This window comes from Caulobacter sp. GW821-FHT10E02, from assembly GCF_059415225.1.
Map to the genome: position 1 here is coordinate 224,917 of NZ_JBWKMV010000001.1, position 54,316 is coordinate 279,232.

Annotated in this window: 56 protein-coding genes and 3 tRNA genes (2 of these 59 running past the window's edge); 37 read left to right on the forward strand and 22 right to left on the reverse strand. The window is 68.4% G+C overall.

The annotated features are described in order from the left end of the window. Positions 1–421, reverse strand: the 5' portion of a protein-coding gene (locus AC07NI_RS01015; RefSeq protein WP_494614943.1) for a DUF4861 family protein. Its footprint begins 959 nt before the window's first position; 421 of the gene's 1,380 nt are visible here — the first part of the coding sequence; it begins with the start codon at positions 419–421; its stop codon lies off the left edge, out of view. Between the two features lie 149 nt (positions 422–570). Between AC07NI_RS01015 and AC07NI_RS01020 the strand changes: the two genes are divergently transcribed. Beyond that, the gene (locus tag AC07NI_RS01020; RefSeq protein ID WP_494614946.1) at positions 571–3,762 is read left to right on the forward strand and encodes a glycosyl hydrolase; all 3,192 of its coding nucleotides are present in this window, start codon (positions 571–573) and stop codon (positions 3,760–3,762) included. Positions 3,763–3,838: 76 nt separating this feature from the next. On the opposite strand, the gene AC07NI_RS01025 is transcribed toward AC07NI_RS01020, so the two are convergent. Beyond that, positions 3,839–3,913: transfer RNA gene (locus AC07NI_RS01025), tRNA-Thr, on the reverse strand. 89 nt (positions 3,914–4,002) lie between these two features. On the opposite strand from AC07NI_RS01025, the gene AC07NI_RS01030 reads away from it, so the two are divergent. The 5 genes from AC07NI_RS01030 to AC07NI_RS01050 all read left to right on the forward strand — a co-directional run bounded on the left by AC07NI_RS01030 (position 4,003) and on the right by AC07NI_RS01050 (position 8,186). Then, positions 4,003–4,458, forward strand: a complete 456-nt coding sequence (locus tag AC07NI_RS01030) for a hypothetical protein (RefSeq protein WP_494614947.1) — start codon at positions 4,003–4,005, stop codon at positions 4,456–4,458. Between the two features lie 112 nt (positions 4,459–4,570). Beyond that, complete coding sequence (murA, locus tag AC07NI_RS01035; RefSeq protein WP_494614948.1) at positions 4,571–5,860, forward strand: UDP-N-acetylglucosamine 1-carboxyvinyltransferase; 1,290 nt, start codon at positions 4,571–4,573, stop codon at positions 5,858–5,860. A gap of 3 nt (positions 5,861–5,863) precedes the next feature. Then, positions 5,864–6,301 carry a DUF2948 family protein gene (locus AC07NI_RS01040; RefSeq protein ID WP_494614951.1) on the forward strand — a complete coding sequence of 146 codons (438 nt, stop codon included), beginning with the start codon at positions 5,864–5,866 and terminating at the stop codon, positions 6,299–6,301. 181 nt (positions 6,302–6,482) lie between these two features. Then, complete coding sequence (locus AC07NI_RS01045; RefSeq protein WP_494614954.1) at positions 6,483–6,677, forward strand: hypothetical protein; 195 nt, start codon at positions 6,483–6,485, stop codon at positions 6,675–6,677. A gap of 60 nt (positions 6,678–6,737) precedes the next feature. Next, entirely contained in the window at positions 6,738–8,186 is a 1,449-nt protein-coding gene (locus tag AC07NI_RS01050; RefSeq protein ID WP_494614956.1) for an NCS1 family nucleobase:cation symporter-1, read from the forward strand. Here the strand turns inward: AC07NI_RS01050 and AC07NI_RS01055 are convergent. After that, entirely contained in the window at positions 8,183–9,514 is a 1,332-nt protein-coding gene (locus tag AC07NI_RS01055; protein WP_494614959.1) for a hypothetical protein, read from the reverse strand. The two genes, AC07NI_RS01050 and AC07NI_RS01055, sit on opposite strands and share 4 nt — an antisense overlap. Before the next feature lie 141 nt (positions 9,515–9,655). Here AC07NI_RS01055 and hisD point away from each other — a divergent pair, with 141 nt between their 5' ends. The 16 genes from hisD to AC07NI_RS01135 all read left to right on the forward strand — a co-directional run bounded on the left by hisD (position 9,656) and on the right by AC07NI_RS01135 (position 20,591). After that, positions 9,656–10,942, forward strand: a complete 1,287-nt coding sequence (gene hisD / locus AC07NI_RS01060) for a histidinol dehydrogenase (protein WP_494614961.1) — start codon at positions 9,656–9,658, stop codon at positions 10,940–10,942. Between the two features lie 19 nt (positions 10,943–10,961). Next, on the forward strand, positions 10,962–11,441 hold the full coding sequence (locus tag AC07NI_RS01065; protein WP_494614967.1) for a UPF0262 family protein: 480 nt from the start codon (positions 10,962–10,964) through the stop codon (positions 11,439–11,441). A 1-nt stretch (position 11,442) separates the two neighbouring features. Continuing rightward, positions 11,443–11,898, forward strand: a complete 456-nt coding sequence (locus AC07NI_RS01070) for an arsenate reductase ArsC (protein ID WP_494614969.1) — start codon at positions 11,443–11,445, stop codon at positions 11,896–11,898. A 98-nt stretch (positions 11,899–11,996) separates the two neighbouring features. Then, positions 11,997–12,215 (forward strand): translation initiation factor IF-1, encoded by a 219-nt coding sequence (gene infA / locus AC07NI_RS01075; protein WP_035044427.1) that lies wholly within the window; start codon positions 11,997–11,999, stop codon positions 12,213–12,215. Positions 12,216–12,234: 19 nt separating this feature from the next. Beyond that, entirely contained in the window at positions 12,235–12,816 is a 582-nt protein-coding gene (locus AC07NI_RS01080) for a Maf family protein (RefSeq protein WP_494618201.1), read from the forward strand. Further along, a complete protein-coding gene (locus tag AC07NI_RS01085; protein WP_494614974.1) occupies positions 12,813–13,907 on the forward strand; it encodes a ribonuclease E/G in 1,095 nt (364 codons plus the stop codon). The genes AC07NI_RS01080 and AC07NI_RS01085 overlap by 4 nt, the downstream gene beginning before the upstream one ends. Beyond that, entirely contained in the window at positions 13,904–14,089 is a 186-nt protein-coding gene (locus AC07NI_RS01090; protein WP_494614977.1) for a DNA gyrase inhibitor YacG, read from the forward strand. Before AC07NI_RS01085 ends, AC07NI_RS01090 begins: the two co-directional genes overlap by 4 nt. 98 nt (positions 14,090–14,187) lie before the next feature. Further along, positions 14,188–14,263: transfer RNA gene (locus AC07NI_RS01095), tRNA-Phe, on the forward strand. A 569-nt stretch (positions 14,264–14,832) separates the two neighbouring features. Continuing rightward, positions 14,833–15,738: a MotA/TolQ/ExbB proton channel family protein gene (locus tag AC07NI_RS01100; protein WP_494614980.1), complete on the forward strand. Its 906-nt coding sequence runs from the start codon at positions 14,833–14,835 to the stop codon at positions 15,736–15,738. A 5-nt stretch (positions 15,739–15,743) separates the two neighbouring features. Further along, a complete protein-coding gene (locus AC07NI_RS01105; protein ID WP_494614982.1) occupies positions 15,744–16,175 on the forward strand; it encodes a biopolymer transporter ExbD in 432 nt (143 codons plus the stop codon). Between the two features lie 13 nt (positions 16,176–16,188). Continuing rightward, entirely contained in the window at positions 16,189–16,920 is a 732-nt protein-coding gene (locus AC07NI_RS01110) for an energy transducer TonB (protein WP_494614985.1), read from the forward strand. Between the two features lie 200 nt (positions 16,921–17,120). Further along, a tRNA-His gene (locus tag AC07NI_RS01115) sits at positions 17,121–17,197 on the forward strand. 165 nt (positions 17,198–17,362) lie between these two features. Then, positions 17,363–17,959: a TOL_0243 family YfiR-like periplasmic protein gene (locus AC07NI_RS01120; protein ID WP_494614987.1), complete on the forward strand. Its 597-nt coding sequence runs from the start codon at positions 17,363–17,365 to the stop codon at positions 17,957–17,959. After that, a complete protein-coding gene (locus AC07NI_RS01125) occupies positions 17,956–19,677 on the forward strand; it encodes an ATP-binding protein (RefSeq protein WP_494614989.1) in 1,722 nt (573 codons plus the stop codon). The genes AC07NI_RS01120 and AC07NI_RS01125 overlap by 4 nt, the downstream gene beginning before the upstream one ends. 61 nt (positions 19,678–19,738) lie before the next feature. After that, entirely contained in the window at positions 19,739–19,924 is a 186-nt protein-coding gene (locus tag AC07NI_RS01130) for a hypothetical protein (protein ID WP_494614991.1), read from the forward strand. A gap of 139 nt (positions 19,925–20,063) precedes the next feature. Beyond that, positions 20,064–20,591 (forward strand): hemerythrin domain-containing protein, encoded by a 528-nt coding sequence (locus AC07NI_RS01135; RefSeq protein ID WP_494614993.1) that lies wholly within the window; start codon positions 20,064–20,066, stop codon positions 20,589–20,591. Between the two features lie 47 nt (positions 20,592–20,638). On the opposite strand, the gene AC07NI_RS01140 is transcribed toward AC07NI_RS01135, so the two are convergent. The 4 genes from AC07NI_RS01140 to AC07NI_RS01155 all read right to left on the reverse strand — a co-directional run bounded on the left by AC07NI_RS01140 (position 20,639) and on the right by AC07NI_RS01155 (position 24,348). Beyond that, positions 20,639–22,069 carry a UdgX family uracil-DNA binding protein gene (locus AC07NI_RS01140; RefSeq protein ID WP_494614995.1) on the reverse strand — a complete coding sequence of 477 codons (1,431 nt, stop codon included), beginning with the start codon at positions 22,067–22,069 and terminating at the stop codon, positions 20,639–20,641. Then, positions 22,069–23,289, reverse strand: a complete 1,221-nt coding sequence (locus AC07NI_RS01145) for a putative DNA modification/repair radical SAM protein (RefSeq protein WP_494614997.1) — start codon at positions 23,287–23,289, stop codon at positions 22,069–22,071. The genes AC07NI_RS01140 and AC07NI_RS01145 overlap by 1 nt, the downstream gene beginning before the upstream one ends. 129 nt (positions 23,290–23,418) lie before the next feature. After that, positions 23,419–23,700, reverse strand: coding sequence for an HU family DNA-binding protein (locus tag AC07NI_RS01150; RefSeq protein WP_066682603.1), 282 nt, complete (start codon positions 23,698–23,700; stop codon positions 23,419–23,421). 216 nt (positions 23,701–23,916) lie between these two features. After that, positions 23,917–24,348: a helix-turn-helix transcriptional regulator gene (locus tag AC07NI_RS01155; protein ID WP_494615001.1), complete on the reverse strand. Its 432-nt coding sequence runs from the start codon at positions 24,346–24,348 to the stop codon at positions 23,917–23,919. Between the two features lie 206 nt (positions 24,349–24,554). On the opposite strand from AC07NI_RS01155, the gene AC07NI_RS01160 reads away from it, so the two are divergent. Beyond that, positions 24,555–25,007 (forward strand): carboxymuconolactone decarboxylase family protein, encoded by a 453-nt coding sequence (locus AC07NI_RS01160; RefSeq protein ID WP_494615006.1) that lies wholly within the window; start codon positions 24,555–24,557, stop codon positions 25,005–25,007. Here the strand turns inward: AC07NI_RS01160 and AC07NI_RS01165 are convergent. Both AC07NI_RS01165 and AC07NI_RS01170 read right to left on the reverse strand, forming a co-directional pair. Beyond that, a complete protein-coding gene (locus AC07NI_RS01165; protein WP_494615009.1) occupies positions 25,004–25,927 on the reverse strand; it encodes a LysR family transcriptional regulator in 924 nt (307 codons plus the stop codon). The two genes, AC07NI_RS01160 and AC07NI_RS01165, sit on opposite strands and share 4 nt — an antisense overlap. 48 nt (positions 25,928–25,975) lie before the next feature. Next, positions 25,976–26,398, reverse strand: coding sequence for an Ohr family peroxiredoxin (locus tag AC07NI_RS01170; protein WP_494615014.1), 423 nt, complete (start codon positions 26,396–26,398; stop codon positions 25,976–25,978). Positions 26,399–26,570: 172 nt separating this feature from the next. Between AC07NI_RS01170 and AC07NI_RS01175 the strand changes: the two genes are divergently transcribed. The 3 genes from AC07NI_RS01175 (at position 26,571) to AC07NI_RS01185 (ending at position 29,934) form a co-directional block, all read left to right on the forward strand. After that, entirely contained in the window at positions 26,571–26,828 is a 258-nt protein-coding gene (locus AC07NI_RS01175) for a hypothetical protein (RefSeq protein ID WP_494615017.1), read from the forward strand. A gap of 3 nt (positions 26,829–26,831) precedes the next feature. Beyond that, positions 26,832–29,444, forward strand: a complete 2,613-nt coding sequence (gene ligD / locus AC07NI_RS01180; protein ID WP_494615022.1) for a DNA ligase D — start codon at positions 26,832–26,834, stop codon at positions 29,442–29,444. A 61-nt stretch (positions 29,445–29,505) separates the two neighbouring features. Then, positions 29,506–29,934 (forward strand): nuclear transport factor 2-like protein, encoded by a 429-nt coding sequence (locus AC07NI_RS01185; protein ID WP_494615028.1) that lies wholly within the window; start codon positions 29,506–29,508, stop codon positions 29,932–29,934. Here AC07NI_RS01185 and ku read toward each other — a convergent pair. The 3 genes from ku to AC07NI_RS01200 form a co-directional block, all read right to left on the reverse strand. Beyond that, positions 29,931–30,773: a non-homologous end joining protein Ku gene (gene ku / locus AC07NI_RS01190; protein ID WP_494615032.1), complete on the reverse strand. Its 843-nt coding sequence runs from the start codon at positions 30,771–30,773 to the stop codon at positions 29,931–29,933. The genes AC07NI_RS01185 and ku overlap by 4 nt on opposite strands. 14 nt (positions 30,774–30,787) lie before the next feature. Further along, complete coding sequence (locus tag AC07NI_RS01195) at positions 30,788–31,819, reverse strand: DNA topoisomerase IB (RefSeq protein WP_494615036.1); 1,032 nt, start codon at positions 31,817–31,819, stop codon at positions 30,788–30,790. Between the two features lie 125 nt (positions 31,820–31,944). Then, entirely contained in the window at positions 31,945–32,352 is a 408-nt protein-coding gene (locus tag AC07NI_RS01200; RefSeq protein WP_494615040.1) for a helix-turn-helix domain-containing protein, read from the reverse strand. Positions 32,353–32,567: 215 nt separating this feature from the next. Here AC07NI_RS01200 and AC07NI_RS01205 point away from each other — a divergent pair, with 215 nt between their 5' ends. Continuing rightward, complete coding sequence (locus AC07NI_RS01205; protein WP_494615046.1) at positions 32,568–33,590, forward strand: NAD(P)/FAD-dependent oxidoreductase; 1,023 nt, start codon at positions 32,568–32,570, stop codon at positions 33,588–33,590. A 6-nt stretch (positions 33,591–33,596) separates the two neighbouring features. Further along, positions 33,597–34,760, forward strand: coding sequence for an acyl-CoA dehydrogenase family protein (locus AC07NI_RS01210; protein ID WP_494615050.1), 1,164 nt, complete (start codon positions 33,597–33,599; stop codon positions 34,758–34,760). Between the two features lie 69 nt (positions 34,761–34,829). Here the strand turns inward: AC07NI_RS01210 and AC07NI_RS01215 are convergent, their stop codons facing one another. Further along, a complete protein-coding gene (locus AC07NI_RS01215; RefSeq protein ID WP_494615054.1) occupies positions 34,830–35,543 on the reverse strand; it encodes an energy transducer TonB family protein in 714 nt (237 codons plus the stop codon). 194 nt (positions 35,544–35,737) lie between these two features. On the opposite strand from AC07NI_RS01215, the gene AC07NI_RS01220 reads away from it, so the two are divergent. Next, positions 35,738–36,610, forward strand: coding sequence for a transglycosylase SLT domain-containing protein (locus tag AC07NI_RS01220; RefSeq protein ID WP_494615055.1), 873 nt, complete (start codon positions 35,738–35,740; stop codon positions 36,608–36,610). Positions 36,611–36,752: 142 nt separating this feature from the next. On the opposite strand, the gene AC07NI_RS01225 is transcribed toward AC07NI_RS01220, so the two are convergent. The 3 genes from AC07NI_RS01225 to AC07NI_RS01235 form a co-directional block, all read right to left on the reverse strand. Beyond that, positions 36,753–37,940: a CaiB/BaiF CoA transferase family protein gene (locus AC07NI_RS01225; protein ID WP_494615058.1), complete on the reverse strand. Its 1,188-nt coding sequence runs from the start codon at positions 37,938–37,940 to the stop codon at positions 36,753–36,755. 99 nt (positions 37,941–38,039) lie between these two features. Beyond that, positions 38,040–38,459 (reverse strand): nucleoside diphosphate kinase regulator, encoded by a 420-nt coding sequence (rnk, locus tag AC07NI_RS01230; RefSeq protein ID WP_494615063.1) that lies wholly within the window; start codon positions 38,457–38,459, stop codon positions 38,040–38,042. Positions 38,460–38,685: 226 nt separating this feature from the next. After that, entirely contained in the window at positions 38,686–40,473 is a 1,788-nt protein-coding gene (locus AC07NI_RS01235) for an ATP-binding protein (protein WP_494615068.1), read from the reverse strand. Positions 40,474–40,629: 156 nt separating this feature from the next. On the opposite strand from AC07NI_RS01235, the gene spbR reads away from it, so the two are divergent. After that, on the forward strand, positions 40,630–41,781 hold the full coding sequence (gene spbR / locus AC07NI_RS01240; RefSeq protein WP_494615071.1) for a pole-localized protein SpbR: 1,152 nt from the start codon (positions 40,630–40,632) through the stop codon (positions 41,779–41,781). Between the two features lie 55 nt (positions 41,782–41,836). Further along, positions 41,837–42,601, forward strand: coding sequence for an NUDIX hydrolase (locus AC07NI_RS01245; protein WP_494615073.1), 765 nt, complete (start codon positions 41,837–41,839; stop codon positions 42,599–42,601). Positions 42,602–42,610: 9 nt separating this feature from the next. On the opposite strand, the gene AC07NI_RS01250 is transcribed toward AC07NI_RS01245, so the two are convergent. Genes AC07NI_RS01250 through AC07NI_RS01265 form a run of 4 tightly spaced genes read right to left on the reverse strand, consistent with a single transcriptional unit; the run spans position 42,611 to position 46,132 of the window. After that, positions 42,611–43,240, reverse strand: coding sequence for an ABC-type transport auxiliary lipoprotein family protein (locus AC07NI_RS01250; protein ID WP_494618203.1), 630 nt, complete (start codon positions 43,238–43,240; stop codon positions 42,611–42,613). 5 nt (positions 43,241–43,245) lie between these two features. After that, the gene (locus tag AC07NI_RS01255; RefSeq protein ID WP_494615078.1) at positions 43,246–44,184 is read right to left on the reverse strand and encodes an MlaD family protein; all 939 of its coding nucleotides are present in this window, start codon (positions 44,182–44,184) and stop codon (positions 43,246–43,248) included. Further along, a complete protein-coding gene (locus tag AC07NI_RS01260; RefSeq protein WP_494615082.1) occupies positions 44,184–45,020 on the reverse strand; it encodes an ABC transporter ATP-binding protein in 837 nt (278 codons plus the stop codon). Before AC07NI_RS01260 ends, AC07NI_RS01255 begins: the two co-directional genes overlap by 1 nt. Further along, positions 45,017–46,132, reverse strand: coding sequence for an MlaE family ABC transporter permease (locus tag AC07NI_RS01265; protein WP_494615087.1), 1,116 nt, complete (start codon positions 46,130–46,132; stop codon positions 45,017–45,019). The genes AC07NI_RS01260 and AC07NI_RS01265 overlap by 4 nt, the downstream gene beginning before the upstream one ends. Before the next feature lie 247 nt (positions 46,133–46,379). Here AC07NI_RS01265 and AC07NI_RS01270 point away from each other — a divergent pair, with 247 nt between their 5' ends. Beyond that, positions 46,380–47,936, forward strand: coding sequence for a methyl-accepting chemotaxis protein (locus tag AC07NI_RS01270; protein ID WP_494615092.1), 1,557 nt, complete (start codon positions 46,380–46,382; stop codon positions 47,934–47,936). Between the two features lie 3 nt (positions 47,937–47,939). Here AC07NI_RS01270 and AC07NI_RS01275 read toward each other — a convergent pair whose 3' ends face one another. Continuing rightward, a complete protein-coding gene (locus AC07NI_RS01275; protein WP_494615096.1) occupies positions 47,940–48,992 on the reverse strand; it encodes a LacI family DNA-binding transcriptional regulator in 1,053 nt (350 codons plus the stop codon). Between the two features lie 153 nt (positions 48,993–49,145). Between AC07NI_RS01275 and AC07NI_RS01280 the strand changes: the two genes are divergently transcribed. From AC07NI_RS01280 to AC07NI_RS01290, 3 genes are all read left to right on the forward strand, one after another. Beyond that, positions 49,146–50,402, forward strand: a complete 1,257-nt coding sequence (locus tag AC07NI_RS01280; protein WP_494615099.1) for an MFS transporter — start codon at positions 49,146–49,148, stop codon at positions 50,400–50,402. 15 nt (positions 50,403–50,417) lie between these two features. Beyond that, complete coding sequence (locus tag AC07NI_RS01285) at positions 50,418–51,224, forward strand: TrmH family RNA methyltransferase (protein WP_494615104.1); 807 nt, start codon at positions 50,418–50,420, stop codon at positions 51,222–51,224. Positions 51,225–51,285: 61 nt separating this feature from the next. Beyond that, a complete protein-coding gene (locus tag AC07NI_RS01290) occupies positions 51,286–52,254 on the forward strand; it encodes an alpha/beta hydrolase (protein ID WP_494615110.1) in 969 nt (322 codons plus the stop codon). Here AC07NI_RS01290 and AC07NI_RS01295 read toward each other — a convergent pair. After that, a complete protein-coding gene (locus tag AC07NI_RS01295) occupies positions 52,251–52,970 on the reverse strand; it encodes a helix-turn-helix transcriptional regulator (RefSeq protein ID WP_492887802.1) in 720 nt (239 codons plus the stop codon). The two genes, AC07NI_RS01290 and AC07NI_RS01295, sit on opposite strands and share 4 nt — an antisense overlap. Before the next feature lie 94 nt (positions 52,971–53,064). On the opposite strand from AC07NI_RS01295, the gene AC07NI_RS01300 reads away from it, so the two are divergent. Together AC07NI_RS01300 and AC07NI_RS01305 are read left to right on the forward strand one after the other, a co-directional pair. Then, positions 53,065–53,793 (forward strand): glutathione S-transferase family protein, encoded by a 729-nt coding sequence (locus tag AC07NI_RS01300; protein WP_494615118.1) that lies wholly within the window; start codon positions 53,065–53,067, stop codon positions 53,791–53,793. Positions 53,794–54,146: 353 nt separating this feature from the next. Then, positions 54,147–54,316, forward strand: partial view of a FadR/GntR family transcriptional regulator gene (locus AC07NI_RS01305; RefSeq protein WP_494615121.1) — the 5' portion only. The gene runs 595 nt beyond the window's last position; only the first 170 of its 765 coding nucleotides appear in the window; it begins with the start codon at positions 54,147–54,149; its stop codon lies off the right edge, out of view.

Consider the following 54,316-nt stretch of genomic DNA (forward strand, 5'->3'; position numbering starts at 1 on the left):
AGAGCGTCTTGGTCTGGTGGGCTTTGAGGTCGACCTGCAGGAAGAGTTCGTCCCACAGGCCGTCGGCGTCCAGGTCGTCCAGCTGGTAGTCGACGGCGCGGCCGTTGGCCTCGACCAGATGGCCGTGCGGGCCGTCCTGGGCCTGGCGCTCGTGGTCGGGGGCAGGGCGGGGCGTCCCGTCCGGATCGACCAGGGTGACGGTCAGGGCCTGAGCGCCGCGCAGCATCGGCAGCTGGGCCGGGGTCAGCACCACGGGGCTGCCCACGCGATCCTCGTCGAGGTCGTTGGTGACCTGGATGGCGATGCGCTCGGTGGGGGCGAAGGCGCCTTGGGTGTACCAGGGACGATCGGCGGCGTGAGCCGCGCCGGCCAGGGAAAACGCAAGCGCCGGAACGGCGAACAGGCGGTGGTCGATACGCATGGAAAGGCCTCCCTGGCTTTGCGCCATCAAAGGCGACGCCGTAGGGGAAGGCAAGCTGATATACTCATCATACCAGCTTTGAATTTCGGCCTTGGACGTTATTGTGCGGGCGGCCGCTTCGGAGCGCCAGCCACTAAGGGAGAAGCGGCGTGAACAAACGCCCGGTCGCGCTCGGTTTGATCCTGGCCCTGAGCGTCAGCCACTTGGCTTTCGCCGCTGACGCCCTCCGCGACGGCTTTGTCTCCCCGCCCGCCGAGGCGCGGCCGCAGGTCTTCTGGCAGTGGATCAACGGCAACGTCACGCAAGAGGGCGTCCACCTCGATCTGGAATGGATGAAGCGCGCCGGGATCGGCGGTTCGATCCTGTTCGACATCGGCTTCGGCTCGCCGCCGATCCCGCAATATGTCGACAAGCGCGTCGGCTACGGCACGCCCGAATGGAAGGCGGCGGTGCGCTACGCGGCGGCCGAGTCCAAGCGCCTGGGACTGCAGTTCGGCATGCAGGCCGGCGGCGGCTGGAGCGAGACCGGCGGCCCTTGGGTGAAACCCGAAGAGGCGATGAAGAAGCTGGTCTGGAGCGAGACCGTCGTCGTCCGCACCCAGCCGCTCGTCCTGACGCCCCCGCCGAGCGTCAGCGGCCCGTTCCAGGATTTGCCAATCACCGCCCGCTTCGCCGAGCCGAGGCTCTATCAGGACGTGGCGGTGGTGGCCTGGCGCGAGAACGAGCGCTATGTCTTCCCGGCCAGCTTCGACTCCAGCGAACCGGTCGACTTCGCCCGCCTGACCGACCGGGCCTATGCCGAGCCGGCCCTACGGTTCCTCAACGGCGGCGGCTGGCTGACCTTGACCTACGCAGAGCCCATGACCTTCCGCGCGGTGACCGTCGCCGTGGATGGCGCGATGCCCGAAGGCGTGATCGAGGCCAGCGACGACGGGGTCGCCTTCCGCACCCTGGCGACTCTGCCGGGCGACGTGCGCCAGGGCCTGCCGGTTCGCACCTTCGCCTTCCCGAAGGCGACCGCCAAGGTCTTCCGCCTGCGCCTGGCCAAGGACGCCAAGCCCGTGGCCCTGACCGAGTTCTCGCTCCACGCCGATCCCCGCGTCGACCGCTTCCAGGAGAAGGCGGGGTGGGGCGTGCTGACCGACGCCTGGGACGTCCCGACCCCGACGACCGACGGCGCCATCTCGCCCGAAAACGTGGTGGACCTGACCGGACGGATGAAGCCCGACGGGACCCTGGACTGGACGCCGCCGACCGTCGGTCTCTGGCGCGTCGCCCGCTACGGCTGGTCGCTGACCGGCCGCCGCGACACCCCGGCCGCCGCCGAGAGCCTGGGCCTGGAGGTCGACAAGCTGAACGCCGACCACGTCCGCGCCCATATGCGGGGCCTGCTCGATCCGTTGAAGGCCGAGCTGGGCGACCTCTACGGCAAGGACGGCCTGAGCTTCGTCATCACCGACAGCTGGGAGGTCGGGCAGCAGAACTGGACCGAGGCCATGGCCGCCGAGTTCCAGACCCGGCGCGGCTACGCCCTGACGCCGTGGCTGCCGGTGCTGGCGGGCAGGGTGGTGCAGAGCGCCGAGGCCTCCGACCGCTTCCTGGCTGACTATCGTCGCACGATCGCCGACCTGCTGACCGAGCACCACTTCGCCGAAATCACCAAAATCCTCCACGCCGAGGGCCTGCGCTACGACGCCGAGGCGCCGGGCGTCGATTTGCCGACCATCGCCGACGGCCTGCAGGCCAAGGGCCGGGTCGACGTGCCCATGGGCGAGTTCTGGGTCTATCCGGAGGGCAAGCCGCCTCCGCCCGCGCACCTGGCCGACGTCCGCGAGGCCGCCTCGGCCGCCCACGTCTATGGCAAGCCATTGGTCGGAGCCGAGGCCCTGACCACTATGGGCGAGGACCCCTGGCGCACCGGCCCCTGGCAGCACAAGCGCATCGTCGACCGCTTCATGGCCGAGGGCATCAACCACTTCGTCCTGCACACCTCGGCCCACCAGCCCTTCACCGACCGCAAGCCGGGCATGACCCTGCGCCAGTACGGCCAGCACCTGTCGCGCAACGAGACCTGGGCCGAGGGCGAGATGCGGGCCTGGACCGACTATCTGGCCCGCAGCGGCTGGATGCTGCGCCAGGGCCGACCGGGCGCCGACATCGCCTACTTCCAGGGCGAGGGCGCGGCGACGGGGCTTCCGTATATCGAGGGCGGCAAGCCGAACCTGCCGGCGGGCTGGGACTTTGACTATCTCGACGCCGAGAGCCTGGTCCAGCGGATGACCGTCAAGGACGGCCGCCTGGTCCTGCCGTCGGGCGCGAGCTACGCGGCCCTGGTCATCCCGGCGCGGGTCGAGCGGATGAGCCTGCCGGTGCTGAAGGCGCTGGACGCCCTGGTCTCGGCCGGCGGCCTGGTCATCGGCGTACGCCCCAAGGCCTCGCCGACCCTGACCGGCGGCCCCACAGCCGAGTTCGAGTGGAAGCTCCTGGCCGACAAGCTGTGGAGCGGTCCGATCCACACGGGATCGGTCGAGGCCGCCCTGGCCCCGCGCAGTCCGCCGGCGGTCACCGGCGCGGGTTCCGACCTCGTCTGGACCCGCCGGGTGCTCGATGACGGCGAGGTCTATTTCGTCGCCAACACCAGCGACTGTCCGCTGAAGATCGCGCCGTCGTTCCGCATCGTTGGCAAAGCGCCCGAGCTGTGGCGCGCCGATACGGGGCAGGGGGAAGCTGCGGCGTTCCTCCAGCGCGACGGCCGCACCGAGGTTCCGCTGGAACTGGCGCCCTACGACGCCGTGTTCGTGGTCTTCCGGACGCCGACCGCCGAAGTCTCGCGCTCGACGCCGGTAACGACGTCCACCGCCCTCAAGACCCTCGACGGGCCCTGGACCGTGAAGTTCGAGCCGGGCTGGGGCGCGCCGGCCAGTGTGACCTTACCGAGCCTCGCCTCGTGGACAGACAACGCCGATCCGGGCGTGCGCTACTATTCCGGCGCGGCGACCTACGAGAAGACGATCGAGGTTCCGCGCGCCTGGCTGAAGGGCCGTGTCCGGCTCGACCTCGGCGCGGTGCATGAGTTCGCCACCGTCACCCTGAATGGCAAGACCCTGCCCGTGCAGTGGAAGCCGCCCTACGCGGTGGACGTCACCGACGCCCTCAAGCCGGGCCGCAACAGCTTGAGCATCCGCGTCGTCAACTTCTGGGCCAACCGGATGATCGGCGACCTGCAGCCGGGCGCGCACCGCTACACCTTCGCGCCGATCCAGCCCTTCAAGGCCGATGACCCGCTGTCGCCGTCGGGCCTGCTGGGACCGGTGACGCTGCGACGCGCATCGAGCCGATAGACGCTGGGCGCGTCGTCTCTAAGCGGTTTGAATTTTTGGGAGAATGGTGGGGATCCAAGCTATGCTTGGATCCCCATGGTGCCACGACAGGGACTCGAACCCTGGACCTCAGCCTTACCAAGGATGCGCTCTACCACTGAGCTACCGCGGCGAAGAGGAGGGGCGTATAGCGAGGTGAATCGCGAACGCCAAGCCCAAAATCGTCTTGACCCGCGATCTTTGTCGCCGCACCCCCGGCGCATGGCGATCAGCGACGACAAATCCACCCGCGAGGCCAAGCTGGCCGAAGCGCTCCGGACCAACCTCCGTAAGCGGAAAGCCGCCGCCCGTGGGGCTTTGGCGGGGAATTCCGATCCGGCGGTCGCGGCGGCGGAGGCCGCGCCTCGGCCGTATACCGCCGTTCGCAAACTGCTGGGGATAACTCATCGCGGCGGCGAGCGCGTCGAACTGACCATCGAACTCTCCGCGCCGTTCCCGAATCCGGAGGGCCGGGACTGGGCGGTCGCCGTGCGGCTGGCGGGCGACGGCGGTCAGTTCGACACCGAGGCCGGCAAGGCCGCGTTCGGGCGCGACGCCCTGGCCGCGACGCGCAAGGCGATCGAGCTGGCCCAGGTGGCCCTGGACCTCGCCAGCACGACCCACGACCTGCGCTGGCCCGACGACGAGCGGCCCTACGACCTCTCGGCCCCGATTTAGCAGGCCAATTTCGATGTGGAGCCCTTGCAAGCCCTCTTGCAACGGATAGAACCCGCCCCTCACATGTTGAACCGCGCGGCGACCCCCACCCCCGCGCGTTCGAGGGACCTGAATGGATCGCATCGCCATCACCGGCGGCGCGCGGCTGAACGGATCGATCCCGGTCAGCGGCGCCAAGAACTCGGCCATCAAGCTGATGGCGGCCAGCCTGCTCACCGATGAGCCGCTGCGCCTGACGAACATGCCGCGCCTGGCGGATACGCGCTTCCTGGGCAAGCTGCTGTCGCGCCTGGGCGTCGAGGTCACCGAGAGCGATGGTCCCGACGGCCAGCAGACCCTGCTGCACGCCGCCGAGATCACCAGCGGCTTCGCGCCCTATGACCTGGTTCGCCAGATGCGCGCCTCGTTCAATGTGCTGGGCCCGCTGGTCGCCCGCTCGGGCCAGGCCAAGGTCTCGCTGCCCGGCGGCTGCACCATCGGCGCGCGCCCCGTGGACCTGCACCTGCAGGCCCTGGAAGCCCTTGGCGCCAAGATCGACCTGCACGAAGGCTACGTCTACGCCCAGGCCCCGCGTGGTCTGAGAGGCGCGGAGATCGTCTTCCCGATCGTCTCGGTGGGCGCCACCGAGCACGCCATGCTGGCCGCCGTGCTGGCTGACGGCGTCTCGGTGATCCAGAACGCCGCCTGCGAGCCGGAACTGGTCGACCTGCAAGAGTGCCTGAACGCCATGGGCGCCAAGGTCGAAGGCGCGGGCACCCCGACCATCACCATCACCGGCGTCGCCCGCCTGCGCGGCGCGACCCACGCGGTGATCCCCGATCGCATCGAGATGGGCACCTACGCCGTCGCCGCCGCCATGGCCGGTGGCGAAGTGCGACTGACGAACGCCCGTCCGGGCCTGATCGACAGCCTGCTCACCAAGCTGGAAGAGGCCGGGGCCGGCGTCGAGCACACCGCCGACGGCTGCATCATTCGCCGCAATGGTTCGCGCCTGAACGCGGTGGATATCGAGACCGCGCCGTTCCCGGGTTTCGCCACCGACCTGCAAGCGCAGTTCATGGCCCTGATGACCACCGCGAACGGCGAGAGCCGCATCCGCGAGACCATCTTCGAGAACCGCTTCATGCACGCCCCCGAGCTGATGCGCCTGGGGGCCGACATCTCGGTCTCGGGCGGCGAGGCCCGCGTGCGCGGCGTCGAGCAGCTGGAAGGCGCCGAGGTGATGGCCACCGACCTGCGCGCCTCGGTCAGCCTGGTGATCGCCGGCCTGGTCGCGCGCGGCGAGACCACGGTCAGCCGCATCTATCACCTGGACCGCGGCTTCGAGCGTCTCGAAGAGAAGCTGGGCGCCTGCGGGGCTCAGGTCCGTCGCATCAAGGGCGACGGCGAGCCGGAGCTCTGACGCATGGCTGAAACCGCCAAGCCGCTGCGCCTGCTGGCCCACGACGCCGATGACCTTGGCGTGCTGTCGGCTGCTCTGCAGGACGCCATCGCCAAGATCGGCGACATCCGTTGGGACGCCCAAGGGCGCACCCTGACGATCGCCTGCAACCGCTTCCGCTGGGAAAGCGCCGACAAGAAGGGGGAGCGCGTGCGCTCGGCCCTGCAGTTCGGCGACGTCACCGGCGTCCAGGGCCGCAACCTGCGTCGCGACGCCAAGGGCGCGGTGGTCGAGCTGCTGTCGATCGGCTTCGAGCCGGCCGAGGAAGCCCCGGCCGGCATCGTCACCCTGACCTTCGCCGGCGGCGGCGACATGCGGGTGTCGGTGGACTGCCTGGACGTGGCCCTGGCCGACGTCTCCGATCCGTGGGCGACGCCCCGGACGCCGGGCCACGCGGACTAGGAATTAGGCGCCTGCTCAATCTCTGAGCGGCGCCTTTTTTCTGATCTTTCGACGGGCAGGGGCGACGCCAGCATTTCGTCCCACGCGGTAGTGATCGGCCTCCCAATTCGCCTGAGGCGCGAGCGGTGTTAGGTTAACGCCATGCGCTCACCAGAGGCGCGCTCGTCAGGGAGGCCCGAAGATGGCCCGGAAGTCGTCCTACGCGGCTGGGGAAGCCCAGCCGGTTTTCTTCCGCTCATGCGACATCACCAAGCCCGAGCCGCCGGTGCTGCGTCACGGCGGGCCGTGCTTCGACTGGGGGCGCGCGACCCTGGTGGCGTTGTGCGTGGTGTTCCTCGGCGGCCTGGCGACCCTGGCCTACGCGGCGCTGGCCTGATCCGCCGAACGCCGTTCCGCAGATTGCGTAGGGCCGGCAAGCGCGCCTAAGCTTCGCCGCATGCGAACACCCGACAGCGATCTGTGGAACGAGGACCTGGCGCCGACCAGCGAGGCGCAGCGCACCTGGCGCTGGTGGCATTTCGCCGGCCTGTGGCTGGGCATGGTCATCTGCGTGCCGGCCTACATGCTGGCCTCGGGCCTGATCGAGCAGGGCATGTCAGCCGGACAGGCGGTGGCGACCGTGCTGCTGGGCAATCTGGTCGTGCTGGTCCCCATGCTGCTGATCGGCCACGCCGGCGCGCGCTGGGGCGTGCCCTATGCGGTGCTGGCGCGAGCCTCGTTCGGCTGGAGGGGCGCGCGGGTCCCGGCTGTTGCAAGAGCGATCGTCGCCTGTGGCTGGTACGGCATCCAGACCTGGATCGGCGGCGGGGCGCTGCTGACCCTGCTGGGCGTGATCGTTGGCAAGAAGCTGGAAGGCGCGCCGTTGCCGCTCTTGGGCATCGGCCTGGGACAGTTGCTGGCCTTCTTCGCCTTCTGGGCCATCCAGCTGCTGTTCGTCACCAAGGGCCTGACGGCGGTGCGCAAGCTCGAGACCTGGACCGCGCCGATCAAGGTGGCGATCTGCCTGCTCATGGTCTGGTGGGCGGTCGGCAAGGCCGGCGGGCTCGGCCCCATCTTCCACCAGCCCTCGGCCTTCGTCGAAGGCGGCCCCAAGGCCGGCCAGTTCTGGAGCGTCTTCGCGTCCGCCCTGACGGCCATGGTCGGGTTCTGGGCGACGCTGGCCTTGAACATTCCCGACTTCACGCGTTTCGCTCGGACGCAATCCGACCAAATCATCGGCCAGGCCGTGGGCCTGCCAGCGCCGATGGGCCTGCTGGCCCTGGTCAGCGTCGTGACGACCTCGGCCACCGCCCTGGTGTTCGGCAAGGCGGTCTGGGACCCGGTGCAACTGGCCGGCGACATCGGCGGCATCGCCGTGGTCGTGGGCCTGCTGATCATCAGCCTCGACACCGTGTGCTGCAACATCGCCGCCAATCTGGTCGGGCCGGCCTATGACTTCTCGGCCCTGTGGCCCAGCAAGATCAGCTATCGCACCGGCGGCTGGATCACCGCCGGCATCGGCGTGCTGATCATGCCCTGGAAGCTCTTGGAGACCACCCAGGGCTACATCTTCACCTGGCTGGTCGGCTACGGCGCGCTGCTGGGGCCGATCGCGGGGATCCTGATCGTCGACTACTGGCTGGTGCGGAAGGCCCAGCTGGCGGTGGACGACCTCTATGTCCGCGACGGGGCCTATGCCTATCGCGGCGGCTGGAACCTGGCGGCGATCATCGCCCTGGTCCTGGGCGTGCTGCCCAACCTGCCGGGCTTCCTGGCCGCCGCCGCGCCACACCTGTTCGGCGGCGTCGGCGGCTTCTGGACCACCCTCTACACCTACGCCTGGTTCGTGGGTCTTGCGATCGCGGCGGCGGTGTACGGGGCGATGATGCGGGGCAGGGCCGACTAGCTTGGAGTGGCGGGCTGCGCGCCGAACGCCTGCCTGAGCTGCTCGGCCTTCTTCCGGGCGTCGTCGATCTTCCCGTTCGCGGTGGTCCGCCAGTTGTCGTCGTACTGCGCCAGGTCGTTCAGCGCTTGCTGAAGCTGCTCGGCCTGGGTCAGCGTGGCCTGGGCCTGGTTGAGGTTCGCCGTGGCGTCGCTGGGCGGGCTGGCGCCCTTGGCGATCGCTTCGGCGGCGGCGACGGCCGCTTCGGCGCTTCTCACATCGACCAGCTTCGTCGCCGGGTCGTAGAGATTGATGGCCTGGAGCTTGGGTCCGAGCGCGGCGATGGTCGCGGTCGCCTGCTTGACCGCGGCGTCCCCGGATCTCAGCTTGCCCTCCGCGAGATCGACCTGCTGCTGGGCCGCGCCGATCTCCCGCTGCTGCTCCATGAGCTCCTTCTGCCGTAGCGCCAGCTTCAGCTGCGCCAGGTTCTGGGTGCTGAAGAACTCGACGCTGCCGGTCTTCTCGTCGAAATAGACATCGGCCTTGCCGACGGCCTTCTCGATCAGCGCGCGCATGCCCGTCGCCAGGCAGAAGCTGTTGTACTGCTGGATCTGCAGCGTCGCGTCGGCCCAGCTGCGAGGCGGGGTGACGTCGTACTTGCCCTTGGGCGCTTCCTTGGGCTGGCTGGCGGCCGGATCGGTGACGAAGCCCTCGACGCCCTTGCGGTAGGTGTCCTGCGCTGCCTTCACTTTCTCGCCGACCGTGCCGATGGACGCGGTGAGATAGGCGTATTCCTCGAAGTCCTGCGACCAGGCCTGCAGCAGCGCCGTGCTGGTCGCGGTCACCGCGATCGACTTGGCGCTGGCCTGGAAGATGCCCATCAGGCTGGACACCGCGCCGGAGCCGACGTTGAACGACTTGTTGGCGAACCGGTAGTCCGAGTGGGCCTCGCCCAGCCGGTTCAGCGCGTATTCGCAAATCCCCCGCGAGGCGTCGAAGCCGGCGGCGCGATAGTCGATCAGGGCGTTGGCGTAGCGGCTCTGCGGCTTGGCTTCGATCTGATCGCCGCCTCTGCTTCTGTTCTCCAGGCTCTCGGCTTCCTGGGAGCGCTGATAGTACTGGGTGAGCATCTTCTCGAGGCTAGGGTTGTTGTAATAGGTGGTCTTGGACTCCCCCGTCCCGGACCCCGCCTTCTTGGCCTTTTCCTTCACCTGCGGTCTTACCGGGACGATCGGGTCCTTCCGGATCGAGAACTGGGTCCCGGCCGTGCTGAACCGGTCGTTGTCCATCCGGTTGGACGCGCATCCCGCGCACACCAGCGCCACCAGCGATACAAGCAGGTAGTTTCTCATCGTCGCCCCCCGAGAGCTTTGCTTATCTCGTGCAACTTATGGGGTTGGCGTCGCGTGATGCAATCGCCTCTATTGATGACGAGGGGCCGCCCGAAGGGCTTTGCTCTTGCCTCCCCGGCAAAAACCCGCATCTAGCAGGCCATGCGCCGCTTCTCCTTCACCGCCCCGGATTTCCAGGCCGCCTTCAAGGCCTTCCTCGACGAGCGTCGCGGCTCGCCGGCCGATGTCGACGCCGCCGCCGCGAGCGTGCTGGACGCGGTGAAGACCCATGGCCTCGACGCCGTGCTCGACCTCACCCGCAAGTTCGACAAGGTCGAGCTGACCGAGCAGACGATCCGCGTGACGCCCGAGGAGATCGAGCAGGGCTGGGCCGACACCCCCGCCGACGTGCGTGAGGCCATCGCCTTCGCCGCCGCCCGCATCCGCGCCTATCACAGCCGCCAGCGTCCGGCCGATCAGGCCTGGACCGACGAGGCCGGCGTCGAGCTGGGCTGGCGCTGGACGGCGCTGGAGGCCGTGGGCGTCTATGTCCCCGGCGGCCGCGCGGCCTATCCCTCGACCGTGCTGATGAACGCCGTGCCCGCCCAGGTGGCCGGCGTCGATCGCATCGCCATGGTCACCCCGCCCGGCAAGCTGCAGCCGGCTGTGCTCGCAGCCGCCAAGGAAGCCGGCGTCACCGAAATCTGGCGCATCGGCGGGGCCCAGGCCGTCGCCGCCCTGGCCTATGGGGCAGGCCCGATCCAGCCGGTCGACAAGATCGTCGGCCCGGGCAACGCCTATGTCACCGCCGCCAAGCGCCGGCTCTATGGCGTGGTCGGCATCGACGCCCTGGCCGGTCCGTCCGAGATCGTCGTGGTCGCCGACAACAAGAACAATCCCGACTGGATTGCCGCCGACCTGCTGAGCCAGGCCGAGCACGACCCGGCCGCCCAGTCGATCCTGATCACCGACGACGAGGCCTTCGCCGCCGCCGTCGAGACCGCCGTCACCGAGCGCCTGAAGACCCTGGCCACCGGCGAGGACGCCGCCGCCTCGTGGCGCGACCACGGCGCGGTGATCATCGCGCCCCTGGACGAGAGCCCGGCCCTGGTCGACGCCATCGCGCCCGAGCACGTCGAGTTCGCGATGGAGAACCCGGAAGCGTTGTCGGACCGCGTCCGTCATGCCGGCGCGATCTTCCTGGGCCGCCTGACGCCCGAGGCCATCGGCGACTACGTGGCCGGCTCCAACCACGTGCTGCCGACCAGCCGCGCCGCGCGCTTCCAGTCGGGCCTGTCGATCTTCGACTTCATCAAGCGCACCTCGATCGTGAAGTGCGACGCGGCCTCGTTCGGCATCCTGGGACCGCACACGGTCGCGCTGGCCAAGGCCGAGGGGCTGCCCGCCCACGCGCTCTCGGCGTCGATCCGGTTGCCTTCCGGCGACTGACGCGCGAACGTCGCGACAGATGAGCACCGCCGACTCCGCCAGCCACAAGATCAAGTCGATCGAGATCGACGAGGACAGCCTCGCGGCGGCCTCGCGCGACCAGGAGCAGGAGCGCCAGGTCGCGATCTTCGATCTCCTGGACGGCAACTATTTCGAGCCGGCCGAGGCGTCTGGCGGGCCCTACGACATCAAGCTGTCGCTGATCGAGAACCGGTTGGCCTTCGACATTTCCGGGCCGGACTACGCCAAGCGCCACTTGCTGTCGCTGTCGCCCTTCCGGGGGGTGATCAAGGACTACTTCATGATCTGCGACAGCTACTATTCGGCGATCCGCAGCTCGACGCCGCAGCAGATCGAGGCTTTGGACATGGGCCGGCGCGGCCTGCACAACGAGGGCTCCAATCTTCTGCGCGAGCGCCTGGAGGGGAAGGTCAAGACCGACCTCGACACCGCCCGGCGGCTGTTCACCCTGATCTGCGCGCTGCACTGGCGGGGTTAAGGTGGGCGAGCTCCCGGATGCGGTGCTGTTCACCTGCAACTTCAACCGCGTGCGCTCGCCGATGGCCGAGGGGCTGTTCAAGCGATTCTACGGCACGCGGGCGTTCGTCGATTCCTGCGGGCTGAAGCCGGATCCGGCCGGGGAGGGGATCGACCCCTTCGTCGTGGCGGTGATGGACGAGCTGGGTCTGGACGTGTCCGGCCACAAGCCCAAGACCTTCGCCCAGCTGGAGGACGACAGTTTCGACGTCGTGGTCTCCCTGACACCTGAGGCCCAGCACCGCGCCGTCGAGCTGTCGCGCGATCGCGCGGTCGAGATCGAGTACTGGCCCACCCATGATCCGACGTTGACGGACGGTTCGCGGGAGGCCCGGCTTGCGGCGTACAGGGAGGTTCGCGACACCCTGGCCGAGGCCATCAAGCAACGTTTCGGTGCGCCATCGACGTTTGGGGGGTGAATGCGCTATAGAGGCGCCTCGCCGCGAAGGGCCTCGTGCTGACTCACCCGTCAGGCGCGCCCTCGCGGCTATCCGATTCGCTCCAATTGAGAGGCCTGATGGCTAAGGAAGAACTGCTCGAGTTTCCCGGTACGGTCAGCGAACTGCTGCCGAACGCCACCTTCCGGGTGACGCTCGAGAACGCACACGAGATCATCGCCCACACCGCCGGCAAGATGCGCAAGAACCGCATCCGCGTTCTGGCTGGCGACAAGGTCCTGGTCGAGATGACCCCGTACGACCTCACCAAGGGCCGTATCACCTACCGCTTCAAGTAGGACGCCCGTGGCTCCTGAGATGGCCGTCCAGCCGTCGCTGGTCCTGGCCAGCGCGAGCCCGCGGCGCCTCGACCTGCTGGCCCAGGTCGGCGTTACGCCCGACCGGGTCGACCCCGCCGACATCGACGAAAGTCCGCTGCGCGACGAGACCCCGCGCCGCCACGCCCTGCGCCTGGCGCAGGAGAAGGCGCGCGCCGTCGCCGCGCGGTCGCCGGGCGACTTCGTCCTGGCCGCCGACACGGTGGTGGCCGTCGGCCGGCGCATCCTGCCCAAGGCCGAGACCGAGGCGGATGTCCTCTACTGTCTCAAGCTGCTGTCGGGCCGGAACCACAAGGTGCTGACCGGCGTCGCCCTGATCGCGCCCGACGGTCGCGAGGGCTCGCGGCTGGTCGAGACCAAGGTTGGCTTCAAGCGCCTGACCGACGCCGAGCGCGACGCCTATGTCGAAGGCGGCCAGTGGAAGGGCAAGGCGGGCGGCTACGGCGTGCAAGGCATGGCCGGGGGCTTCATCACCGAGCTGCAGGGATCCTATCCCAGCGTCGTGGGTCTGCCGCTGTACGAGACCCTCAACCTGTTGAGCGGCCTGGGGTATCGGCCATGAACGCCAAGCCTGACCACAAGTCCGACCACAGGGCCGCCAAGCCCGCCAGCGAGCGGCGCGCCTATCTCTACAAGGGCGTCGGCGAGACCGTCGGGGTCGTGACCCTGGACGGCCGCCCCGAGCGCCTGTTCGTCGCCTGGCCCTCCGACGATCCGCTGGACGCCGAGGGCGTGCGGGGCGTGGCCCGTATCAAGACGATCGAGAAGGCCTTCAACGCCGCCTTCGTGGCCCTGCCGGGCGGCCAGGACGTGCTGCTGCCGATCCGGCCCGACATGCCCAAGCTGGTCGAGGGCGGCCTCGTCGAGATCGAGATCAAGACCGCCTCGCGCGCCGACAAGGCCGCTGTCGCCCGCTTCGTCGCCGAAGGGCAGGGCGAGCCGCGCGTGCTGGAGCTGGCTCCGACCATCGAGGCGCTTCTGCGCCACCATGTGAAGGCCGGATCGCCCACGACGGGCGACAAGGCCCTCCTGGCCGTCGAGGAGGCCGAGGCCGACGCCCTGACCACCGTCTTCGCCCTGCCGGGCGGCGGCGACATCGCCGTGGAGACCACGCGGGCCCTGACAGCGGTCGACGTCGACCTGGGCGGCCGCGAATCCACCGATTCGAAGCGGGCCGCCCGCCAGGCCAACATGGCCGCCCTCAGCGTCGCGGCGCGCGTGCTGCGGCTGAAGGGCTTGGGCGGCATCGTCGTTTTCGACCTCGTCGGACGCGGCCATGACGGTCAGGCCCTGACCACGGCCGCCCGTAACGCCTTCGTGCTGGACAATCCGGGCGTGGGAATCGGGGCGATCAGCAAGTTCGGCACGCTGGAAATGATCGTGCCGAGGCGTGCGGCGCCGATTCTCGACCGGCTTCTGGCTCAGAATGGGTTGGCGAATCCCCGCTACGTCGCCCGTCGCCTGGCGCGGGCGCTTGAGCGCGAGGGCAGGGCCGATCCTGGCGGTCGTCTGACGGCCCGCTGCGCGCCCGCCGTGGCCGAGGCCTTCGCGACCGAGCTGGACGCCGGCGTCGCCGAGCGCCTGGGTCGCCGCTTCGTCATCGAATCTCGATCGGACTGGCCGGTCGACCGTCTTGAGGTGTCCGCGACATGAGCACGGGGTGCCCCATCTGCGGCAAGCCGGTCGAAACCGCTTTCCGTCCGTTCTGCTCCAAGCGCTGCTCGGACGTCGACCTGCAGCGCTGGCTGAGCGACCGCTATGTCGTCCCCGGCGCCGAGGACGACGACGAAAACCCGCCCGGAAACCTTCCGTCGGAAGACATCCACAGGGAATGAAAAAGGGCGCTGGACAACCCATCCAGCCTCACTTATAGACCCGGCTCCTCGCTGCAAGGCGAGGTCGCCGAAGCGGTTTCGACCGCCGAACGCAAGATGCCTGAGTAGCTCAGTTGGTAGAGCAGCGGATTGAAAATCCGCGTGTCACTGGTTCGAATCCGGTCTCAGGCACCACTTTTCCCTCTGTGCCCAGAGCAAGTTCCCGACCGCCTGAAACCAGGCCGGTCGTGTTGTCGTTTTCCCGTCATGATGGCGGTTGACCCGACGCTCCGACGCCCCATCTGCCGATAGGGCAGGCGCCTTCTTTCGTCGACCGGCGTTTTATTGCTATGCTGCAGTGCAGCATGGTTTTTCTCGTTGCCAGGGAAAAACCGCCCCTTTTTCCAGAAAACCCTTTTGTGCAACGCGGCAATGGGTGGGTATGAGCCTGCCCGACGATGAATTTGTGCCCAAATGATCCCCTTGACGGTGCGAAAAGGGGTTGCCAAAGGACCACAGCCGCAATTCTAACATTGCGGTAAGACCGGAGCCTCGGAAGGGGCATCGGTTGCCCGCGCTTCGAAACGATCCTTCCGGTGGCCTTGGTCCTCGCGAGGGGCGTAACGGGTCGAGCGCAGCGAAGCGGGTCCGCCAGGTTTGGGAGAGCAATCGACCTCCAGGTGGGCTATTCAGAGTTAGGGAAGACGCTCTCGCGCGACGACCCTCGGTCCAAACGTGCTAGACCAATCAGGAACTGGCGACAGATGCTCGACATTAAACGGAAGACCCCCCTCATCGCTCTCGTCGGCGCCATGGCGCTGATGGCGAGCGCCCCGGCCTTTGCTCAGGACGCCGCCGCTCCGGCCGCCGCCTCCTCGACCCAAGCCGCTCCCGCCGATGCCGCCGCTGCTCCGGCCGCGACCCCGGCTCCGGAAGCTCCTCCGGCTGACGCCGCTGAAGCTGAAGGCGAAAAGAAGGGCGGCCACTCGCTGACCCCCGTCGGCATGTTCCTCGCCGCCGGCGCCGTCGTTAAGGTCGTCATGATCGGCCTGCTGCTGGCCTCGGTCTTCTCGTGGGTGCTGCTGCTCACCAAGATTTTCGAGTTCGCTGGCCTGAACAAGCAATCGGACAAGTTCCTGGAAGCCTTCCGCGGCGCTCGCTCGATCGCCGACATCGCGCGCATCAGCTCGTCGGAAGAATTCGAAGGCAACCCGATGGCCGACATGGCCGCCGCCGCCTCGCAGGAAGTTGAACTGTCGCGCCAAGCTGGCCTGGCCGTCGGTGGTGAACACCGCGACTCGACCATCGCTCGCGCCACCTACGCCATCAGCGCGGTGCAAGCCTCGCTCGTGAAGCGTCTGTCGGGCGGCATGGTGTTCCTGGCCTCGGTCGGTTCGGCCGGTCCGTTCATCGGTCTGTTCGGTACGGTTTACGGCATCATGACGTCGTTCATCGGTATCGCTAACACCAACACGACCAACCTGGCCGTCGTCGCGCCGGGTATCGCCGAAGCCCTGCTGGCCACCGGTATCGGCCTCTTCGCCGCTATCCCGGCCGTTATCTTCTACAACTACTTCCAGACCCGCATCTCGGGTTACGGCACCCGCTCGGAAGGTTTCGTTGCTGAACTGATGAACGCTATCTCGCGTCAGCTCGACAAGGGGGCGTAACACCCATGGCCGCCAAACTCTCAGGCGGTGGGGGCGACAGGTTTAACGTCGAACAGAACAGCGACATCAACGTTACGCCCTTCGTGGACGTTATGCTGGTGCTTCTGATCATCTTCATGGTGGCCGCTCCGCTGGCCTCCGTGTCGGTCGAAGTGAACCTGCCGCCGGCGGTGGCGAAAGCATCTCCAAACCCGCCGAAGCCGGTTTACATCTCGATCAAACAGTCTGGGCAAATCTTCATTGGGGATTTCCCGACCACCGTGGACGAGATGGGACAGGACATTGCCAAGAACATTGGCAAGCGTGACCCGTCCAAGGAGCGCATTTTCATCCGGGCCGACGAAAAGGTTCGCTACGGGGCTTTCATGGAGGTGATGAACACCCTCCAGGATAACGGCTTCTACAGCGTGGCTCTCGTTGGACGGGATGATAGCTAGGTAGGGGTGCTGCATGGCTGAACAACAAACGCCCGAGCATCGCCACTACGATCCGCTCACTTCGGAAGGCCCGCGTCGCAAGAAGGGTATGGGCCCCTTCGGTATCGCGCTTGTCGTGGTCTGCGGTGTGCACGGACTGCTCTTCGCCTATCTGGCGAAGCAGAAGTTCGAAGCGGTGATGCAGCAGTACTCGGACGAGGCCGTGGATGTGGAGCTGCCTCCGCCTCCGCCGCCTCCTCCGCCGCCGCCGCCTCCGCCGCCGCCGACCAACGAGCCGCCGCCGCCTCCGGCAGTGGTCCAGCCGCGTCCCCCGGTGGCTCCGCCGCCGGACGTGACGCCGCCGCCGCCGCTGCCGATCCCGCCCGTTGAAAAGCGGGTCGAGACCACTGCTCCGCCGGTGATCTCGGCGGTTCCGCCGGTGCCGACGGCTCCGCCGGCCCGCGCGTCGGTGATCACGCGTCCTGACTGGGCCCGCAAGCCCGGCGCGGACGACATGGCCCGGTACTACCCGGACCGTGCTCAACGGATGGAAGTCAGCGGTCGCGCGACGATCTCGTGCACCGTGTCGGCCAAGGGTACTCTGGAAGGTTGCTCGGTTGTTTCCGAGTCGCCCGCGGACATGGGTTTCGGCGACGCCGCGATCCGTCTGTCGCGCCTGTTCCGGATGAAGCCCAAGACCCTCGACGGCGCGCCCGTCGATGGTGGCCAGGTGACGGTCCCGCTGGTGTTCCAAGTCCCGCAATAGGGCCTGGACACAAGCGACAAGACAGAAGCGCCCCGGAGTTCGGCTCCGGGGCGTTTTTCTTTGGAAAACGCCCGAATGAGGATGAGCGCGTTTTCTTTGGAAAATGCCTGATAGGAACGCGTGCGTTTTCTTGTGAAAAGAGCGTGTTTCGGCGCTTGATCCGGGGAGCCTGTCCGACTAAAGACACTCCCTCGCGATGCGCCGCCTTAGCTCAGTTGGTTAGAGCGCTGGTTTGTGGAACCAGAGGTCCTCAGTTCAAGCCTGAGAGGCGGTACCATCGCAGAACACATAAAAGCCCAGGGTTCGCCCTGGGCTTTTTGCTTATCCGTACCCCCGCGCCCATATGCCCCACCAAGGGTTTGGCGACCTGCCTCCAAAATGTCATGGGGATGGGATCGAAACAGCCGTGCTTCGCGTTCAAACCGCTGAGGGGAACTGGCGTATGGTCTTGGGCTTCCCGCCGAGCGCCCCGGGGCTGACCCCTGGATGGCGTGCTTCGCCGTCGCGCGTGCTCGCGGCGGTCTGCGCGCTATGGGCCATGGTGGGCGTCGCCCAGGCCGCGGAGCCCGATCCCGCCGCGCCCGTGAAGGCCGGATACCTCTACAAGCTCACTCCGTTCATCGACTGGCCCGTGACGGCCTTCGAAGGTCCCGCCACGCCGTTCCGACTGTGCATCGCCGGACGCGATCCGTTCGGCGGCGTCGTCGATCACGCCGCGCACGGCGCCAAGGTCGGCGAGCACCGGGTCGTGGTCGTCCGCCTGCCATCCGTGGCCAAGGGCGCCGCGTCCTGCCACATGCTGTTCCTCGCCGCCTCGACCAGCCAGACGCCGCAGCAGATGCTGGCCCTGGTCGCGGGGCAGCCGGTGCTGACCGTCGCCGATGAGGCGCTGGAGGCGCCTGGGGCCATGGTCCAGTTCGTCACCGTCGAGGGCCGGGTCCGGTTCGAGATCCGCGCCGACGCGGCGCAAGCCGCAGGCCTATCCGTCAGCTCCAAGCTGCTGTCCCTGGCCGCCCAGCCCAAGGAGGGCGGGCGATGAAGCCCCGGTTCGGCAGCCTGGCCTGGCGGCCCGCCCTGACCGTCTCGATGGCCATTGGGCTCGCGGTCGCCATCGTCGCCGCCGCCTTCGCCATGGCCGCCTATAACGAGCGCCTGGGGCAGCAGGAGCGCTTCCGCCAGGCCGAGGTGCAACTGCGCATCCTGGCCAGCAGCATGGCCGCGCCGCTAGCCTTCGACGACCGCTCGGCGGCCCGGGAATATGTTGGAGCCCAGAGCTCCAATCCCGATGTCGAGGCCGTGGCGGCCTACGACATGCAGGGCCATCTGGCCGCCAGCTATGTCCGCGCCGGCGCGCCGCCGCCGCCGACCCGCAACGTGCTGGCTTCGCCCCGCAACGACGGCTCGCGCCTCGTCCTGACCTCGCGGGTCACCGAGGGCGAGACGGTGCTGGGTTCGGTCTATCTGCGCACCGTGCTGGAGTCGCCCGCCCGGCGGGCCATGCGCTATGCGGGCTTTGCCCTGCTGATCGGCATGGCGGCCCTGCTGGTCGCCGTTCTTGGCGCGGCCAACGCCCGCGAGGCCGAGGCCTATCGTCGCCTCAGCCGCGAGACCCGCGAGCGCGAGAAGGCCGAGGACGCCCTGCGCCAGTCGCAGAAGATGGAGGCCATGGGCCAATTGACCGGCGGCGTCGCCCACGACTTCAACAACCTGCTGATGGTCGCCTCCAGCGGTCTGGACCTGCTGGAACGGACCACCGACCCGACCCGCCGCGAGCGCCTGCGCACCGGCATCCGCCAGGCCATCGATCGCGGCGCCAGCCTGACCCAGCAGCTCTTGGCCTTCTCGCGCCGCGCGCCGCTGAAGCCGGAAGTGGTCGATATCGAGAAACGTCTGGTCGGCATGCACACCCTGCTGGACCGCTCGCTGCGCGAGGACGTGGCGGTCGAGATGAAGCTGGCCCCGGACCTGTGGCGCGTCGAGGTCGACGCCTCGCAGATGGAGGTGGCGGTGTTGAACATCGCCATCAACGCTCGCGACGCCATGCCGGACGGCGGCACCATCACCATCGAAGGCCGCAACGAGCCTTCGGGCAAGCCGGACGGCGTGGGCGACATGGTGCGCCTGTCGATCCGCGACACCGGCGTCGGCGTCGCGCCCGAGGTGCTGAGCCGCCTGTTTGAGCCCTTCTTCACCACCAAGGCGGTCGGCAAGGGCACCGGGCTTGGCCTGTCCCAGGTCTACGGCTTCGCGCGCTCGTCGGGCGGCGAGGCCGGGATCGAGAGCGTGCTGGGTGAGGGGACGACGATCTGGATGCGGATTCCGCGCTCGACCAAGGCCTTGGCCCTGGAGGCCGTGGCGATCGCCCTGCCGGGGCCGGGCGACACCGAGCGGCGCATCCTGATGGTCGAGGACGACGACAGCGTCGCCCAACTGGTCGAGGAGATGCTGCGCGAGCTGGGCTATGACGTGGTCCGGGCCGGCGACGCCCTGTCGGCGCTGGAGACCCTGCGCCAGGACATCGCCTTCGATCTGGTGTTCAGCGACATGGTCATGCCGGGCGATGTCGGCGGCCTGGACCTGGCGCGCGACATCTCGCGGCTGCGGCCCGACCTGCCGGTGATCCTGACCACCGGCTACAGCGCCGCGGCCGCCGCCGCGACCAACGAAGGCCGGCGGGTGCTGATCAAGCCGTACCGGATCGAGCTGCTGGCCACCGAGTTGGACGCGGTGTTCTCGGGCGTGAAGCGGGCCAGCTAGGGCGTAGGAACCGCCTTGGCGGGGGATCGGTTGATTTCGATCACCTCAAGAGGAGGACGCCATGTCCAAGCCCCCGCCCATCCCGCCCGAACAACGCGCGTTCAAGGGCCAGAAGCCTGATCTCGACGCCGGCCAGGCCGAGTTCGACGCGCAGCCTGGCAATGCCGATGTGAACCTCGACGAGCAGGGCAGTTCCGGCAATCTGCGCCAGAACACCAGCCGTTCGGGCAACATCCAGGATCGCTGATCTTTCCGGTGTCGGGCGGTCGACTGTCGGCCGCCCGACGCTGAAAGCGCTTTTCAATTAAGAGTTTATCGCAAAAGGAACAGGGCGCGGGGCGAGCGGGTTTGTTGGCGGTCGGGGGACAATCCGAGGGAGAGTTTCCATGGCCGCCGCCGCCAAGACCACGACCAAGTCCGCCAAGCCGCGCCGCACGCGTCGCACCGCCCGCCGCGATCCGCTGGCCATCAGCCTGCTCAAGAAGGACCACCGCGAGGTGGCCGCGATGTTCGACGAGTACGAACAGCTCGAGGGCGACGCCGAGAAGCTGGCGCTGTTCAACAAGATCGCCCTAGCGCTCAAGGTCCACACGCAGATCGAGGAAGAGATCCTCTATCCGGAGGAACGCGGCGAGGTCGACGACGACCTGCTGGACGAGGCCTATGTCGAGCACGACGGGGCCAAGAAGCTGATCGCCGAGATCGAGGCGATGAAGCCCGGCGATCAATATTACGACGCCAAGGTCAAGGTGCTGGGCGAGTACATCACCCACCACGTCAAGGAAGAGGAACAACCCGGCGGCCTGTTCTCGCAAGCCAAGAAGGGCGACGAGGACCTGGAGGCCATGGGTGAACGGATGAAGGCTCGCAAGGAAGAGCTGATGGCGGAGTACGGCGGCAAGGCCGCGCACTAAGCCAGCAAGCGCTGAACAGACGCCCGGCCGAGAGGCCGGGCGTTTTGCTATGTCAGGCCCGCCAGATCACCGGCCAGCCGCAGGTCCTCGACAAACTCCGCATAGGCCTTCGCCTTGGCGTCCTCGTCAGGCAGGCGCAGCAGGAACGACGGGTGGTAGGTCACCACGCCGTGGGCCTGGTCCGGCAGCTGCAGGGCCTTTCCCCGATTGGCCCCGATCGGGGTCGGCTTACCGATCACGCCCAGCGCCGCCGTCGCGCCCAGCATCACGATCACCCGGGGCTTCACCAGCCGGCGCTCGGCGTCCAGCCACCAGCGGCAGGCGGTGACCTCGCCGCGATCGGGGGTCTTGTGGATGCGCCGCTTGCCGCGCGGCTCGTGCTTGAAGTGCTTCACGGCGTTGGTGACATAGGTGCGGTCGCGCGCCACGCCGGCTTCCGCCAGCGCCTTGTCGAACACCTGGCCGGCCGGCCCGACAAACGGACGACCGGCGAGGTCCTCCTGGTCGCCCGGCTGTTCGCCGACGTACATCAGCGCCGCCTTCGCCGCGCCTTCACCCGGCACGCCTTGGGTGGCGTCGCGCCAGAGGTCGCAGCGGCGGCAGAGCTCGACCCCGGCGGCGATGTCGTCCAGCGAGGTTGGCAGCGAGCCGTCATAGGACGCATCGCGGGCGTGGCGCAGGGCGGCCTTCAGCTTGCGTTCGGGCGGCTTGCTGGGATGGGCGGCGACCATGGCCGTGGCGCGCTCCTGGGCGGTTTCGATCAGCTCCGGAATGAGCGCCGCCTCGGGCAGGTTCCGCCAGTAGCGCTTGGGCATCTCCTGGCGCATCTGCCTGGGGTTCAGCCGGGCCGGATTGAAGATCGAGGCGTAGTAGGTGCGCCAGAGCTCTTCCTGCGCGTCCTCGGACGGCGCATCGGCCGGATCGGCGCCTTCCGACACCATGAGCTGCTCGCGGTCCCAGGCCACGCAGGCGTCGGGCGTCAGGATGGTCCAGTCCATGTTGGTGAAGCGGCGCACGAAGAAGCCGGCGGTGGCCTCGGTGACGCGGTGCGCGGGTTCGAACCAGGCGGCGTAGGTTTCAGTCGCCGCGCCTTCGATCAGGCGGAAGCGGACGAAGGCCTTCATCTTGTGGGCCGAGCGGCTGACGGCCTTGGCCATGTCGCGGGCCCGGGCCATGTCGGGATCGGCCGGATTGTCGATCAGCCGAGGTTCGCGCTCCAGCCGCCAGAGGATGCGGTAGAGCAGGGCGAAGCGGTCGGCCGCGCGGTTCTGGATCACCTGCTCGGCCAGCTCGACGAAGGCGGCTGGGACGGTGAAGTTGGCGGGTTTGTCGGAGGGGGCAGGGGTGTCGAGATCGAACAACTCCCGCTCCACCGTCCACACCACCGCCTGCGGTTCGACGCCCTCGGCCCGCAGCGCCCGCGCGGCCGTGCGCCAGCCGGTGAAGTCGATCTCGGACGCCAGCCGCACCACGCGCATCAGAACAGGCTCAGCTGCTGGGGCTGCACCAGCGCCGCCTTCAGGCTCTCGCGATCGGCCAGGGCCCCCGGCGTCCAGTCGGCGGTGACCACGAAGGCCCTGGCGCGCTTCAGGACGGCCCCGACGCGCTTGAGGTCATCGAGGGTCAGGCGTGTCACCTTCCGGGCAGCCAGGATGCGCTCCACGGCCTTGGCGCCGATGCCCGGCACGCGCAGCAGCGTCTCCTTGTCGGCGGTCTGGATATCGATCGGGAACTTCGCCCGGTTCCTCAGCGCCCAGCTGGTCTTGGGATCGACCGTGAGGTCCAGGTCCTCGCCCTCGGCGACGATCTCGGGCCGCTCGAAGCCGTAGAACCGCATCAGCCAGTCGGCCTGGTAGAGGCGGTGCTCGCGCAGCAGCGGCGGCCGGGCCAAGGGGAGGCGGGAGCTGGCGTCGGGGATCGGGCTGAAGGCCGAGTAGTAGACCCGCCCCAGGCGATAGGCGCCGTAGAGGTTGGCGCTGCGGGCCAGGATGTCGCCGTCCTTGGCTTCGTCCGCCCCGACGATCAGCTGGGTCGACTGGCTGCGGGCGAACGACCGTCGGCCGGCCTTCTTCGCGGGCTCGGCGTGGTCGTCGATGGCCAGGCGCATGCGGCCCATGGCGCGCTTGATGTCGGTGGGGCTCTTCTCGGGGGCGAGGGCCGTCAGGTCGTCGTCGCGCGGCAGTTCGATATTGATCGACACCCGGTCGGCATAGAGGCCAGCCTCGGCCGCCAGTTCCGGCGAGGCCTCGGGGATCAGCTTCAGGTGGATGTAGCCGCGGAAGTCGTGGTCCAGTCGCAGCGATTTGGCCACCCGGACCATCTCCTCCATCGTGTAGTCGCCCGTGCGGATGACCCCCGACGAGAGGAACAGGCCCTCGATATAGTTGCGCTTGTAGAAGTTCAGGGTGAGGTCGACGACCTCCTTCACCGTGAACCGCGCCCGGGGCGTATTCGATGACACGCGGTTGATGCAGTAGGCGCAGTCGTAGATGCAGAAGTTGGTCAGCAGGATCTTCAGCAGGCTGATGCACCGGCCGTCAGGCGCGTAAGCGTGGCAGATGCCCATGCCCTCGGTCGAGCCGATCCCCTGGCCGCCGATGGAGTTCCGTTTCTCGGCCCCGGACGAGGCGCAGGACGCGTCGTACTTGGCGGCGTCGGAGAGGATAGCGAGCTTACGTCTGAGATCGAGAACGGCCATGCGCGGCACGTTATCGTTCTTATTTTGTTCTAGGTAGTCTTCACGCGCGACAATGGCATGGAGCACAATGTCGCGCGTGAATAGCAACGTCGAGAAGCGGACACTTGAGCGTCCGCTTCCACGCTGAAGTTAGCCGTTGACGGCGTCCTTCAGTTGCTTGGCCGGCGTGAAGGCGACCTTCTTGCTGGCGGCGATTTCGATGGTCGCGCCCGTGGCCGGGTTGCGGCCGGTGCGGGCCGGCTTGGCCTGGACCTTGAACTTGCCGAAGCCCGGGATCGAGACTTCTTCGCCCTTCACGGCGGCGTCGGAGATCGACTTGAAGACGCCGTCGATGATGGCCTTGGCTTGGGTCTTGGTCAGCTTGTCGTCAGCGGCGACAGCGGCGTCGACCAGATCGGAAACGTTCGTCATCTCTAAGCTCATTCCTGTGAATCAGGGAGATGTGAGCCTGCCGAGGCGGATCGTGTTTGTCACCCGTTAGGGAAGGTTAAAACGCCGATTCACGGGGACAAAACGCCCGTGGGCCGGGGATTTTCTCGAATTCGTCGCCTGAGGAACGGTCAAGCTGGGCGAAAAAGCGTTAACGACCGTCCCGAAAGCTGACTTTCCGACGACTCACCAAAGGTCTCACTGCAGGGCGATTCCCGCCTGAGTCGGGGTCCAGCGGGCCCGGCGCCAGGCCAGAGGGCTCTGTCCGACATGCTGGCGGAAGAGGCGCGACAGGTGGCTCTGGTCGGCCAGGCCGACGGTGAGGGCGATCTGCGATAGCGGCTCGCTGGTGGTCAGCATCAGGTCGCGGGCCAGAGCCATGCGCTCGGCGGTGATGTAGGCGTGGGGGGCGACGCCGAAGCTCTGCTTGAAGGCGCGGCCGAAGTGGCTGACCGACAGGCGGGCCAGACCGGCCAGTTCCTCGACCGTGATGTTGCGATCCAGATTGCCGTCGATGTGGGCCTCGACCATCCGCACCTGCCAGGGGGCCAGACCACCGCGGGCGATGTCGAGCGTGTTGAGGTCGCGGTCCTGGGTTTCGCTGCGGACCTGGATCTTGCTGCCGTCCATCGTCTTGCTCCGGGGTGTGTGTTTCCTTGAGCAAAGGAGTAGGCGCACGGCGTTCGGTCGATAATCCGGTGTTTTGGTTCTTCAGTGTTTCCAAAACTGCACTAATCGGATTTCAGGGACGCACCGATCCTCACAAAGCGGAGGCTGGCGACAAGAAATCCGAGGGGCGTGGCCATTCCATGGGCCGGTTCCCAAGGAGAAGTCCGATGTCTCATCGCCTCGACCACAACACCGTCGCGCCCGCCGGCATGAAGGCCCTGGGCGGGCTCTACGGCTACATCCTGCAATCGGGCCTGCCCGCGCGGCTGGTCGATCTGGTCTATCTGCGCACCTCGCTGATCAACGGCTGCGCCTATTGCATCGACATGCACTCGCGCGACCTGCTGAAGGGCGGGCTGCCGGTCGAGACGCTGGTCCTGGTCCCTGCCTGGCGCGAGGCCGGCGCGCTGTTCGACGACCGTGAACGCGCCGCCCTGGCCTGGGCCGAGACCGTCACCCGCGTCGCCGACACCGCCGTGCCGGACGCCGAGTATGAAGCCGCCATGGCGGTGTTCAGCGAGAAGGAGCTGGCCGACCTGACCCTCGCGATCGGCCTGATGAACACCTACAACCGGATGGCCATCAGCTTCCGCGCCGTGCCGCAGGCCGCCAAGGGCTAGTGCTCGATGCCGTGGGCCCAGGGCTGGCGGGAGAAGTTCTCGCGCAGGAACTCCAGCAGCACCCGCATCCGCGCCGGCCGGGCGCGGCCCGGCGGGGTGACCAGGTGCACGGGCACGGGGACCAGGGTCCAGTCCTTGAGGACCTCCACCAGCTGGCCCGTCTGCAGCTCGTTCCAGATATAGACCTCGGGCTGCAGGGTCAGGGCCAGGCCCTCCAGCAGCATGGGCACCGCCGCCAGGCCGTTGTTCATGCGGAACGTCCCCTGGACCATCACCAGGCGCTCGCCGTGCACGGGGTGGAAGAACCGCCACTCCTGGGCCTCGCGGACATGGGTGTAGACCATGATCGGCATCTTCAGGACGTCTTCGGGCTGCTCGGGACAGCCGTACTTCTCGAACAGGGCCGGCGCCCCGACCACGGGCAGGCGGTGGGCGAACAGCCGGCTGGCCCGCATCGAGGAGTCGGCCAGCTGCCCGACCTTGATCGCTCCGTCGAAGCCGTCGGCGATCAGGTCGATCTTGCTGTCGGTGATGTGCAGGTCGAGTTCGATCTCGGGATAGCGCTTGAGGAACTCCGGGATCAGCGGGGCCAGGGTCCGCACGCCGAACGCGCCAGTGCAAGCCAGGCGGATCAGGCCGCGCGGCACGGCGGCCTCTTCCAGGATCTCGGCCTCTATGGTCTCGCCGTCGTTGAGGATGCGCGCGGCGCGCTCCAGCGAGGCGCGGCCGCTCTCGGTCAGGGACAGCTGGCGGGTGGTGCGGTGGAGCAGGGTGGTGCGCATCCGCTCCTCCAGCCGGGTCACGGCCTTGGAGACGGTGGTCTTGGCCAAGCCCAGCTCCTCGGCGGCGGCGGAGAACGAGCCGCGCTCGGCCACCTTGGCGAAGATCGCCCAGGCCTCGAAGTCCGGCATATGCGGCATGGCGATCGTTCCCCACTGAGTCGCGGGGATCGAAGCGCGATGCGGGCCTTACGTCACCTGGATTCGCACCTGGGTGACGTCGCGCAGGGCGCGGGAGTAGGGGCACAGCGCATCGGCGTGGGCGACCAGGGCGTTGGCCTCGTCCGCAGGCAGGCCGGCGAGGTCGATGGAGAGGCCGATGCGCAGGGCCAGTTTCGGGTCGTCTTCTGGATGGCCGACAGCGACCGTGGCGGTGACGTTGGCGTCCTCGGCCACCGTCATGTCCAGCTCGGCGGCGGCGGTGCGCAGGGCCCCCAGGAAGCAGGCCGCGTAGGCCGCCGCGAACAGCTGCTCGGGATTGCTGCCGGCGCCGCCGCGACCGCCCAGGGCCTTGGGCGTCGACAGATTGACCTTCAGAGCGCCGTCGATGCTGCCGACCCATCCGCCGCGTCCGCCGACGGCGGTGGCCTGGGTCGAATAGAGGATGTCCATGTCCGCGCTCCGTGCGCGGCGGGCAGGCCGCCGCAGTCGGAAACTAAGGAGCGCCGATCGACAAGATTATCCGGCTGAACGGCACATCATTGGTGCGCTTTTGGAAACAGTCGCACGGGGGAACGCCCGCCGCCTCCTGGCCATTTCCACAAGACACCACAGGAGAGACGCCATGACCGATGTCGACAACGGATACGACGAGCAGGACGGCGCCGAGGCCATGGACGACGACGTCATCGGCAAGGACGGCGAGTTCCGCACCTTCGAGGAGCTGCCCGACGTGCTGGACGTCACCCAGGCCGAGGGCGACGAAGATGACGACGACGCCCTGATCGGTGAAGACCTCGATGACGACGAGATCATCGCGCTGGAAGAGGACGCGGACGGCGATCCGGACGACGAGCGTCCCGCAGTCTTCGACGGCGAATAACCGATGTCCACGCCGAAGCTGGCGGCCTACGCGGCCAAACGCGACTTCAAGAAGACGGCCGAGCCTTCAGGCGAGGCCGAGGTCGCGGCTTCGGCGCGGGCGCGGTTCGTCATCCAGAAGCACGACGCTACCCGTCTGCACTACGACCTGCGGCTGGAGCACGAGGGCGTGTTCCTGTCGTGGGCGGTGACCAAGGGGCCGTCGCGCGATCCGCACGACAAGCGCCTGTCCGTCCATGTCGAGGACCACCCGCTGGCCTATGGCGACTTCGAGGGCACGATCCCCGAGGGCGAGTACGGCGGCGGCACGGTGATGCTGTGGGACCGCGGCTGGTGGGCGCCCGAACCGGGCTTCGACCTGGAGAAGGGCCTCAAGAAGGGCGAGATCAAGCTGATCTTCGCCGGCGAGCGGATGAAGGGCGGGTACGTGCTCGTCCGGATCAACAACGACAAGTTTGGCGGCGGGAAGCGCGAGAACTGGCTGCTGATCAAGCACCGCGATGAGTTCGCCATCGAGGGCGATCTGGACTTCCTGGAGGACACCAGCTTCTCGATCGCCTCGGGCCGGACGATGGAGGCGATCGCCGCCGGCAAGGGCAAGGCCCCGACACCGTTCATGACCAAGGCCGGCCCGACGCCGGACGCGGTCTGGAGCAGCACCAAGTCCCCCGAGGCCAGCGCGGAGAAGGTGGCAGAGGAGACCAGCGCGCCCAAGGGCAAGGCCAAGCCGGCGAAGAAGACGGCCATGCCGAAGTTCATGCCGCCCCAGCTGTGCAAACTGGTCGACCGGCCGCCGACGGGCGAGGGTTGGGTCCACGAGATCAAGTTCGACGGCTACCGGATGCAGCTGCGCATCGAGGGCGGCAAGGCGGCCCTGCGGACCCGGACAGGCCTCGACTGGAGCAATCGCTTCCCGCAGTTGATCAAGGACGCCGAGGGCCTCCCCGACGCCCTGATCGACGGCGAGGTCGTGGCCCTGGACGAGGCCGGTTCGCCGAGCTTCGCGGGGCTGCAAGCGGCGCTGTCGGAGGAGAAGACCGACGACCTGATCTTCTTCGCCTTCGACCTGCTGCACGCCGACGGTCAGGACCTGACAGACCTGCCGCTGTCGGACCGCAAGAACCGGCTGAAGACGCTACTGCCGGCGGACGGCGAGCGCATCCGCTACGTCGAGCACTTCACCAGCGGCGGTGAGGCGGTGCTGCAATCGGCCTGCCGGATGTCGCTGGAGGGCGTGGTCTCCAAGAAGCTCGACGCGCCGTATCGCTCGGGCAAGCCGGGGACCTGGACCAAGGCCAAGTGCCGCGCCGGCCACGAGGTGGTGATCGGCGGCTGGACCACGACGGGCGACGCGTTCCGCTCGCTGATCGTCGGGGTCTATCGCGATGGCCAACTGGCCCACGTCGGCCGGGTCGGCACGGGCTTTGGCCGCGACAAGGTCGCCAAGTTGATGGCCCGGCTGCAACCGCTGGAGCGCAAGACCTCGCCGTTCACTGGCAAGGACGCGCCCAAGGGCGGGGCGGGCATCCACTGGGTGGCGCCGGAGCTTGTGGCCGAGATCGAGTTCGCCGGCTTCACGGGCGACGGCTCGGTGCGCCAGGCCTCGTTCAAGGGCCTGCGCGAGGACAAACCGGCCAAGGCCGTGGAGGCCGAGGCTCCGGCTCCGGTCGAGGATGTCGAACTGGCCCAGCCGACCGTCAAGCCGACCCACAAGGCGAGCGGCAAGGCTTCTGTGTTGGGCGTGGCGATCTCCAATCCCGACAAGCCGCTGTGGCCCGACGCCGGCGACGGCAAGCCGGGGACCAAGCTGGAGCTGGCCGAATACTACGCGGCGGTCGGGCCGTGGATGCTGGAGCATGTGAAGGGCCGGCCCTGCTCGGTGATCCGCATGCCCGACGGCATCGACGGCGAGAAGTTCTTCCAGCGCCATTCGGGCAAGGGCGTCTCGGCCCTGATCGACGAGGTCACGGTCAGTGGCGACCGCACGCCCTACCTCGTGTTCAACACGGTCGAGAGCCTGGTCGCGGTCGCTCAATGGGGCGGGGCCGAGCTGCATCCCTGGAACTGCCGGCCGAACGAACCCGAGGTCCCGGGCCGGCTGGTCTTCGACCTCGACCCCGCGCCGGACGTGTCGTTCGACGCCGTGGTCGAGGGGGCGCGGGAAATCCGCGACCGGCTGGAGGCCCTGGGCCTCGTGCCCTTCTGCAAGACCACCGGCGGCAAGGGGCTGCACGTGGTCACGCCTCTGAAGGGCACGAAAGTCGACTGGGACGCGGCCAAGGCCTTCGCTCGCGAGGTCTGCGCCCGGATGGCCGCCGACAGTCCCGACCAGTACCTGCTGAACATGTCCAAGAAGGAGCGGGGCGGGAAGATCTTCCTCGACTACCTGCGCAACGACCGCATGAGCACGGCCGTGGCCCCGCTCTCGCCGCGCGGCCGGCCGGGCGCGCCGGTGTCGTGGCCGGTGGCCTGGACCCAGGTGCGCAAGGGACTGGACCCCTCGCGGTTGAACATCCGCACCGTGCCGGGCCTGATGAAGGACCTCGACGCCTGGGACGCCTATGCCGACAGCGAGCGGGACCTAGCGGCGGCGATCAAGAAACTAGGCAAGGGGTAGGGCGGATTTTACAGTGCCGCCATCCGGCGCATTCGAACGTCGGGATCATGGGGAGAAGAGCATGGCCCGCGAGCAGGCGCTGCAGACGCTGGAGACTTGGCACGACCTGCTGGAGAAGCGTGAGTTCGACCGCCTGCGACCCGTCACGTCCGAAGCCGTGGTGTTCCGCTCGCCGGCGTTCTTCACGCCCTATCCCGGCGTCGGGCCGCTGGTGCACATCATCGCCACGGTCAACACCATCTTCGAGGACTTCGCCTATCACCGGGAGTTCTGGTCCGAGGACCACGGGTCCGTGGTGCTGGAATTCAGCGCTCGCGTCGGCGACAAGAAGCTGAAGGGCATCGACATCATCTCCTTCGACGACGCCGGCAAGATCAAGGAGTTCGAGGTGATGATCCGCCCGGCCAACGCCGCCGCGGCGGTGGGCGAGGCGATGGCCGCCAAGGCCGGGCCGCGTTTGAAGGAACTGCTGGGCGGGTTGAAGGCCTAGCCGGCCTTCTTCCGCGCCGGAGCCTTGTGAGCCGGGGTCTTCTTCGCTCCAGCCTTCGCCGGCGCCTTGCCCAGGCTGCTGCGTAGCGCCTCCATCAGGTCCACCACATTAGTGTCCTCGGGCTCCTCGACCGTGACCTTGCGGCCCTTGCCCTTCTGCTTTTCCTTGATCAGGGCGCGTAGCGCGTCCTCGTAGCGGTCGTTGAACTGCTCGGGATCGAAGGGGCCTTCCTTCTGCTCGATGATCTTCTGGGCGATCTGGATCATCGCCGCGTCGGGCTTCTTGTCGGGGATGGCGTCGAAATAGGTGGCCGCCTCGCGGACCTCGCGACGGTTGCGCAAAGACCAGGCGACCATGCCGTTGTCGCGGGGCTCGATGGCCAGCAGGCGTTCGCGCTGATGCATGACCACGCGGCCCAGGGCGACCTGGCCCTCCTTGGTCATCGCCTCGCGGATCACGCCGTAGGCCTCGGCGGCCAGCTTGCCATCGGGGACCAGGAAGTAGGGATTGTCCCAGTACAGCCGGTCGATCTCATCGGCGGAGACGAAGCGCTCGATGTCGATGGTGCGGGTGCTTTCCAGCCGCACGCTGTCGATCTCGTCCTGGGTGATGACGACGTACTCGCCCTTCTCGACCTCGTAGCCCTTGACGATGTCGGCCCGCTCGATGGGGCCAAGGTCCGGGTCGGTCGGGATCATCTTGATCCGGTTGTGGGTCTTCTTGTGCAGCATGTTGAAGTGCACGTCGCTGCCCGCATCCGTGGCGGTGTAGAGCGCGACGGGGCAGGTCACGAGCGACAGGCGCAGGTGGCCCTGCCAGGTGGGACGGCCGGCGGCCATGGCGTTCTCCTCCCTCAGGCTTCCGAGCACGAGGCCTTGGCGGCCTCCAGGAAGCGGATCACCGCCAGTTCGAAGGCGCGGGACGAGCGGCCGGGTTTCAGCGGCAGCACGCCCTGCTGATAGGCCTCCAGCACCAGCGGGTGGATGTAGGAACCACGGCAGACCGCGGCGGTATTGCCCAGGAGTCCCGCAACCGCCTTCACGCAGGTGTTGACGTTGCGCTTGGCCTCGGTGGCGCTGGTCGCCTTCGGGACCAGGCACAGGGCCTGGGCGGCGGCCAAGGTGCCGGCCCAGGTGCGGAAGTCCTTGGCCGAGAAGTCCTCGCCCATCGCCGCGCGGATATAGGCGTTGACGTCGGCGCTCTCGACCGAGCGGCGCTGGCCGTCCTCGTCGAGATACTGGAACAGGCGCTGGCCCGGTACGTCCTGGCAGGCCTTGACGATGCGGGCGAGGCGTCGGTCGCGGAAGCCGGTGGTGTGGACGACGCCGCTCTTGCCCTTGAATTGGAAGGTGCCGCCGACGCTGGACAGCTTGGCGTGGCGGTCGCGCAGGGTGGTCAGGCCGAAGCTCTTGTTCTCCTTGGCGTAGGCCTCGTTGCCGACGCGGATCAGGGTCAGCTCCATCAACCGCACGACGGCGGCCACGACCTTGTCGCGGGGCAGGCCCCGGCGGGCGAGATCGGTCTCGACCTTGGCCCGCAGCTTGGGCAGGGCGCGGCCGAAGGCGATCATCCGGCCGAACTTCAGCCCGTCGCGGTCACGCCGCCAAGCGTCGTGATAGCGATACTGCTTGCGGCCCCGCTGGTCGCGGCCGGTGGCCTGGATGTGGCCGCGCGGCGAGGGGCAAATCCAGACGTCGGTCCAGGCCGGCGGGATGGCCAGGGCGCGGATCCGCTCCAGCGCGTCGGCGTCGTCGATTCGCGCGCCGTCGGGATCGCGGTAGTCGAAGCCGTCGCCGCTCTTGATCCGCCGCAAGCCGGGATCGTCGTCATTGACGTAGAGAAGGCCGGGCGAGACCGGCGGAAAATCGACCGTGTCGCGTGGCATGTCGCCAGCCCCTGTTCAGCGCTCCGTCGCCGGATCAACGGCGGGCGCGAGGGGCGGTTCCGAATGCGAAAAGGCCCGCGATTCGCGTCGCGGGCCTTTCGAAAGCGGATACTGGTCGGAAGGTCTTACGGGGCTTCGTCGTCCACCATGGCGCGGACCAGGTCGACGACCCGGCGGCGCAGGCGGCGGTCCGACAGGCGCGGGAAAAGGCTGGCCAGTTCCAGGCCTTCGGGCGTGGAGACGAACTCAGTCATGCGCTGGGCGAAGCCGTCGTCGATGCCGCCGTCGGTGTCCTCGAGGCCCTCGAAGAAGTAGGAAACAGGCGCTTGCAGCAGCTTGGCCGCGTCATACAGCTTGCTGGCGCTGATGCGGTTGGCGCCGCGCTCGTACTTCTGGATCTGCTGGAAGGTGATGCCAAGGGCGTCGGCGACCTGGGTCTGCGAAAGGCCCATCATCTTGCGGCGAATTCTCAGCCGGGCCCCCACATAGAGATCAACAGGGTGGGCCGGTTCGGCTGCGGCTCGGTCGTTCATCCGCCTTGGATCCATTCAACGCCGCGACAGCGGCCTCACTCAAGTGTTAACGGATATAGACCGAGCTTGGCTGCGACGTCACGTGCGCATGTACACGGAACTGGGTCTTCGCGCCAAAGTGTCGCGATGCATGGTTTATCGTTAATGGTGAATTTTAACCTGTGGCCTTCTGTACGGGGCTTGACGTGCGCGGCCTCGAGAGGTGTTTGCGCGCCATGAAACTTCATTCTGGCGCGCGTGTCGCCGTGGCCGGGGCCGGGGCTCTGGGATCAGCCGTGGCGCTGCGTTTAGCGAGGGCGGGCTTCAAGGTCACCGTCTTCGATCCGGCCGCGCCGGGCGACAACGCCTCGGGCGTGGCGGCCGGCATGCTGGCGCCGGTCAGCGAGGCTTTGTTCGACCCCGCCTCGCGCGAACACCTGCCGATCATGCGCCGGGCGCGCGATCTGTGGCCGGCCTTTGCCCAAGATCTGGACATCCCGCTGGCCCGCGCCGGCGTGCGGTTCGAGGGTTCCGACGCTTGGCGCGGCCAGGTTTCCGAGCGACTCACCTCCCTGGGCCTGCCGGACGCCGATACGGACGAGGACTGGCGAGTCGAGGCGCGGCCGACCCTGGACATCTTGCGCCAAGCGGCCGAAGCGGCCGGCGCGCGGTTCGAGATCGGCGCGGTTGAGGCCTTCGCGCCCGGCCTCCTGACCCTGGCCGACGGCAGCACCGAAGCCTTTGACGCCCTGGTGCTGGCCACCGGTCCCGGCGCGCGCGACGGCGGTCTGGCGCCCGAGACCAAGATCCTCTCGCCGATCAAGGGCCAGATCCTGCGCGTCTCGGCCGAGGCCGGCGAGGCGGTGGTGCGCGGCGAGGGTGTCTATCTGGCGCTGGGCGAGGAGCTGGCCATCGGCGCGACCATGGAGGCCGGCCGCGACGACCTGGCGCCCGAGGCTTCGGCGACTCAGGGGCTGCGCGCGGCAGCCTGGGCGCTACGGCCGGAGCTCGATCTCGACGCCGCCAAGGTGGAGGTCGGGGTGCGGGTCACCACGCCGGACGGCCTGCCGCTGGTCGGCTGGAGCCAGGCTCCCGGTGTCATGCTGGCCGTCGGCGCGCGCCGCAATGGCTGGCTGTTCGCGCCGCTTGTGGCCGACATGGTCGCGGCGTATCTGAATGGCGATAACCCGGGCCCGGACGCCGCCGCCATGGACGCGCGCCGTTTCGAGAAGTCCGAGGACCGCAACGCAGGGGAGTAGGACCGGATGTCCGGATTCTGGTTGACCGAAGAGCAGGAAGCCATCCGCGAAGGCGTCGCCAAGGTGTGCGCGGCCTTCGACGACGAATACTGGCGCCGCACGGACGAGACCGGAATCTTCCCCGAAGAGTTCGTCGCCGCCATCGCCGAAGGCGGCTGGCTCGGCGTGGCCATGCCGGAGCGCGTCGGCGGCGCGGGCCTGGGCCTGACCGAGGCCGCCGTGATGATGCAGACCGTGGCCCAGTCGGGCGCGGGCTTCTCGGGCGCCTCGGCCATCCACCTGAACATCTTCGGCCCGATGCCGCTGGTGAAGTTCGGCACCGATGAGCAACGCACCCGCCTGCTGCCCCGGATCATCTCGGGCGAGGACAAGATGTGCTTCGCGGTGACCGAGCCGAACTCGGGCCTGGACACCTCCAGCCTGGAGACCCGGGCCGAGAAGGTCGACGGCGGCTATCGCCTGAACGGCCGGAAGATCTGGACCACCGGGGCCCAGCGCGCCAACAAGATTCTGATCATCGCCCGCACCACGCCCAAGGATCAGTGCGCCAAGCCGCACCAGGGTCTTTCCCTGTTCTACACCGACGCCGAGAAGATCGAGGCCAAGCCGATCCCGAAGATGGGCCGCAAGGCCGTCGAGTGTAACATGCTCTTCATCGAGGACCTGTTCGTCCCGGCCGAGGACCTGGTCGGCGAGGAGGGCAAGGGCTTTGCGTACCTGCTGCACGGCCTGAACCCCGAGCGCGTGCTGTTCGCCGTCGAGGCCATCGGCCTGGGCCGCGCGGCGCTGGCCAAGGCGACCACCTACGCCAACGAGCGGATCGTGTTCGGCCGGCCGATCGGCAAGAACCAGGGCGTGGCTCATCCGCTGGCCAAGTCGTGGGCGGAGCTGGAGGCCGCCAACCTCTTGGCCTTCAAGGCCGCCGCCCTCTACGACCAGGGCAAGGACTGCGGGGCCGAGGCCAACGCCGCCAAGTACCTGGGCGCCGAGGCCGGCTTCCACGCCTGTGAGAACGCGGTCCTGGCGCATGGCGGCATGGGCTACGCCAAGGAATACGACGTCGAGCGCTACTTCCGCGAGGCGATGATCGCCCGCATCGCGCCGGTCAGCCGCGAGATGATCTTGAACTTCATCGCCGAGCGGGTTCTGGGGCTGCCCAAGAGCTACTAGCGAAATGAGAGATGGCCGGGTCGCGGAAGGCGCGACCCGGCCGCCGTTTCAGCGTTGGAGGGTGGGTGGCTAGCCCGCGCTGAATCGGATCGGGATACGGACGGTGGCGCCGTCCACGGCCTGGCCGTCCTCCATCTGCGGCTTCATCTTGAAGAAGCGCGAGACCTTGATGGCCGCGGCGCCGAAGCCTTCGTCGGCCGGGGTTTCCGACAGGACCGAGCAGTCGCGGACCGTGCCGTTGATCGCCACCACGCAGTTCAGGGTCGCCGAGCCCGACAAGCCGCGCCGCTGGGCGCTCTCCGGATAGTAGCGGGCCATGTCGTCGGCCGACGGTAGCTTCAGCCAGTTGGGACGGGTGACCACCTTGGCCTGCGGAACCGGGGGAGCCGGAGGCGCGGGCGGTGTCGGCGCCAGGGTGGTGATCGGGCCGGTGGCCGGCGGGGCGTCGACTTTCGGGTCGGCCGGCAGGGGCGGGGGCGTCTCGAACGGCGTCTGCAGCGGGATGTGCAGCTTCGGCGCGGTCGACTGCGGCGGCGGCCGGTCGGTCGGCGGGGGAGGGGGCGGCGGCTTCGGCGGCGTGTAGGTCGGCTCCAGCCTGAAGACGTCCTCGTCCTGCGCCATCGGCATCGGCGTGACGTACTTGGTGTAGGCTAGGTAGCCGATCAGGCCCAGGTGCGCGGCGACCGAGACGGCGATGCCGATGACCAGCACCTTGGACGGCTTGCGCGGCGTGTCGTCCAGGCCGGGGATGCCGGAGCCGCTGGGGTGGAGAGCCAGGTTCATGTCGATCTCCTACGCGTAAATTACGTTTGTAGGATCAGGTCATCACGAACGCTTCGGGCTGTAAATTGACAATCGTAATCTGCGTGACGATTTGTCTTACGTTTGTAAGAATGAGTGCGACAAGTCGTCTCCGGACGCGGGGCGGGGAACGTGGTTAATCGCGAATTAACCATAGTCGCCGACTCCTGAGGCCCATGCCCGCCGTCAGTTCCATCCGCAGCGTCGTCGAGTCGGCGATCCAGCGCGCTTCCAGCGCGACCGGGGTCGACTTCACGTTCCTGATGGGCACCGCCAAGCGCGAGAGCGGCTTCAACCCGGCCGCCAAGGCCCGGACCTCCTCGGCCTCGGGCCTGTTCCAATTCGTCGACCAGACCTGGCTGTCCACGCTGAAGAAGCACGGCTCCAAATATGGTTACGCCCGCTACGCCGACCTGATCAGCCAAGGCTCCGACGGCCGCTATCGGGTAGAGGGCGATGAGGCCCGCAAGGCCGTCCTGGGCCTCAAGGCCGATCCGCACGCCGCCTCGCTGATGGCCGGCGAGCTGGCTTCCGACCACGCTTCGTACCTGCGGGGCCGGGTGGGACGCGACCCGACCGCCGGCGAACTCTATGCCGCCCACTTCCTCGGTCCGGCGGGTTCGGCCCGCCTGATCCAGGCCGCCACCGCCTCGCCGACCGCCAGCGCCGCGGCGATGTTCCCGGACGCGGCCCAGGCCAACAAGTCGATCTTCTACAAGGACGGCCGCGCCGCCACGGTGGGCGAGGTCTACGCCAACTTGACCAAGACCGGCGGCGCGACGCGCGTCACCGACCAGCCAGACACGGTGCGCCTGCCACAGGGCGACCAGGGCTTCATGCAATATGCCGGCGGCCGCCGCCTGGAGCGCATCCGCCAGCAGGAGGCGATGGTCGATCTGATCCTGCGCGGCTCGCAGGACGTCGGCAATCCGTTCGGCGGCGGCTCGGACAACAGCAGCATGGGCGGCGGTCAGCGCCTGGCCAGCTCGATGTTCTCGGCCGAGATGCTGCGCGTGCTGGCCGACGCCAACGACAAGATCAAACGCTAGCCCTTGATCCGTTTCCCCGGCGAAAGCCGGGGCCCAGATCTCGGCGCTGAGGCTGATTGGATTGACGCGGCGCTTCTAGAACCCACCCCAGCATCCTTCCATCTGGGTCCCGGCTTTCGCCGGGAAGAACGGATATTGGGAATCAAGCGCTGACGGCGGTCAGGGCCGCGACCTGATCCTCGGACCATCCCAAGTCCCTGAACACCGCCTCCGTGTCCGCGCCTAGTTTCGGCGCGGGTCCGCGTGGGCCGTCCTCCGCTCCCGGGAAGCGGGCCGGGGCGGCCGGAGCCTTGAACGTGCCGCCCGCGCCGTCGGGGGTGTCGACGAAGCAGCCGGCAGCTTCGGCCTGGGCATCCACGGCTAGCTCGCGCGGCGTCTGATAAGGCGCCCAGGTGATGTCGCCAGCGTCCAGCGCCTCGGCGGCGTCGTCATAGGCCATGTCCCCGAAGGCCTCGTCCAGGATGTCGACCAGGGCCTGGCCGTTCTCCCGGCGGGCCTTGGCGTTGGCGAAGCGCGGGTCATCGACCAGTTCGGGCCGGCCGGCGGCGGCGGCGATGCGCGGCCAGTCCACCGAGCCCTGGCGCGGCAGCAGGCAGATCCAGCGGCCGTCGGCGGTCTTGTAGAAGTTGGCCAGCGGCTGCAGCGCCTCGCGCCGTCCGCGCGTGGAGGCCAGCTTCCCGAAGCGCAGCTGGATCGCCATGTCCGAACCGATCGCATAGACGCCGGTGCGCAGCAGCGAGGTCTCGACCAGCCGCCCCACGCCGGTGTTGGTGCGTTCGTGGACCGCAGCCAGGATGGCGGACACCGTCGCCAAGGACGTGACATGGTCGCCCATGCCGGTGCGGATCGGGAAGGGCTCTGTCCCCTTCGGCGCGGTGATCGATCCCACCCCGGCGCGCGACCAGAAGGCCGCCACGTCCATGCCGGGCTTGTCGCGGTCGGGGCCGGTTAGGCCGTAGCCCGTCAGGCTGCAATAGATCAGGCGCGGATTGATCGCCTTCAGCGTCTCGTAGTCGACGCCGGCGCGGGCCAGGGCGGCGGGGCGGACATTGGTCAGGAAGATGTCGGCGGTGGCGGCCAGGGCCTTCAGGGCGTCGCGGCCGAGGTCGCTGCGGATATCCAGCACCACGGCCTTCTTGCCGCGGTTGTCGAGCTCGAAGATCGGGTTGGCGTCCTGGTCCGAGCCGATGGTGTCGAAGAACCGCCGCATCGGATCGCCCTCGGGCGACTCGACCTTGATCACCTCGGCGCCCCAGTCGGCCATGATCCCGGCCGCGCCGGGGGCGGCGATATAGGTCGCCAGCTCGACGACCCGCAGTCCCTCCAGCATCGCTCTCTCCCTTTTCTCGTTGAGGCGAGCATGGGGGAGGGCGAGGGAAGGGGAAAGGCTTACCCGGCGGCAAGCCCTCCGTTCGGAACAGGATCTTGGTCAGAACGCGATGCAGCCGGGTGGCTCGACCTTGAGGATGCGCAGCGACCGCTCGTGGCCGTCGCGATCGGGCCACTGGATCGATTGGCCGGCGGAGAGGCCGATCAGGCCCGCGCCGACCAGGGACAGGACCGAGATCTTGCCCGCCGCGATGTCGGCCTCCTTCGGATACACCAGCAGCACCGAGCGCGCGACGCCATGGGCGTCGTCCTCGAACCGGACGGTCGAGCGCATGCGGACGACGCCGTCGGGCATGTCGGCGTCGGGGCGGACCTCGGCGCGGTCGATCTCCTGCAGCAGCATGTCGGCGGCGAGCGGCGCGGCCTGCTCCATCTGCAGGGCCAGGGTGGACAGGCGTTCGACCTCGGTCTCGGCCATGATGATACGCGGACGCGCGAGCGCGTCCTCTTGCGAGGGCATGAAAGGCTCCTGGCGATGATGTGAAGGCGTGCGACGACGCGCGGGCGGCGCGCCGTCAGATGACGATGGGAGTGATGTTCGCCCCGAACGCCCGCGACAGGCGCGCGGACGGTTCGGGGCTAGGAGCCTGCGAGCAGGCTACCGCCGTGATGGCGAAAACGCCGGAAGGTCGGGCGCGAGAACATGCGCCATTCTCCACCCGCGGCCTGGCTTGTCAAACCGAAGCTCAGGCGGCGGCGCGGTCGCCGCGACGGTCCAGGGCGGTGGCGTCGGCCAGGGCGCGGGCCACGCCCGCCACGCTGACCGGCTTGCGCAGCATGATGTCGGCGCCCGCTTCCAGGAAGCCGGTGGCCTCCTCGCCGTCGCCGTCGATGATGGCGACGATCGGGGCGTGGCGGTTGGGGCCTTCGCCCCCGCGCAGGCTGGCGGTGGCGGTCGGGCCGTCCATCACCGGCATGCGGTGGTCCAGCATCAGGAGGTCGAACTCGGCGATCCGGGCCAGGTCGGCGGCGCGGCGGCCGTTCTGGGCGTGGACTACCTGGTGGCCCAACTGCTCGAGAATGGCGCGCAGCATGGCCGCGTTCAGGGCGTCGTCCTCGGCGATCAGGATGCGCATGGCGCGCGGCGCGCCCGAGGTCTCGGCGGCGACGGCTTCCAGTTCGCCTTCGTCCAGCTCGCACTCGGCGGCGGGGTCGAAGGGCAGGATCAGGGTGAAGCAACTGCCGACGCCGACGGCGCTGCGGGCCTCCAGGGTGCCGCCCATCAGCTTGGCCAGCTGGCGCGACAGCGACAGGCCTAGGCCCGCGCCGTTGACGCCGGCTCCGGTGCGCTCGACGCGGCGGAAGGGCTCGAACGCCTGCTCGATCTCCTCGAGCGAGAGGCCAGGACCGGTGTCGGCGACCTCGATGGCGATCTGGCCGTCGCGCAGTTCCAGGCGGACCTCGATGCGGCCGCGCACGGTGTACTTGACCGCGTTGCCCAGCAGGTTGGCGATGATCTGGCGGGTGCGCAGGGCGTCGGCGACCACCGCGCCCTTGTCGCGCAGGCGCAGCAGGGGGTCGACGTGGACGGCCAGCTCCAGGCCCTTGGTCGCGGCGTGGGGCTTGTCCAGCAGGGCCAGGTCCTGGACCAGGCGAACCGGATCGAACGGCTGGGCCTCGACGCTGAGGCGGCCGGACTCGGCGGTCTCGCTGTCGAGCGTGGCGTTCAGCACCGCGATCAGGTCCTGGGCCGCGTCGAGAGCGGCGTTCAGCTGCTCGCGCGACGGCGCGGCGCGGCCGCCCTTGCCAGCGGCGGCGGCCAGCACGTGGGTGACGCCGGTCAGGCCGTTGCGGATCTCGTGGCTGAGCGTGGCGACGATGTCGGACTTGCTGCGGGCGGTGCGCTCGGCCGCTTCCAGCACGCGCAGGCGCTCGTCGACCAGGTGTTCGTGCTGGACGGCCAGGTCGTGCTGGCGGCGGAACATGCGGTTGAGGACCAGGGCCAGGGTCAGGGCCAGGGCGGTCGCGCCCAGGGTCAGCTCGCCCAGCTCGCGGTTGCCGGAGAGGGAGACGATCAGCGGGCCGGCCGCCGCGATCGGCGCGACGATCAGCAGGCCGACCAGATAGGGCGCGGCGAAGAAGGCGCACAGCACCGCGCCGGCCGTGGCCAGCAACAGCAGGGGCTCGCGCGCGGGTCCGGCGCCCAGGGCGAAGATCGAGACCTGCACGGCCGCCAGGGCCCACAGCACGCCGCCGATCACCTGAACGCGGGCTCTACGGTTAAGATCTTGCGACGCTTCGTCGCGCAACCAGTTCACCATCGCGTAGAAGGCGCCCCAGTTGATCGCGAACACCGCGAAGCTGGCGGTCATCCACACGCGGTTGGCGGCGAACGATCCGATCCACACGAAAAGGGGCAGGCTGACCGCGAAAACCCCAAGCGCGTAAGGCAATAGCGCGGCCTGGGCGTCCAGGGCCTTGGCGAGGTGGGCGCCGTCCGTCGAGATGTCTTTTGGGCGGCGCTCGGCGAGCAAGATCGCACTCCTCGTGATTGAGGGCGCACCTTAGGGCGTCGTGGTTTGTACCCGGTTACGGGGTATCGTTAATCCACAGGTATGAAGTTCAAACAATCATTAAGCCTAACCGTCGAAGATGGGACTCCAAGCACCAGGTCCCCCGGCAGGCAAATCATGGCCACCACCCGCGCCGCACTCACCGACACCGACATCCGCATGCTCGTGAAGGGCGCGACGCCCGACGAGCGGGCGCTGGCCGCGCACAAGCTTTGCCGCAGCATCGATCGCGGCGCGCTGAGCGACGAAGACCGCCAGGTCGCGCACGAGATCCTGCGGGTGATGGCCGCCGACGCCGCCGAACTGGTCCGCCGGGCCATGGCGGTCACGCTCAAGAATTCCACGGCCCTGCCGCCGGACGTCGCCAACCGCCTGGCCCGCGACGTCGAGAGCGTCAGCCTGCCAATCATCAGCTTCTCGCCGGTGTTTACCGACACCGACCTGGCCGAGATCGTCCGCGTCGGCGGGGCGGTGCGCCAGAAGGCGGTGGCCAAGCGTCCGAAGCTCTCCAGCCGCATCACCACCCTGCTGGTCGAGCAGGGCAATGAGGACGTGGTCGCCACGGCCTGCGCCAACGACAACGCCCGCTTCTCGGAAGTGGCGCTGCAGAAGGCCCTCGACCGCTTCGCCAAGTCGGAGACGGTGTTGCAGGCCGTCGCCTATCGCACGGCCCTGCCGCTGGCCGTCAGCGAGCGCCTGATCGACATGGTCGGCGAGCAGCTGCGCGACCACATCCTGAGCAGCCACGCCCTGTCGGCCGAGCGCACGATGGAGCTGATCCTCGGCGCCAAGGAGCGGGCGACGATCGATCTGGTCGACCAGGCCGGACGCGCCGCCGATCCCAAGGCTTTCGTGGCGCACCTGGCCAAGATGGGCCGCCTGTCGCCGTCCCTGGTCCTGCGGGCCCTGGCCCACGGCCATATGAGCTTCTTCGAGTGGGCCGTGGCCGAGCTGTCCGGCGTGCCGCACCACCGCACCTGGCTGATGATCCACGACGCCGGCCCCCTGGGCCTGAAGGCGATCTGCGAGCGGGCCGGCCTGCCGCCGCGCCTCTATTCGGCGTTCCGCGCGGGTGTCGACGCCTATCACGGCCTGGAGTTTGACGGCGGCGCCAACGATCGCGAGCGCTTCCAGGAGCACATGATCCAGCGCTTCCTCACGTCGTCGCACACGGTGTCGCGCGAGGACAGCGAGTACCTGATGGAGCGCATGGACCGCAGCGCCAATCGCCGCCGCAACGATCGCGTCAAGGATCAGGGCGCAGCCTAACAACTGTTCGAAAGAAGTCTGGGCAAGCGCACGTAGCGGCGCCAGACTTCTCGCCATGTCTGACTCACAGCCGGGCGAGATCCGTCTCGCCGCCACCATACTGCTGCTTCGGGACGCGCCGACGTTCGAAGTGCTGATGGTCAAGCGCCACCACCAGATCGACTTCGCGGCTGGAGCCCTAGTGTTTCCGGGCGGCAAGAGCCACGGCGGCGACAGCGACCCGCGCTGGCGGGACTTGGCGATCGGCTTCGACGAAGTGGGGCAGGATGGCGTGGCCTTGCGCATCGCCGCCATCCGCGAGGCCTATGAGGAAGCCGGCGTCTTGTTGGCCCGCGACAAGGACGGCGCTTTCTATGCCGGCGAGGCGGCCAAGGACATCCGAGACGCGGTGGCGCGGGACGAGGTCGCCTTCATCGACGTGGTCGAGGACCTGGGCCTCAAGCTGGACCTGTCGGCCCTGACCGTCTTCGCCCGTTGGATCACGCCCAAGCTGATGCCCAAGCGCTTCGACACCTGGTTCTATGTCGCCCACGCGCCGCTGGCCCAGCAGGCCATCTGCGACGGCCATGAGGCGGTCGACGCCGAGTGGATCGCCCCCGGCCTGGCGCTGGATTTGGCGGCTTCGGGCCAGCGCAAGGTGATCTTCCCCACGCGCATGAACCTGCAACTGCTGGCCGAAAGCGTCGACCCGGCCGACGCCGTGGCGCGGGCCGAGGGGCGAGACCTGGTCACCGTCGAGCCTTGGGTCGATGGCAAGGTGCTGCGGATCCAGGCGGACGCCGGATACGGGCCGGCGACGGAGCCCCTAGAAGCGCTTTGAGCAAGCGCTCTAGTTCTTGATCCCAGGACCCGCCGCGTTGACCCAGCCCACGACGTCGCCCAGCACCTTGGCCACGGCCTGGTCGTAGGCCGGCACGATGGCTCCGACGCGATTGTCGGCGGCTTTCACCTTGGCTTCGAAGATCTGGTCGCCGACCAGGGCGCGGTCACTGTTGCGGTTGAGGACGGCGCGCACGCGCACCACGACCTCTGGCGCGGCCTTGGGGCCGTTGACGTAGTCGGCCTCGAAGGTGCGGACCTCCAGGCGCAGCACCAGGTCGGCCTTGGCCACCTCGCCGCGACCGATCAGGCGGGCGCGGCCTGGATCGTTCTCGAAGGCGCGGGCGGTGGCTTCCTCGAACAGGATGAAGGCCGGGGACACCCAGCGGGCGTCGGCGATATAGGCGACCTCGCCGTTGGTCATCGTCAGGATGCGGTCGCCGGCGGCGGCGCGGGTGAAGGCCGACGGGGCCTTCAGCACGCCGAACATCGCGCCGGGTGGGGCCTTGGCCACGCTGAGGTCGGCGTTGCCGAAGCGGTACATCGACGCCGGCTTGGCCTTCGGGAAGACGCTGATGCAGCCGGAGAGGGCGAGCGCGACGGCGGCGACGGCCGCGCCGCGGGCGAGAGTGCGGATCATCGGGCTCACGGCTTGACCTCCACTTCCTTGGCCGGGGCCTTGCCGACCACGCCACGGGGGTTCTGTTCGACGTCGGCGACCAGACGGTCCAGGGACTCGGCGGCCGACTGCAGGGTGACGATGGCCGCCGACAGCTGCGGCAGGCCGGTGCTGGCGAAGTCGCTGGTCGGACCTTCCAGCTTGCTGATCATCGAACGGGCGTCCTTGGCGGCGGCCTTCAGTTCGGCGGCGGCGTCGCCGGCCTCCTTCAGGGTGCGCTTGGCGTCGCCCTCGACCAGGCCGTTGGCGTTGTTGGTCAGGTTGGTGATCGACTGCGCCGTCTGGTCGATGCTCTGCAGCGCCTTCTGGGCGTCGGCGATGATCTCCTTGCGCTCGCGCAGTTCGGCGGTGACCGCCTGGACGTCGCTGAGCGAGGCGCTGAAGGTCTTGATGTTCTTGTCGGAGAGCACGCGGTTGACACGGTCCAGCGCCTCGATGGTGCGGGTCAGCACCGTGCCGCCGCCTTCCAGCAGGTCGGAGAGAGCGCTGCGCTGGCTGCGCAGGACGGGAACCTTGCCGTTCTTGACGGTGTCCTTCAGCAGCTCCTTGTTCGGCGAGCCGGCGGTGATCTGGACGTAGTTGACGCCGGTGATGCCCTGCGGCTCCAGCGTGGCGTAGCTGTCGACCTTGACCGGCACGTCCGAGGTCATGCGCACGCGGGCGATGACGCGGTTCGGATCGGTCTTGTCCAGCTCGATGCGGCTGACCTCGCCGACCTTGATGCCGTTGAAGTGCACTTCGCCGCCCGTCGACAGGCCGCGCACGGGACCGATGAACAGGATGTCGTACAGGTCGTAGTCCTTGCTGAAGCTGAGCTTCGCCAGCCAGACCACGAAGATCACCAGGCCCATGAACAGGGCCAGCGATATGGCCCCGACCAGGGCGTAGTTGGCGTTTCTTTCCATCAGAAGTCCGTCCTTGCCTCGGCCGGATCCTCGGCGGTCGCGGCGGCGCGACCCCGGGGGCCCAGGAAGTATTGCTTGATCCAGGGATGATCCGAACGCTCGAGTTCGCGAACGGGCGCCACCGCGACGACCTTCTTGTCGGCCAGGACGGCGACGCGGTCGGTGATGGCGTAGAGGCTGTCCAGGTCGTGGGTGATCATGAACACCGTCAGGTCCAGGCTATCCGACAGGTCCTTGATCAGGGCGTCGAAGGCCTCGGCCGCGATCGGGTCGAGGCCGGCGGTGGGTTCGTCCAGGAACAGCAGTTCGGGGTCCATGGCCAGGGCTCGGGCCAAGCCGGCGCGCTTGCGCATGCCGCCCGACAGCTCGGCCGGCTTCAGCAGCGCCGCGCGGGCAGGCAGGCCGACCATGGCGATCTTGAGATCCGCGATCTCCTCGATCTCGCGACGCGGCAGCTTGGTGTGCTCGTGCAGCGGCGCGGAGACGTTCTCGCGCACGGTCAGGTTCGAGAACAGCGCCCCCGCCTGGAACAGCACGCCCCAGCGGCGTTCGACCGACGACCAGCGACGGCGCGAGGCCACGCGCATGTCGCCGCCGAACAGGCGGACCGTGCCGCCGTCCGGGACCTTCAGGCCGATGATGGTGTTCAGCAGCACCGACTTGCCGGTGCCCGAACCGCCGACCACGCCAAGGACTTCGCCGCGCTCGACCTTCAGGTCCAGGCCGTCATGGATGACGTTGTCGCCGAACATCGAAACCAGGCCCTGCACCTCGATCGGATGCTTCTCGGCCTCGGCCGTATCGATGGCGGGCGGCATGGCGGCGGGGCCGGTCATACGTCCAGCTCCATGTAGACGAGGGCGAAGATCGCATCGATCAGGATGATGGCGAAGATGGCGTGCACCACCGAGGCCGTCACGCGCCGGCCCAGCGACTCGACGTCGTTGCCGACCTCCATGCCCTGGCGGCAGCCGATCGCGGCGATCACGGCGGCCATCACCGGCGCCTTGGACATGCCGATCCAGAAGTGGGTGGGGCCGACGAAGTCGATCACCCGCTGCAGGAAGAAGGTCGGCGACAGGTCCAGCACGACCCAGACCACCAGCATGCCGCCGGCCAGGCCCGCGATCGTCGCCACGAAGACCAGCAGCGGGATGGTGAAGAGCAGGGCGGCGAAGCGCGGCAGGACCAGCGCCTCGTACGGATCCACGCCCATGACCTGCATGGCGTCGATCTCCTGGTTCATCTTCATCGAGCCGATCTCGGCCGCGAAGCTGGAGGCCGAGCGGCCGGCCAGGAGGATGGCGGTGATCAGGATGTTGAACTCGCGCATGACCGAGATGCCGATCAGCTCGACCGAATACACCTGGGCGCCGAACTCGGTGAGCATGTTGGCGCCCAGCAGGGCCACCACCGCGCCGATGAAGAAGGTCGTGGTCGCCACGATCGGCATGGCGTCCAGGCCCGCGCGCTCGCACAGGGCCACGACGGGCGCCCAGCGGATGCGACGCGGATCGACGATGCAGCGGCCCAGGGCGACCAGCAGGTGGCCCAGGAAGATCATCGTGCCGTAGCCGTCCTGGAACAGGCCGAAGACGCCGCGGCCGATCCGCTCCAGCAGGGCGTGGAAGCCGCCCGAACGGACCGTCGGCTCGGGCTCGACCTGGATGGCGGCGCGGACCAGTTCCAGCAGGCGCAGCACCTCGCGGCGCGCCTGAACGTCCTTGGGTTCGAGGTTTTCGCCGCCCGCCCGCAGAATCGCATAGGCGCCGGCGGTGTCGCAGCGGTTGATTCCGGTCAGGTCCATGTCGATGGCGCGCTTGCCCGACAGATCGGAATCCAGGCGCAGGCCCGCGTCGAGCAGCCCCCGAGCGGTCCAGTCCCCCGTCAGCACGGCCGTCGTGCGGCCGTCCTGATCGGTCAAGGTGAAGTCCGCCGGTAAAGCCATGAAGTCCTAGGGGGCTCGTTTCCTGGTTATATCCAAGCCCTGCCGTGGACCTGACAAGCCCAAAACGCGCCAAGGCGCAGCTTGTTGCTGGATAACGCTCCGCGCCCGGAAAAACCTCTTGGACGATCGCCTCGACATTGTGGTGCGGCGGGAGCGCGCAGGGGCCTGACCTTCAGTCTTGGTTAACGGATTCCCGTCACGAACATGGTCAACGAATTCTTATTTTTCCGGACCGGAGCCTTAACGCATGAGCGCGCACGCCAAGCTTGATCAGCGGATGGCCTTCATGCGTTTCGACGAGCGCTCGCGGTCCGCCCTGCGCGCCCTGAAGCCCGTGATCGACGCCGAGATCAGCGGCGCGTTGGGTAAATTCTACAACCAGGTCCGCACCTTCCCCGAGACGCGCGGCAAGTTCCGCGACGACGCCCACATGGCCAATGCCGAGCGCGCCCAGGCCGCCCACTGGCGCCGGATCGCCCAGGCCGACTACGGCGACACCTATGTCCGCGACGTCGAGCGGATCGGCCGCGCCCACGTCGACGCCGACCTGAAGCCGCAATGGTACATCGGCGGCTACGCCCTGGTGGCCGAAGAGCTGATCCGCGCCGTCGTCGCCAAGCGCGCCAAGGGCCTGTTCAACAACGCCGCCAAGTCGGACGCCGACCTGGCCGACGGCCTCTCGGCCCTGACCAAGGCCGTGTTCCTCGACATGGAACTGGCCATCTCCAGCTATCTGTCGCTGCTAGAAGAAGAGCGTGAAGCCCTGGAAGCCGAGCGCGAAGCCGCCGAGCAAGCCCAGGCCCAGGCCGTCAAGGCGGTAGGCGAGGCCCTGCATCGCCTGGCCGGCGGCGACCTGTCGGCCCGCGTCGAGGGCGATCTGGCCCCCGAATTCCAAAGCCTGAAGGTCGACTTCGAGAAGGCCGCCGGCGCCCTGGGCGAGGCCATGCGTTCGGTCGAGCACTCGGCCGGCGGCATCCGCTCGGGCGCGGACGACATCGCCCGCAGCGCCGAGGACCTGTCGCAGCGCACCGAACAGCAGGCCGCCACGCTGGAGCAGACGGCCGCCGCCGTCGAGCAGCTGACCAGCGCCGTCGGCAAGACCGCCAAGAGCGCCCGCGAGGTCTCCTCGCGCGTCAGCGAGGCCTCGACCGAGGCCGAACGCTCGGGCGATATCGTCACCCGCGCCGCCGAGGCCATGACCAAGATCGAGGCTCAGTCCTCGCAGGTGAACCAGATCCTGGGCATGATCGACGAGATCGCGTTCCAGACGAACCTGCTGGCCCTGAACGCCGGTGTCGAAGCCGCGCGCGCCGGGGACTCGGGCAAGGGCTTCGCGGTCGTGGCGCAGGAAGTGCGGGCCCTGGCCCAGCGCTCCTCGCAGGCGGCCAGCGAGATCAAGTCGCTGATCACCGAATCGAGCCGCCAGGTCAGCGAAGGCGTCGACCTCGTCGGCCAGACGGGCGCGGCCCTGCGCGGCATCCACGAGAAGGTCGGCGGCATCGACGAACTGGTCAACGCCATCGCCGCCTCGGCCAGCGAGCAGGCCACCGCCCTCGGTCAGGTCAATTCGGCCGTGAACCAGCTGGATCAGGTGACCCAGCGCAACGCCGCCATGGTCTCGCAGTCGACCGAAGCCACGCACGCCCTGCGGGTCGAAGCCGCGGATCTGTCGAACCGCGTCAGCGCCTTCCGCCTGGGTGGTCGTCCGCAGAGCTTCCAGCCGACCCAGCGCGAGCAACCGGCCGAGAACCCGGTCCACGCCGCCCGCGCCCGCGTCGCCGCCTTCGCCCGTCCGGGGCGGTAAGAACTACTTCGGCGGCGGGGCCGTCGAGGCGCGGTGGATCAGTTCGAAGGGCAGGAGCGCGTCGATCGGCCGTTCGGGCGGGTCGTTGCTCTTGGCCCGGGCGATCAGCAGCTTGGCGGCCACTGAGGACATCTCCGCCACCGGCTGCCGCACGGTCGTCAGCTGCGGGCGGCTGAAGCGCGAGCTGGGGCTGTCGTCGAAGCCCGCCACCGACACGTCGCCCGGCGTCATCAGCCCGGCCTCGGCGATCGCCGCGATGCAGCCCAGCGCCATGTCGTCATTGCTGGCGAAGATCGCCGTCGGCCGCTCGGGTAGGGCCAGCAGGGCTTTGGCCTGCTCCAGGCCCGACTGGAAGGTGAAGTCGCCCTGGCGCACCCAGTCGTCGGCCACCGGCAGACCGCGCGCCTTCATGGCGTCCAGATAGCCCTGACGCCGCGCCTGGCTGGCGCCGTAGCGCGGCTCGCCGACGATGAAGCCGATGCGCTTGTGGCCGAGGTCCGCCAGGTGGTCGGTCATTTCGTGGGCGGCGGCGATGTCGTCCATGTGCACGCGCGGACCCAGACCCTCGGCCTTTTCCGGACCGACGCGGACATATGGCGTGCCGGCCTTGTCCAGGGTCTCCAGCACGCCGGGATTGTCGGAGGAGGGCGGGGTCAGGATCACGCCGTCCGGCTTCAGGGCGGCGATGAAGGCTGCCACGTCCTGGCGCACGTTCGGGCCATCGTTGTCGATCAGCTCGATCAGCAGGTGGTAGCCGGCGCCGCGGCACTCCAGCGTCGCGCCCAGCTGGATACGGGACAGGTAGTCTGCGCCGCGTTCGCTCTGCCAGTGGTCGATGGTCAGGGCCGCGTCGACGAAGACGGCGATCACGAACGACCGCGAGCCGGCCAGGCTGCGCGCCGACAGGTTGGGGCTGTAGCCGAGGTCGCCGGCCGCCTCCAGCACGCGATCGCGCATGGCGGGCCGGACGTTCGGCTCCTTGTTCATCACCCGCGAAACAGTCTTGATCGAGACGCCCGCTCGCGCGGCGACGTCGTAGATCGTCACCGAAGCCATCAGTTCGTCCCGACGCTGTTCTGACTCACGTTCATCGAAGCCAACCTAGAGCGTCCACACCCCATAAGGAAACACCCCCTTGTCTCCCAACGAAGGCGCGGCCACTGTCGGCCCTCGACGCGGCGTAAGACTGCGCAAGGGGAGGTGAGTAGAGTGCGGCCTGACGACGGGGCCCGGCCCAAGGAGCCGGTGCGCGCGAATTTCATCGCCGCCTATACCCTGGCCCAGATCGGGGCCTTCGTCTCGTTCCAACCCCTTCTGCAAGTCCTGCTGCCGCTGAAGGCCGAGTCGATCGACGCCGCCTCCAAGGCCGTCGTGCTGAGCCAGGTCGCCTTCTACGGCGCCATCGCCGCCAGCATCGCCAACCTGCTGGCCGGGGCCATCAGCGACCGCACCACCTCGCGCTTCGGCCGCCGGCGGCCCTGGATGGTGGTCGGCGCGGTCGGCGCCTCGCTGGCCTATCTGGCGATCATGCACGCCAAGACCCCGCTGGCCCTGGTCTGCGGCGTGATCCTGTTCCAGCTGACCTTCAACCTGTGCTTCTCGGCCCTGGTGGCGGTGATGCCCGACCGGGTGCCCGACAATCAGAAGGGCTCGGTGGCGGCGTTCCTCAGCCTGGGCAATCCGATCGGCACGGCGGTCGGGGCGGTTGTCATCGGCGGCCTGCTGGTCGTGGAGTGGCAGCGCTACGCGGTGATCTCGGCGGCGCTGCTGCTGGGTCTCGCGCCGTTCGTCATCCGCCTGCGCGATCCGCCGCTGCCCAAGGCCGACGTGCCGCCGTTCCGCCTGATGGAGTTCATCCAGGGCCTGTGGGTCGATCCGCGCAAGCACCCGGACTTCGCCTTCGCCTGGGCCGGGCGGTTCATGGTGCTGGTCGCCCTGAGCCTGGTGCAGTGCTACATGCTCTACTTCCTCCAGGACGTGATGGACTATCCCAAGCTGTTCCCCGGCCGCCGCGCCGAGGAGGGGCTGGCGTTCCTGACCACGGTCTCGACCGTCTCCAACGTCGCCCTGGCCATGGTGGGCGGCATGCTGTCGGACCGGCTGCGGCGGCGGAAGCTGTTCGCGTTTGGGGCCGCCGTGGTGCTGGCCTGCTCGATGCTGGTGTTCTCGATGTCGCCTAGCTGGCCGGTGCTGGTGGCGGCCTATGTGGTGTTCGGCATGGGCGCCGGCTGCTTCTGCGCCGTCGATATCGCCCTGGTCACTCAGGTGCTGCCTTCGCAGCGCGACGCGGGCAAGGACCTGGGGGTCATCAACCTGGCCAACACCCTGCCGCAAGCCTTGGCCCCGGCCCTGGCGGTGTGGAGCCTGGGGCCTAGCCAAGAGAACTTCCACGTCTTCTTCCTGATGGCCGCGGGGCTGGCCCTGGCTGGCGGTCTGGCCATCCTGCCGATACGAGGGGTGCGCTAAGCTCCGAGGTCTGCCTTGCCCCAGTATCGCGTCGTCACCGATCCCGACGATCCCGCCGTCGCTCCGTTCCGGGCGATCAAGGAGCGCGACCTGGTCGGCCGCGAGGGCCTGTTCATCGCTGAGGGCGAGACGGTGCTGCGGGCCTTCGTCCGCGACGCGCCCGAGCGGGTGGTCTCGCTGCTGATCGATCCCAAGCGCAAGGACAAGCTGACCGACGTCTTCGAGGGGCTTCCGGACGAGACGCCCGTCCATTTCGCCGACCAGGCGGTGGTCGACGCCATCGCCGGCTTCCATCTGCATCGCGGTGTGCTGGCGGTGGGGAAGAAGCCTGAGCCGATCCCGGCCCGCGACCTCTTGGCCGGCCTGCCGGCGCGGGCGGTGGTGCTGGTGCTGTGCGGCATCGCCAACCACGACAACATCGGCGGCATCTATCGCAACGCCGCCGCTTTCGGGGCCGACGCGGTGATCCTGGACGCCGACTGCTGCGATCCGCTGTACCGCAAGGCCATCCGCGTCTCGGTCGGGGCGGCGCTGTCGATCCCGACCGCGAAGCTGGAGCGGGGCGAGGACATCGCCGAGCTGCTGGCGGCGACCGGCTTCGAGGGCCTGGCGCTCAGCCCCTCGGCGACCGAGATCCTGGCCCGCCTGAAACCCGCGCCCCGGACGGCGGTGCTGCTGGGCGCCGAAGGGCCGGGCCTGACGCCGGCGGTGATGGCCAAGGCGCGAACGATCGGCATCCCGATGGCGGGCGGCTTCGACTCGCTGAACGTGGCCACCACCAGCGGGATCGTGCTGCATCATCTTCGGTTCGCGCAGGGCTAGGAAACCGGTTTCCCAGTCTTTAGGATCGCGTCCCATAACAACCCGTCAGAAGGCTAGATCCATGCTGAACCGTCGCGGCGCCCTGGCGACCTTTGTCACCGGCTTCCTGGCTTCGCTGGCGGCCAAGAGCGTCGAGGCCGCGCCCGTGGATCAGGATCCGACCGAAACCATCGTCCTCTGGCCCGCCGGCGCGCCCGGCGGCGAGAAGGTCACCGTCGAGGAGGTGATCCTCGAGCGCGGCGACCCCAAGGGCGTGCGCGACCGGGCCATGGCCCACACCCGCAAGCCGGTGCTGGTGGTGTTCCGCCCCAAGACCCCGAACGGCGCGGCGGTGATGCTGATCCCCGGCGGCGCCTATGTGCGGGCGGTGCTGGACAAGGAAGGCTACGAGATGGCCCGCTGGCTGAACCAGCACGGCTACACCTGCTTCGTCCTGTTCTACCGCATGCCCGGCGACGGCTGGGCGGCGGGCGCCGACACCCCGCTGCAGGACGCCCAGCGCGGCATCCGCCTGATCCGCAGCAAGGCCGCCGAGATGGGCTTCAGCGCCGATCGCGTGGCGATCATGGGCTTCTCGGCCGGCGGCCACCTGGCGGCCAGTCTGACCACCCGCTTCGCCGACAAGACCTATGAGCGGATCGACGCCGCCGACGACCTGCCGGCCAAGCCCAACCTGTCGGGCCTGATCTATCCGGTGATCAGCATGGACCCGGCTATCGCCCACGCCGGTTCGCGCAAGGAATTGCTGACCGCCGACGCCTCGCCCGAAAAGGCCGCGGCGATCTCGCCCGAGCGCCTGGTGACGGCGGGCCTGTCGCCGGTGTTCCAGCTGCACGCCGCCGACGACAAGACCGTGCCGGTCGAGAACAGCCTGGTGATGTTCGCGGCGCTGAAGGCCAAGGGCGTGCCGACCGAGCTGCACGTCTTCGAGGAGGGCGGCCATGGCTTTGGCCTGCGCGGCACGCCGGGCAAGCCGGTGGCGGCCTGGCCCAGCCTGTTCGAGACCTTCGCCAAGCGTCACGGCCTCTAGCAGTCGGCCTTTTCTTTCAGCTTCCAGGCGGCGATCTCGGCGTCGCGGAACTTGATCCACTCGCCGCGCAGCACCGCCGGCCGCTTGCCGTGGCGTTCTTCCAGGAACTCGGCGCCGACCACGCGGTCGGTGCGGAAGGTCCGGAAGGCCTCACGCAACTCGCACCAGGCGATGATCATGCGGATGGTCTCGCGATAGCCGACCGTCACCGGCCAGATCACCCGCGCGCTGACCGCGCCGGCCCCATCGCTGTAGTCCAGGCGGATCTTGCGGCCGGCGTGGATCCAGGCGCGGACCTGGGCGACGTCGATGCGGTCGGTCTCGGGCTTCCAGGCCGGTGACGCCCCAATGGCCGGCTCCAGCACATAGGGCCGTAGGCGGTCGGGCACGGCGGCGGCGATCTTGCTGATCAGGTCGTTGGCGGCCTTGGCCAGGACGGGGTCGCCGCGCCCGGCCACCCACTGCGCGCCCAGCACCGCCGCCTCGATCTCGTCGGGGGTCAGCATCAGGGGCGGCATGTCGAAGCCGGCCTCCAGCACATAGCCGATCCCGGCCTCGCCACGGATCGGCGCGCGCTGGCCGACCAGGGCGGCGATGTCTCGATAGACGCTGCGTTTCGACGTCTCCAGCTCGGCGGCGATGGCGTCGGCCGTCACCGGCGCGCGGCTGCGGCGCAGGATCTGGATGATCTGGAAAAGGCGTTCGGCGCGTCTCATGACTTCGAATATCGGCGATCGCTACTGACAGCATGCTGTCAGTAGCCTGGCGGTAGCAAGTCGTCACCACGACATTCGAGATCGGAGAGGGACGATGATCACGCTATTCGCCGCCGGAGCCGGGTTCGGGCTGCCCGAGATCAGCCCCTATGTGACCAAGACCGAGGTCCAGCTGATGATGGCCGGGCTGACCTACAAGAAGACCCAGGGCAGCCGCGAGACCGCGCCCAAGGGCCAGCTGCCATGGATCGAGGACGCCGCCCAGGCGATCGGTGACTCGACCTTCATCCGCGCCCACATCGAGCAGAAGTACGACATCGATCTGGACATGGGCCTTTCGGGCAAGGAGCGCGCCCAGGCCTGGGCGATCGAGCGGATGATCGAGAACCAGCTGGGCTGGGTGAACGCCTACTTCCGCCACCTGGAGCCGGCCAACTTCGCCAAGGGGGCCGCGCGGTGGTTCGACCCGGCGCCGGAGCATCTGCGTGAGGATTTGCGAAAGGGGTTCCAGGAAGCCGTCACGACCAATGTCCGCGCCGTCGGCGTCGGCCGCCACCTGCGCGAGGAAGTGACGTGGCTGGGCAGCCTGTCGCTGCGCTCGCTGGACGAACTGCTGGAGGACAAGGCCTATCTGATGCGCGACAGCCATCCGGTCGGCGTCGACGCCACGGCCTTCGCCATGCTGGCGGGGATCATGACGCCGCACTTCGACTCGCCGCTGCGCCGCGAGGCCGAAAGCTATCCGCGCCTCGTCGATTATGTCGGCCGGATGATGGCCCAGTTCTATCCGGCCCACCCTTGGGGCCTGAAGCAGGCGGCGTGAAGGTAAGATAACGGTACCAAATTGGTCGTACGAGTCTGGGAGATGGTCAGTTGATTGGTCAGGCCATTTTTCATTGCATGGCTGGCCAGTTCCGTTAGGTTAGTCGGGCGCGACAGGCCTTGCCTGATCGCATGCTCGTCGACCAAGGCGCTGCGTATCTTGCGCCACCTCCTCCCGGGGCGGACGACGATGGCGGCCGGAGTCCTCCCTCCGGTCGCTTCGCCCCGTGCGCCAAGTGCGGTCGTGGTAAGGCCACTCTGGATTGCAACGATCCGCGAGCGCTTGTGAGCCGACGGGACGCGCGCTAGTCCTGTTTGACGCGCCGATCCTGGCGTCTGTCCGTGGCACTCGTGATGACGACCCCTTCGCCGGATTCCAGGCTCTACCAGCAGGTGGCCGCGACGATCAGCAGCACGATCGCCGACGGCACCTATCAGCCTGGCCAGCGCCTGCCGTCCGAACGCGACCTGGCCGACGAGTTCGGCGTCAGCCGTCCCACCGTCCGTCGCGCCGTCATCGCGCT

Excerpts from the sequence above, each read along its gene's own strand:
- AC07NI_RS01260 (WP_494615082.1), bottom strand. The coding sequence starts at position 45,020 with ATGACCGGCCCCGCCGCCATGCCGCCCGCCATCGATACGGCCGAGGCC.
- AC07NI_RS01220 (WP_494615055.1), top strand. The coding sequence starts at position 35,738 with ATGCCCGCCGTCAGTTCCATCCGCAGCGTCGTCGAGTCGGCGATCCAG.
- ku (WP_494615032.1), bottom strand. The coding sequence starts at position 30,773 with ATGGCCGCCGGCCGTCCCACCTGGCAGGGCCACCTGCGCCTGTCGCTC.
- AC07NI_RS01295 (WP_492887802.1), bottom strand. The coding sequence starts at position 52,970 with ATGAGACGCGCCGAACGCCTTTTCCAGATCATCCAGATCCTGCGCCGC.
- murA (WP_494614948.1), top strand. The coding sequence starts at position 4,571 with ATGGATCGCATCGCCATCACCGGCGGCGCGCGGCTGAACGGATCGATC.
- AC07NI_RS01250 (WP_494618203.1), bottom strand. The coding sequence starts at position 43,240 with ATGATCCGCACTCTCGCCCGCGGCGCGGCCGTCGCCGCCGTCGCGCTC.
- AC07NI_RS01255 (WP_494615078.1), bottom strand. The coding sequence starts at position 44,184 with ATGGAAAGAAACGCCAACTACGCCCTGGTCGGGGCCATATCGCTGGCC.
- AC07NI_RS01275 (WP_494615096.1), bottom strand. The coding sequence starts at position 48,992 with ATGGCTTCGGTGACGATCTACGACGTCGCCGCGCGAGCGGGCGTCTCG.
- AC07NI_RS01215 (WP_494615054.1), bottom strand. The coding sequence starts at position 35,543 with ATGAACCTGGCTCTCCACCCCAGCGGCTCCGGCATCCCCGGCCTGGAC.
- AC07NI_RS01200 (WP_494615040.1), bottom strand. The coding sequence starts at position 32,352 with ATGAACGACCGAGCCGCAGCCGAACCGGCCCACCCTGTTGATCTCTAT.
- AC07NI_RS01270 (WP_494615092.1), top strand. The coding sequence starts at position 46,380 with ATGAGCGCGCACGCCAAGCTTGATCAGCGGATGGCCTTCATGCGTTTC.
- AC07NI_RS01290 (WP_494615110.1), top strand. The coding sequence starts at position 51,286 with ATGCTGAACCGTCGCGGCGCCCTGGCGACCTTTGTCACCGGCTTCCTG.
- AC07NI_RS01150 (WP_066682603.1), bottom strand. The coding sequence starts at position 23,700 with ATGACGAACGTTTCCGATCTGGTCGACGCCGCTGTCGCCGCTGACGAC.
- AC07NI_RS01085 (WP_494614974.1), top strand. The coding sequence starts at position 12,813 with ATGAACGCCAAGCCTGACCACAAGTCCGACCACAGGGCCGCCAAGCCC.
- AC07NI_RS01170 (WP_494615014.1), bottom strand. The coding sequence starts at position 26,398 with ATGGACATCCTCTATTCGACCCAGGCCACCGCCGTCGGCGGACGCGGC.
- infA (WP_035044427.1), top strand. The coding sequence starts at position 11,997 with ATGGCTAAGGAAGAACTGCTCGAGTTTCCCGGTACGGTCAGCGAACTG.
- AC07NI_RS01160 (WP_494615006.1), top strand. The coding sequence starts at position 24,555 with ATGTCTCATCGCCTCGACCACAACACCGTCGCGCCCGCCGGCATGAAG.
- AC07NI_RS01145 (WP_494614997.1), bottom strand. The coding sequence starts at position 23,289 with ATGGCCGTTCTCGATCTCAGACGTAAGCTCGCTATCCTCTCCGACGCC.
- AC07NI_RS01205 (WP_494615046.1), top strand. The coding sequence starts at position 32,568 with ATGAAACTTCATTCTGGCGCGCGTGTCGCCGTGGCCGGGGCCGGGGCT.
- AC07NI_RS01045 (WP_494614954.1), top strand. The coding sequence starts at position 6,483 with ATGGCCCGGAAGTCGTCCTACGCGGCTGGGGAAGCCCAGCCGGTTTTC.
- AC07NI_RS01110 (WP_494614985.1), top strand. The coding sequence starts at position 16,189 with ATGGCTGAACAACAAACGCCCGAGCATCGCCACTACGATCCGCTCACT.
- AC07NI_RS01185 (WP_494615028.1), top strand. The coding sequence starts at position 29,506 with ATGGCCCGCGAGCAGGCGCTGCAGACGCTGGAGACTTGGCACGACCTG.
- spbR (WP_494615071.1), top strand. The coding sequence starts at position 40,630 with ATGGCCACCACCCGCGCCGCACTCACCGACACCGACATCCGCATGCTC.
- AC07NI_RS01225 (WP_494615058.1), bottom strand. The coding sequence starts at position 37,940 with ATGCTGGAGGGACTGCGGGTCGTCGAGCTGGCGACCTATATCGCCGCC.
- hisD (WP_494614961.1), top strand. The coding sequence starts at position 9,656 with ATGCGCCGCTTCTCCTTCACCGCCCCGGATTTCCAGGCCGCCTTCAAG.
- AC07NI_RS01130 (WP_494614991.1), top strand. The coding sequence starts at position 19,739 with ATGTCCAAGCCCCCGCCCATCCCGCCCGAACAACGCGCGTTCAAGGGC.
- AC07NI_RS01300 (WP_494615118.1), top strand. The coding sequence starts at position 53,065 with ATGATCACGCTATTCGCCGCCGGAGCCGGGTTCGGGCTGCCCGAGATC.
- AC07NI_RS01210 (WP_494615050.1), top strand. The coding sequence starts at position 33,597 with ATGTCCGGATTCTGGTTGACCGAAGAGCAGGAAGCCATCCGCGAAGGC.
- AC07NI_RS01140 (WP_494614995.1), bottom strand. The coding sequence starts at position 22,069 with ATGCGCGTGGTGCGGCTGGCGTCCGAGATCGACTTCACCGGCTGGCGC.
- AC07NI_RS01040 (WP_494614951.1), top strand. The coding sequence starts at position 5,864 with ATGGCTGAAACCGCCAAGCCGCTGCGCCTGCTGGCCCACGACGCCGAT.
- AC07NI_RS01155 (WP_494615001.1), bottom strand. The coding sequence starts at position 24,348 with ATGGACGGCAGCAAGATCCAGGTCCGCAGCGAAACCCAGGACCGCGAC.
- AC07NI_RS01065 (WP_494614967.1), top strand. The coding sequence starts at position 10,962 with ATGAGCACCGCCGACTCCGCCAGCCACAAGATCAAGTCGATCGAGATC.
- AC07NI_RS01055 (WP_494614959.1), bottom strand. The coding sequence starts at position 9,514 with ATGAGAAACTACCTGCTTGTATCGCTGGTGGCGCTGGTGTGCGCGGGA.
- AC07NI_RS01175 (WP_494615017.1), top strand. The coding sequence starts at position 26,571 with ATGACCGATGTCGACAACGGATACGACGAGCAGGACGGCGCCGAGGCC.
- AC07NI_RS01100 (WP_494614980.1), top strand. The coding sequence starts at position 14,833 with ATGCTCGACATTAAACGGAAGACCCCCCTCATCGCTCTCGTCGGCGCC.
- AC07NI_RS01050 (WP_494614956.1), top strand. The coding sequence starts at position 6,738 with ATGCGAACACCCGACAGCGATCTGTGGAACGAGGACCTGGCGCCGACC.
- AC07NI_RS01195 (WP_494615036.1), bottom strand. The coding sequence starts at position 31,819 with ATGCCACGCGACACGGTCGATTTTCCGCCGGTCTCGCCCGGCCTTCTC.
- AC07NI_RS01105 (WP_494614982.1), top strand. The coding sequence starts at position 15,744 with ATGGCCGCCAAACTCTCAGGCGGTGGGGGCGACAGGTTTAACGTCGAA.
- AC07NI_RS01165 (WP_494615009.1), bottom strand. The coding sequence starts at position 25,927 with ATGCCGCATATGCCGGACTTCGAGGCCTGGGCGATCTTCGCCAAGGTG.
- rnk (WP_494615063.1), bottom strand. The coding sequence starts at position 38,459 with ATGCCCTCGCAAGAGGACGCGCTCGCGCGTCCGCGTATCATCATGGCC.
- AC07NI_RS01030 (WP_494614947.1), top strand. The coding sequence starts at position 4,003 with ATGGCGATCAGCGACGACAAATCCACCCGCGAGGCCAAGCTGGCCGAA.
- AC07NI_RS01265 (WP_494615087.1), bottom strand. The coding sequence starts at position 46,132 with ATGGCTTTACCGGCGGACTTCACCTTGACCGATCAGGACGGCCGCACG.
- AC07NI_RS01245 (WP_494615073.1), top strand. The coding sequence starts at position 41,837 with ATGTCTGACTCACAGCCGGGCGAGATCCGTCTCGCCGCCACCATACTG.
- AC07NI_RS01135 (WP_494614993.1), top strand. The coding sequence starts at position 20,064 with ATGGCCGCCGCCGCCAAGACCACGACCAAGTCCGCCAAGCCGCGCCGC.
- AC07NI_RS01090 (WP_494614977.1), top strand. The coding sequence starts at position 13,904 with ATGAGCACGGGGTGCCCCATCTGCGGCAAGCCGGTCGAAACCGCTTTC.
- AC07NI_RS01080 (WP_494618201.1), top strand. The coding sequence starts at position 12,235 with ATGGCCGTCCAGCCGTCGCTGGTCCTGGCCAGCGCGAGCCCGCGGCGC.
- ligD (WP_494615022.1), top strand. The coding sequence starts at position 26,832 with ATGTCCACGCCGAAGCTGGCGGCCTACGCGGCCAAACGCGACTTCAAG.
- AC07NI_RS01125 (WP_494614989.1), top strand. The coding sequence starts at position 17,956 with ATGAAGCCCCGGTTCGGCAGCCTGGCCTGGCGGCCCGCCCTGACCGTC.
- AC07NI_RS01120 (WP_494614987.1), top strand. The coding sequence starts at position 17,363 with ATGGTCTTGGGCTTCCCGCCGAGCGCCCCGGGGCTGACCCCTGGATGG.